We start from the raw sequence: 56,744 nt of genomic DNA, 5'->3' as shown, positions 1-56,744 counted from the left end.
CGAGGAGACCCGAAGCGCGAGTGCTCGAGTCGTGATCGACAATCCCGGACTGGCATGGCGCCCCGGCCTGTTCGTCAATGTTTCGGTCGTCAGCGGACAAAAAGACGCCTCCGTCGCCGTCGCATCCGACGCCATTCAGACTCTTGAAGGCAAGACCGTCGTGTTCATGAAGAATGCGAAAGGCTTCGAAGCCCGTCCAGTGACGACCGGCGTGAGCGACGGGAAGCTGACCGAGATCCTCACCGGCCTCCCGGCTGGCTCGCCCTATGTCACGACCGGCAGCTTTGTCGTGAAGGCCGAGCAAGGCAAGGGCAGCGCCGAACATGAACATTGAACGGGGATCCAGACATGTTTGAGCGCATCATCCGCTTTGCCATCGAACACCGATGGCTGGTCATGCTCGCCGTCATTGCGATGGCGGCCGTAGGGATCTACAACTATCAGAAGCTGCCGATCGACGCGGTGCCCGACATCACCAACGTCCAGGTGCAGATCAACACCTCGGCGGCCGGCTATTCGCCGCTCGAAGTCGAGCAGCGCGTTACCTTTCCCATCGAGACCGTGATGTCCGGCCTGCCCGGCCTCGAACAGACCCGTTCGCTTTCGCGCTACGGCCTATCACAGGTGACCGTCATCTTCAAGGATGGCACCGACATCTATTTCGCACGCCAGCTCGTCAACCAGCGAATCCAGGAAGCACGGGAAAACCTGCCTGCCGGCGTGACCCCGATGATGGGCCCGATCTCGACGGGCCTTGGCGAGATCTACCTGTGGACGGTGGAAAGCGAACCGGGCGCGAAAAAAGCCGACGGCACACCATATACGCCCACCGACCTGCGCGAAATCCAGGACTGGATCATCAAGCCGCAGCTGCGCCAGGTGCCCGGGGTTACCGAGATCAATTCGATTGGCGGTTTTGCCAAGGAGTACCTGATTGCCCCCGACCCCGCGAAACTCAGCTCCTACAGACTGTCGCTGTCCGACGTCGTCAACGCGATCGACCGCAACAACAATAACGTCGGCATGGGATACATCGAGCGCCGCGGTGAGCAGTTCCTCGTGCGGGCGCCCGGGCAGGTTCGCACACTGGACGACATCCGCAACACCATTCTCAGCAACGTCGACGGTGTCCCCGTCCGGGTACGCGACGTTGCATCGGTCGACGTCGGGCGCGAGCTGCGTACCGGCGCGGCAACGGAGAACGGGCGGGAAGTCGTTCTGGGCACGGTCTTCATGCTGATCGGCGAGAACAGCCGCGCCGTTTCCCAGGCGGTGGCGAGCAAGATGGTCGAGGTGAACCGTTCGCTGCCGAAAGGCGTTGTGGCGATTCCCGTGTACGACCGCACGACACTGGTGGACAAGGCGATCAATACGGTCAAGAAGAACCTGCTCGAGGGCGCCGTCCTCGTGATCGCAATCCTCTTCCTATTCCTCGGCAATATCCGTGCTGCGATCATTACCGCGTTGGTCATTCCGCTCGCGATGCTGTTCACCTTTACCGGGATGGTGACTTACCGGGTCAGCGCGAACCTGATGAGTCTGGGTGCGCTCGACTTCGGCATCATTATCGACGGTGCCGTCGTGATCGTCGAGAACTGCGTACGGCGCCTGGCGCACGCGCAGGAACATCACCGGCGCCAATTGACCCTTGCCGAACGCTTCCACGAGGTGTTCGCGGCCGCGAAAGAAGCGCGCCGCCCTCTCCTGTTCGGCCAGCTCATCATCATGGTGGTGTACCTGCCGATCTTTGCCCTTTCAGGCGTCGAAGGCAAGATGTTCCATCCGATGGCCTTCGCCGTCGTCGCCGCGCTGCTTGGAGCGATGATCCTGTCGATCACCTTCATTCCCGCCGCCGTCGCCCTGTTCATCGGCAAGCGCGTCACGGAAAAGGAAAACCGCATCATGGTCTCGGCGAAGCGCGTCTACGCCCCGGCCCTCGAAAAGGTCTTGCGTAACGGCGCCCTGGTGATCACGAGCGCCGTCGTGCTGGTGCTCCTGTCGGGACTGCTGGCTACACGGCTGGGAAGCGAATTCATCCCCAACCTGAATGAAGGCGATCTCGCGCTGCAGGCGATTCGCATCCCTGCAACCAGCCTGAGCCAGTCGGTGGAGATGCAGCAGAAGCTCGAGGCCGGCCTGAAGGCGAAGTTCCCGGAGATCGATCGCGTGTTCGCCCGCACGGGTACCGCCGAGATTGCCTCGGACCCGATGCCGCCCAACATCTCGGACGGTTACATCATGCTCAAGCCCGAGTCTACGTGGCCCGCGCCGAAGAAGACCCGCGCCGAGCTGGTCGAGGCGATCGAGGAAGAAGCGGAGAAGTATGCCGGCAATGCGTACGAACTGTCCCAGCCGATCCAGCTTCGCTTCAACGAGCTCATCTCGGGTGTACGCAGCGACGTCGCCGTGAAGGTCTTCGGTGACGACATGGCCGTGCTGGAAACAACCGGTAAAGAAATTGCCGAGGTCCTGCAACGGGTACCGGGTGCGGCCGAGGTCAAGGTGGAACAAACTGGCGGCCTGCCGATGCTCACGGTGGACATCGACCGTGAAAAAACGGCGCGGTACGGCCTGAACATCGGTGACGTGCAGGAAGCGCTGGCAATTGCCACCGGCGGGCGCGAAGCCGGCACCATGTTCGAGGGCGACCGCCGTTTCGATATCGTGGTCCGCCTGCCCGAAGCGATGCGTACCGATCTCGACGCATTGCGGCAGCTGCCGATTCCCCTGCCAGCCAAGCAGGGTGGTGCAATGGCCTACATTCCCCTCGCCGAAGTCGCCACCCTGAACTTCACGCCAGGGCCGAACCAGATCAGCCGGGAGAACGGCAAGCGGCGCATCGTCGTGAGTGCGAACGTGCGCGGCCGCGATATCGGTACCTTCGTTCCTGAAGCGCAGGCGGCCATCGCAGCCAAGGTCAAGGTCCCGGCGGGTTACTGGACCAGCTGGGGCGGCACCTTCCAGCAGCTGGAGTCAGCGACCCAGCGCCTGCAGATCGTCGTGCCGCTGGCTTTGTTCATCGTGTTCACGCTGCTGTTCGCGATGTTCAATAACGTGAAGGACGGGCTGCTGGTATTCACGGGCATTCCATTCGCCCTGACTGGCGGCGTGGTCGCCTTGGCACTGCGGGGGATTCCGCTGTCGATTTCCGCAGCAGTGGGGTTCATCGCACTGTCGGGCGTAGCCGTCCTGAACGGCCTGGTGATGCTCTCCTACATTCGGACCTTGCGTGAAGAAGGCATGGGACTGGACCAGGCGATCAGGCATGGTGCACTGACGCGGCTGCGGCCAGTCCTCATGACCGCGCTCGTCGCATCGCTGGGCTTCGTGCCGATGGCGATCGCGACCGGCACCGGCGCCGAGGTACAGCGGCCGCTGGCAACCGTTGTCATCGGTGGGATTCTTTCCTCGACCGCGTTGACGCTGCTGGTCCTTCCTCTGCTCTACCGGCTTGCGCATCGTAATGACAGCGATGAAGTACCGGTGCAGCCCGCGAAAGTGGTCGTCCAGTGAGCGTATGGGCCGCAGGAACTTTTTGCGGCCCCAACCGAACTGAGGAGGACAGTATGCATCGATACAATGCAGGACGCTCTCGGAGCAGGCAAGGGCTTGTGAGGCTGGATCTCGCTGCGCACGGAGCAGCTTTGGCGAGTTGCGCAGCGGGAGCGATCATTGTCGAAAGCGTCACCTTGGTGGCGGCCGCCTCGCATCATGCGGCAACAATCTTGTTCCGGTTGTTATTCATTGAACGGCGGACAGAGCAGGCCCGGCCTGGCATTGAAGTAGCGTACTCAGTGGTCCAAATCGTTCTCTGCCTGTGCTGCCTGGTGTTGGGCTTGATCGTAATAGCGATGGGTACGCATCGCATCGTTCACGCATCGTCACTCGATGTGATGGCCATGGCAGGTTTTGCCCTACCTGGAGCGCTTGCAAGCGCGACGACGATCGGCTTGGCGTACAGGCCAGTTGAGGCCGGCGACAGCGATGACAAAGCCGATGCGCTTCTGTCAGCTGCACCGATCGCACTCGTGCTCGGTGTCGCTTTTTGCGATCTGGGTGTCAATGCAGGAAGGTTGGACGCGGTTGCGGGACTTGCCGCCGTACTGGTGCTTTGTGTGCGCACCGTGATCAATCTGCGGGAGACGCGGGACTGACAGATTGTTTTCCGAACCAGATGAATAACCACGAAAGGAGATGACATGAGACTGCCACAGCAGCCACCAGAGCCACTGCACGAAAATCTCTTTGAGGTATTTGGCATTATCGGCTTGGCATTGGCCGGGATGATTATGGTGTTCCTAGGCTGGCTGAAGTACAGGGACCGGAACAAGCCTTCGGGACCAAAGTCCCGAAAGCGTGCAAAGGACAAAACCAAGCAAAAGTAGGATAAGGCAGGCAAGCAGACAATCACAATGCAAGGGGGAACACGATGGGTTCAGGACATTCTCATGCTGCGCAACCGGGACAGAACGAACGCCCGCTCTGGATAGCACTCATCCTCACGACGGCTTTTCTTGTCGCCGAAATCATCGGTGGTATTCTCACCAACAGCCTTGCGCTGATTTCAGATGCGGCGCACATGTTTACCGACACCGCGGCGCTGGCGATCTCGCTTGCCGCTATCCGCATCGGGAAGCGGCCGGCCGACAGCGAACGCACGTTCGGCTACTACCGCTTCGAGATCCTGGCGGCCGCTTTCAACGCCATACTCCTGTTCCTGGTAGCGATCTACATCCTGTACGAAGCCTACCAGCGCCTGAACAACCCACCGGAAATCCAGTCCGGGACGATGCTGCTGGTCGCCTCCTTCGGCCTGGTCATCAACCTCATCAGCATGCGGCTGCTATCGAGCGGCAAGGACAGCAGCCTGAACGTCAAGGGTGCCTACCTCGAAGTATGGAGCGACATGCTGGGCTCGGTCGGCGTCATCATTGGCGCTCTCGTCATACGCTACATCGGCTGGAGCTGGGTCGATTCTGCGATCGCCGTTGCCATCGGCTTGTGGGTCCTGCCGCGCACTTGGACGCTGCTCAAGGCGAGCATGAACGTGCTGCTCGAAGGCGTACCCGAAGGCATCGGACTCGCCGAGGTGAAGGATGCCATCGCACGCGTCCCCGGCGTGGCCAGCGTGCATGATCTGCATGTATGGTCCATCACAAGCGGAAAAGCCAGTTTGACAGCCCACGTGGTACAGCGAGAGGAGGTCACAAACCCGCAGGCCCTGCTGCTGGATATCCGCCGGCTCGTCGCGAGCAAGTACGATATCCACCACAGCACCATCCAGATCGAGACGACGCCGTGCGAACAGGCCTCCGACGAACACAGCTTCGATCCAGCTGTAGCCCACGACCATGCCGACCATGCCGGCCACGATGAACATGAGGAAGAAAAACGATGATCGACCATATCAGGAACAATCTCGTCGAAGCGCGGGATGCACTTGACCGCCTCATCAGTGACGATGCCCAGCTGGGCAATATCCAGACCGGCGCGACCCTGCTCATCGCTGCGTTGCAAAGCGGACGCCGCATTATCTCGTGCGGCAACGGCGGCTCGATGTGCGATGCGATGCACCTGGCGGAAGAGCTGTCAGGGAGATTCCGTGAGGATCGCCCTGCCATGGCGGCGGTAGCCATCAGCGATCCGAGCTACATCAGCTGCGTGGCCAACGACTATGGTTACGAACAAGTGTTCGCTCGCTTCGTCGAGGGCAACGGCGTCGCCGGTGACGTCCTGTTTGCGATCAGCACGAGCGGCAGCAGCCAGTCCGTGGTCCTCGCTGCGCAAGCCGCCCGTTCAAAAGGAATGAAGGTGATCGGTCTGACCGGGCGACCCGGGTCGCAGCTTGCGCATGCTGCCGACGTGTGCATCTGCACGAGTGCTGGACGCTATGCCGACCGGGTGCAGGAACTCCACATCAAGGTGATCCACATCCTGATCGAACTGGTGGAGCGTGCCCTGCAACCAGCGAACTATGCCGTAGAACCTTAAGGTCGGGGCAATGGCCGAATGACCGGCCACTACGGCTTGCGAGGCGGCCGCTGAGCATCCTTGCCACGTGAGCCGGCATACGCCCCCACTATGCGTGGCCACGTTTCTCCTGGCTCTTGAGCAGTCGCAGCCCATTGAAAACCACGAGCAGGCTCGCCCCCATGTCCGCGAACACGGCCATCCATAAGGTAGCCGACCCTGCAATCGCAAGCACCAGGAACACCGCCTTGATCGACAGGGCTGCGACTATGTTCTGCTTCAGGATGGCGGCAGCCTGCCTGCTCAAGCGGATGAACTGCGGGATCTTGCGCAGGTCGTCATCCATCAGCGCAACGTCGGCTGTTTCAATGGCGGTGTCGGTGCCCGCTGCGCCCATTGCGAACCCGATATCGGCCTTGGCCAGCGCAGGGGCATCGTTGATGCCATCCCCTACCATGCCGACGGTGCCGAATCGCGCCACCTCATCATTGATGGCAGAGAGCTTATCCTCGGGCAGCATGTTCCCGCGGGCGTCATCGATGCCCACCTGCCGTGCGATCGCCGTGGCCGTCACCGCATTGTCACCGGTGAGCATGACCGTCCGGATTCCCAACTGGTGAAGCTGGGCCAGCGCTTCGCGACTGGTTTCACGAATGGTATCGGCCACCCCGATCACCAGCAGTGGCGACGTCTCATCGCAGAGGACAACCGCGGTCTTGCCTTCACCCTCCAGTTTCGACAAGACGCTTTCCGTCGCGGTGCTGCAGATGCCGAGCTCCTCGACCAGGCGGTGATTGCCGAGGTAGTACCACTTCCCGTCGATCCGCCCTTTCGTGCCACGTCCGGTCAGGGCCTCGAACTCGGTCACGGAAGCGAGGGGCAGGTCCAGGCCCGAGTTTTGCCAGTAGCGGCTCACCGCGGTTGATACCGGATGGTCGGAGCGGTCCGCGAGAGCGGCCGCGAGTTGCAGATGAGTTTGTGCATCGCCTTGCAGGGGCAACACGTCCGTCACCTCGGGTTTGCCTTGGGTGATCGTGCCGGTCTTGTCCAGTGCCAGCGAGCGCAGTTTGCCGCCCTGCTCCAGGTAGACACCGCCTTTGATGAGGATGCCGGCCCGCGCTGCTGCCGCCAGGCCGCTGACGACGGTGACCGGGGTCGAGATCACCAGGGCGCAGGGGCAGGCGATCACCAGCAGGACGAGTGCCTTGTAAATCCATGGCATCCATTCGGCGCCCAGCATGAGCGGCGGCACCAGGGCGACGGCGAGCGCGATGGCGAACACGATAGGCGTATAGATGCTGGAGAAGCGGTCGACAAAGCGCTGCGTGGGCGCGCGGCTGCCCTGTGCGTCCTCGACCGCGCGGATGATGCGCGACAGGGTCGAGTTGCTGTGGCCGGCGGTGACGCGGTATTCGAACGAGCCGGTTTCATTGATCGTGCCCGCAAACACCTTGTCGCCGACCGTCTTTGGTACCGGCATGCTCTCGCCCGTGATCGGCGCCTGGTTGACGGAAGACTGGCCAGTGCTCACTTCCCCATCCAGGGCGATCCGCTCGCCGGGCGCGACACGGGCCAGGGCGCCGATCGCGACCGTGGTAGCGTCCTGTTCACTCCAGCTACCGTCGCCAAGACGTACGCTGACCCGCTCGGGTGTCAGTGCCATCAGGCCCTGGATGGCGTTTCTCGCACGGTCGAGCGAGCGGGCCTCGATCATCTCGGCAAGCGCGAAAAGGACCATGACCATTGCCGCTTCCGGCCACTGCCCGATCAATACCGCGCCAGTCACCGCGATCGACATCAGGGCATTGATATTAAGGTTGCGGTTCTTGAGTGCGATCCAGCCTTTCTTGTATACTCCCAGGCCCGTCGTCACGATCGCAAGCAGCGATAGCAGGATGACCGGCCACCAGTTTTCATCGCCCGTCGTCCATGCGACGACTTCGGCACCGACTGCTGCGACCAAGCCCAGTGCAAGGACTGCATACTGCCGCTTTCGGGAGGCGGGTGGCACCGCCTCGGCTCGTCCTTGTCCAGCCGCAACGAGCACCGCCTGCATACCGATGGACGTCAGTGCATCCTGGATCGCCGCTGCTGGCCCACTATGCCTGACGACCAAACGACGCTGGACGAGATTGAAGTCGAGCTGTTCAACCTGCGGCAGGCCGGACAGCTTATTACGGATGAGCGCCTCTTCGGTTGGGCAATCCATGTTCTCGATTCGGAAAACAGTGCCGGCTGCTGACCCGCTCTGCTCATCGGTTTGTTCAACCACCGGGTCCATGCCGACCGCCCGTACTGCTGCAAGGATCGCCTGTGGATCGCCGAGGCTGTGTTCCACCCGCAAACGGCGCTGGACAAGATTGAACTCGAGCCTTCCGACGCCTGCGACGCGCCCGAGCGCTTGTCGCAGCAGTCCCTCTTCTGTCGGGCAGTCCATCTGGTCGATGCGAATGATAAGGGACCGGTCCAGTGCCGCAGGCGAAGTACCCGCGGTTTCGATCACTGCGGACTTCTCGCAACATGATTTGGTCTGGCATTCCGACATGACGACTCCTTGAGAACTGTGTATAGTCTGCATTAAACACCCTGTAGCGGGTACGGGGTCAAGCACTAACTTAACGTACGGGGATTTCTCTTGAAAATTGGCGAATTGGCAGACCGCTCAGGCTGCTTGGTTGAAACCATCCGCTACTATGAGCGCATTGGATTGCTCGCCCCGCCTGAGCGGTCCGCGAACAACTATCGAGCCTATAATGAGCTTCACGCTGAGCGCTTGCTGTTCATCCGGCATTGCCGCGCCTTGGACATGACACTCGATGAGATCCGGACGCTGCTCGATTTTCGCGAGGCCCCGGGAAAAAACTGCGAGGGCGTCAACGCGCTGCTCGACAAGCACATCGGGCACATCGTCGACCGTATAGCAAACCTGTCAGTACTGGAGACGCAGCTCAGAGACCTCAGGAGCCGTTGCGCCGCCACCGACAGCACAAACCCGTGCGAAATCCTGCAGGCGCTCGGCACTGTGGATGCTTGCGACGAGCCAGCACGGCTTGGGCGCCATTGATTAGCCCTGAACCTTCCGCGCCATCACTGCACCGCCAGGCCGTAACGAACCCTCGATGTTCATGCCATTGGCCTGCTGACATTGCCGGATCAGCGAACAGCCGGCAATACGCTTGACCTTCAAGTAGCTAGAAGGTGTTAAATGTCAGGTTCTCGAACCTGAAGACAAGTACCCTGATATGACGTACCCCATTTGGCGTCGGCTGATAGCCTTCGTAATGTTCTGCTGCTGCGTGATCGGTACAACACACGCAAATCCCAAATCATCAGAAGCGGAAGTCCGCCAGCTCTGGCAACTGCTCGACTATGTCGCCGTCGACTACGCCGGCGCGGTCCAGAACGGAGCGATTGTCAGCGAACTGGAATATGGCGAAATGCAGGAGTTCTCGACGCGCGCGCAGAACCAGGTGAACGCATTGCCTCCGCATCCCTTACATGCAGAACTTGCAGCTGCTACCACCAGGCTGAAGCAGGCGGTCGAGCGCAAGGAATCACCGCAACAGGTTTCCCGGCTTGCGCGAGAGGCAAACCGTTTGCTGCTGCGGGCCTACCCCTTCCCGGTTGCGCCGCGCGCCCTGCCCGACCTGGCCCGCGGTGCAGCGCTGTACCAGGCGCAATGCGCTTCATGCCACGGATCGGCCGGCGCCGGCGATGGCGCACTCGCGGCCAAGCTCGAACCCAAACCGATCGCATTTACCGATGAGGAAAGAGCCCGCTCCCGTTCTCTCATGGCCCTGTATCAGGTAATCAGCCAGGGTGTCGAGGGCACATCGATGCCGGCGTTTGCAGGCTTGCCCGAGCATGAGCGCTGGTCCCTGGCGTTTTATGTCGGCAGCTTGGCATTCAAGGACACGGACATCGCAGCCGGAGAGTCTGCATTCGTACAGAACAACACCGCGTCCGCCACGATTCCCGACATGAACACGCTCGTGACGGTAACCGAAGAAGAACTGGCGAAGGCAAGCGCACCGTCGACCGCCCGGGCGGTTCTGGCGTACGCACGGACCCACCCCGAGGTGGTACGGGAGCAGCAGGAACGCAAGGGCATCGTCCTTGCGCGCAAACTGCTGCAGGATAGTCTGGATGCCTTGAAGAGTAACCAGCGCGCGAAGGCCACCGAGCTTGCTTTATCGGCCTACCTGGACGGCTTCGAGCCGCTCGAGGCGAGGCTCGATGCGACCGACCGCCAGCTCCTGGTGGACGTGGAACGAACCATGCAGCTGTACCGGGGCGCGGTTGCACAAGGCAATGTGCTGCGTGCGACCGAATACGCCGGGCAACTCGACGCGTATTTCGTACGTGTCGAGGAGCTCACCGGCGCGAACAAGACCGACGCGACGACGGTGTTCGTGGGCGCGTTGACGATTCTCCTGCGCGAAGGTGTCGAAGCCCTGTTGATCGTGATCGCGATGGTCGCATTCCTCCGCAAAGCGGAGCGTCCAGAAGCCTTGCACTACGTGCACGCAGGCTGGATTTCGGCGTTGGCTGCAGGCGCCTTGACATGGGTGGTGGCCACCTATGTGGTCAGCATCAGTGGCGCGAGCCGCGAAGTGACCGAAGGCCTGTCGTCGCTCTTCGCCGCGGCGGTATTGCTGTCGGTCGGGCTATGGATGCACCAGAAAAGCCAGGCCGGACAGTGGCAGGCCTATCTCAAGCAGCATTTGACCGCGGCGATGGAAAAACGCTCCGCATGGGCCTTGTTTGCCTTGGCTTTCATCGCGGTATACCGGGAAGTCTTTGAAACCGTCCTGTTCTACTCGGCGCTCGCAGCCGACGGCAACGGCCCTGCCCTATTGGGAGGATTCGTGACAGGCCTCGTCCTGCTGTCGGTAATTGCTGTGATTTTCCTGCGTACCAGTGCGCGCATGCCGATCGGTAAATTTTTCTCGTTCAGCTCCGTGCTGGTCGCTGCCCTAGCAGTTGTCCTGGTCGGAAAAGGGATCGCAGGGCTGCAGGAAGCCGGATGGCTGACGGCCACGCCGGTCACGGGACTGCGCGTGCCCGTGCTTGGGATCTACCCGACCATACAGACCTATGGAGCGCAACTGGCCCTGCTTCTGGCAGCTGGCCTTGGTTTTGGATTTAACTTGGTAAAAGCTCGCAGATAGTCAGCTGACAAGGAGCAATCATGAGAAACAAGACAGTTATTACCATTCCATTGGCAGCTCTCGTGCTCTTGGGTGGCTGTGCCGACCCAAGTCTTGGACGAAACAGCAGAACTGGCTGGGTTACTGAATTTTATACGGCAGAGAGGCTTGCGGCGGACCGCCCTGCCTGCCTGGCAAATCTCAGCGACGTAGACATTGCTAGCCAACGATACGCCTTATTTAGGTACTATTATCTCCGATCATATAAACATATAAGCGTATTGGTACCTGATTCAATTGAGGTTCACCTTCACGATAAGGTCGAGATATCCCCGCCCTCATGTCAGAACGGGGCCTTGCCGAAAGTCGTGCAGGTGCTGAAGCATTCCACACAAAGAGACAGGTAACCAATCCCGCAAGAACGGTGAGTATTTGCCGTCGATTGGGCCTTTCTGTGCTCATCCGAATCCAGTCTGCAGCGCTTGGTCCTTGCAATGTCCGACCGCACGTACTCCCGCTGATACTTACGGAGATCTAAATGAAGGGTAGCAATAACGATAGTTCTGACGAACCAAGCCTGGATGCTGCTAACGAACGCGATCGCAACATTCTATGGAAGGTCCTACTGATCAATCTGGGGCAGTGCCTGGCCGGCGTTGTAGGCGGCACCTGGGCATCCTCAACCGCGGTGATCGGCGCAGGCCTCGATAACTTGGGGGATGCCGCCGTCTACGGCGTGAGTTTGTACGCGGTCGGCAGGTCTGCGGCGATCAAGACACGTGCGGCACTGTTATCCGGATGGCTCCTCATTGGATTTGCCTGCCTGTTGTTGATAGAGGTTGTCCGTCGCTTCCTCGGCGGTGAAGCCCCGTTGGGACCTGCCATGATGGGGATGGCCGCAGCAAATGCGCTTCTTAATATTTATTGCATCCGCCTCTTGAAGCAACATCGCGGCCAGGACGTGAACTTCAAAGCTTCCGCTATCTTCACGAATAACGATTCGATCGTGAACGGCGCGATCGTGTTATCTGGCGCGTTGGTGATGTGGACAAAATCCAACATTCCCGATCTGCTGCTTGGAACAGTGGTCTCGTTTATTGCTGCAAAAGGAGGATATGAAATCCTCTCCGAAGCGAAGGAGACTCGAGCAGCGTAGCGACATGTGTCGTGCTCATGATCAAGCGACTTGAACCGCCGCAGCTTTCGTGAGGTCGGTTTATGTGAGCCAGGCCGATACGGCCGGACTGGTCAGCTGCTTATAATAATTTGCCTCCGATTCGGTGTGCGGTATATAGCCGAGTGGCTCAAGCAGGCGATGGTGGCTGGAAACGAGATACCCATTCCAACGTGGCCAATTCGGGGAGCTCCCGCGTCTTCCAGGGACCGCGGTGGATCAGCTCAGTTTTGTCAAGTCCGTTGATGGTCTCGGTTAGGGCGTCGTCAATATCTATCGCCCTTGCTGCCCACAGACGGCTCGATGCCGGACCGGCTGACAATGCGCACAGCGCGCTCGATGATTTCGTGGGAATACTTGGGTTGCTTCCGATGATTCCATTTTCTCAAACAATAGAGCCTCTACAAAATCCGGGGCGGTTCAGTTCGATGCCGCGGGCGGCATCGAACCGGTGATAGTGCGCTACCAAAACGCCAAATGACAAAGCTTAGTTGGCGTACATTGGACTTTCCTCAACATAGATCATTACCTTCGATGCGTCAGGAAGGATGTTCGCCAACGGGATCGGCAGTACGCCAAGCGTATCGAAGGTCCAGGTAACGCTTCTGGAGCCGTCCACGATACGGACAGTCTCGAGTCGCTTGACGTGAATCGATCTGGTCTTGCCTGCCACTATTGTGATAATGCGGTCGGGCACTGCACTCGAAGAGTATCCGAACGGTGCTGCCCGCCCTGACTTCGCTTCTGTCGCGCTCCCTACGGGCACTCCCCCCTCATTGGCTCGGGAGTCGAGTGGAACGAACATGCATGCGAGGAGTACCGCGCATACGAAGTTGATGTGAGTCTTCATTGAATTTTCCTGTTAAACGTTTGATTTTTCAAGGGCACTGACTCTCGACGTGGGCCATTGTGGGCCGCTATGGTCGTGAGTAAGGCCCGTATGCACGCGATGCACCTGAATTGCCGGGAAGCGTAAATTGCGACTGCACGGGCAAGGCCCGTAACTCGCACAACTGTGCATCGGCTCGGTCAGGTGCGGCTGCTTGATTTGTAAAGACGGATGGAGTCGTACAGTGCTTGCGCACGATTACCCATCAAGCGCAGGCGGTAGTTGCCGGCTTCGATGATCAGAGCCATTTCGGCCGAATCGGGCCATCCAGTATTGGAGACTGGTAATTCAGTTGACTGAGACTGGCGGGAACGGAGCGCGATTGCCCCGACCATTCGATCACGGAAGAACCGCTGCCGAGGGGCTGCAAGTCGCATGCCGATACACAAGTTGCGCTGCAGCCAGCTTCGAACAGCACTTGTATTGAATTTTCAGAACCGGTGACGTCGGATGCCGCTGCGGTGGCCGGCGCTTCGTCGAAAATCACGCACCATCCTGCCGCCCAGCCAGTCTGTAGCGGCAAAAGCGCGAGCAATATAATCAGAAACAGGCGCTTCATGGAGTCGTTGACTGCTTGGTCACGGAAGAGAACACTGGAGTATGGCAAATTTTACAACGCCCGCCGGGTAAAAACATGGGTCTCGAATTGTTGTAGATCTGATTATCTTTGTTCTATTGGAGCCGGATCGTCGCCCTGTTCAGACCGCGCCGCGCAACTGGCCAGGCTTCTGGCGGCAGTGCGCGCCCAGGGGGCGATGACTACCGTGTCTTGTCGGATACCGGAGGCGCTGCGCGGACACCGAACAGTGCGTGCAACACGATGACCACGGCGCCGATCGTGATCCCGATATCGGCGATGTTGAAAGCTGGCCAGTGATGCGCTCCTACATGCACATCGATCCAGTCAACGACGCCCATCCGCGCAGTTCGGTCAACGAGATTGCCAACCGCTCCGCCAAGGATCATCGCCAGAGCGATCCTTTCCGCGGAGCCTGTTTCCGGTTTCCGGATCATCCGAACGATCAGGATCGACGCGAGTACGGCTACAACGATGAAAAGGTAGCGTTGCCAGCCGCCAGCCGTGGCCAGAAGACCGAACGCCGCTCCCTGATTGATCACATGGACGATGTTCAACAAGGGTAACAACTCGATCTGCTGGCCGTAGGCCAGACGTTCCACGATCGCGGCTTTGGTGACCAGGTCGGCAAGGGCGATAAGCCCGGCGACCAATACGGCAGCGAGCGGTGAAAAGGGTTTAGCCACTATTCGTTCCTATACAGTTGACGGTCAGATGTTCAGCGCACGCTTGTCGACAGCGAGCGCCGCTTCCCTGATTGCTTCATACAATGTCGGGTGCGCGTGGCAGATCCGGGCAATGTCCTCCGAAGACGCCGAAAACTCGAGCGCCATTGCCGCTTCACCGATCATTTCCGACGCGAGCGAGCTGACGATATGCACGCCCAGCACAAGGTCCGACTGGGCATCGGCCAGGACCTTGACAAACCCCTGTGCGTCGCCGTGACCGAGTGCGCGCCCGTTGGCCGAGAAAGGAAACTGTCCCGACTTGAATGCGCGTCCTTCGCGGGCCAGTTCCTGCTCCGTCTTGCCAACCCATGCGGCTTCCGGACTCGTATAGATGATGAAGGGGATGGCGGCGTAATTCACATGCCCGGATTGCCCTGCGACGATCTCGGCGACCATGATTCCCTCTTCCTCGGCCTTGTGCGCAAGCATTGGCCCGCGCACGACGTCACCGATGGCGAACAGGTTCGGCAATGTCGTCCGGCAGTGTTCATCGACCGGAACATAGCCGCGCTGGTCGACCTCCAGGCCAATCGCCTCGATTCCCAAGCCATCCGTATTGGGCACGCGCCCGATCGCCACGATCACCTTGTCGAAAGCGAGCTCCCTGGAGACGCCGGTACGGTCTCGATACGAAATGTGCGCCCCATCGCCGCTGTGCGCGATGCTGTCGATGCTCACGCCAAGGTCGAATTTCAGCCCCTGGCCAGACATCAGCTTGAGCATTTCCTTGGACACGGCGGTGTCGCAGCCCGGCAGGAAATCCGGCATGGCGTCGAGCAGGGTGACATCCGCACCCAGGCGCCGCCACACTGACCCCAGCTCGAGACCGATCACGCCGGCACCAACCACGCAGAGGCGTTTCGGCACCTCGCGGAAATCGAGTGCTCCGGCGTTGTCGCAGATGATCGAATTGTCGATCCGGGTGCCCGGCAGCTGGCGCGGCTTCGACCCGGTGGCGATGATCACGTTACGCGCGCTGATCTGCTGCACCGAATCCTCCGCCGAGACTTCCAGGGAATACACCCCGTCCTGCATCCCGACGAAGCGCGCCCGCGCCTTGATAAAATCTACCTTGTTCTTCTTGAACAGGTATTCGATCCCCTTGGCCATCTTCGTGACCACCCCGTCCTTCCGGTCGATCATCTTGTCGATGTCGATCGCCGCGCCGCCGGTGGTAATCCCGTGCTCGGCGGTGTGGTGCACGACTTGCTCGTACAGGTGGCTCGACGCAAGCAATGCCTTCGATGGGATGCATCCCACGTTCAGGCAGGTTCCTCCTGGGCGCGCCTGGCCGTGTGGTGCGGCGTAGGGATTCGATTCGATGCAGGCCACGGACAAGCCGAGTTGTCCAGCGCGGATTGCAGCGATGTACCCGCCTGAACCCGCGCCAACAATGACCAGGTCGTATTGCGCTTTCATGTGATTCCTTCCAATGTCCGAGTCGTTGCGTTCACTCTACTGGATTGTTCAAATTCCCTCCGCCACGCTCTCGGGCGGACGGGCGAAACGCTGGTAAAGCGTCGGCAGCACGAACAGCGTCAGGATCGTGGCGGAGATCAGGCCTCCGATCACGACGGTGGCCAACGGCCGCTGCACCTCGGCGCCGGCACCGGTTGCTAATGCCATCGGGACGAAGCCCAGCGACGCGACCAGTGCCGTCATCAAGACGGGGCGCAGGCGCCGAAGCGCACCTTCGCGCACCGCTTGAGCCCACGGAAGCTGTTTGGCCAGGTCGTCGATCGAACCCGCCATCACCAGCCCATTGAGGACGGCAACGCCGGACAGCGCGATGAATCCGACGGCCGCCGAAATCGAAAATGGCAGGCCACGCAGCCAGAGTGCGGCGATCCCCCCGATCAGGGCGAGAGGCACGCCCGTGAACACGACCGCGGCAGCGCGCCAGGAACCCACGGCTGAATACAGCAACAGGACGATGAGCGCGAAGCAGGCCGGTACCACGACCGCCAGGCGCATCCGCGCACGCTCGAGGTTCTCGAACTGCCCGCCCCAGGCGAGCCATACGCCGGCGGGCACCCGTACGTCCGCGTTGATGCTTGCGCGCGCTTCGCTGACCACGCCGGCGATGTCGCGTCCGCGCACGTTGGCCTGAACGACCACCCGGCGCTTGCCGTTCTCGCGGCTGATCTGGTTCGGTCCCTTGGCCGTCTCCAGCGTGGCCACCGATCCCAGCGGCACGAAGCTGCCGCCCGGCGTCAGCACCGGCAACAGGCGCAAGGCTTCGACATCGTTCCTGGTCTTCTCGCCCAGTTTCACCACGACGTCAAAGCGCCTGTCCCCCTCGTAGATCGAGCCGGCCTCACGTCCCGCAACGGCTGCCGCCAGGGTGTCGTGCACGTCCTGGGCGGTCAGCCCGACCCTGGCCATGGCGTCGCGGTCCAGGCGGACATCGAGCAGCGGAAGCCCCTGCACCTGCTCTACCCGGACGTCTTCCGCGCCCTCGACCGCACGCAGTTTTTCGGCAACCTGCTCGGCGGTGCGGATCATGGCGTCGAAATCATCGCCGTAGACCTTGACCGCGATGTCACCCCGTACGCCCGCCAGCAGCTCGTTGAAGCGCATCTGGATCGGCTGGGTCAGCTCGTAGTTCTGGCCCGGGATGCCTGCAACCGCCTTCTCGATCTTCTCAACCAGCTCGGCCTTGCTCATCCCGGGTTCCGGCCATTCCGAACGGTCTTTAACGATGACAAAGGTGTCCGTGATATTCGGCGGCATCGGGTCGGCGGCCAGTTCGGCCGTACCTGTTCGGGAGAACACCAGCTTTACCTCGGGCAGCTTGCCGACAGCTTTCTCGACCGCGAACTGCATCGCCTGGCTCTGGTCCAGGGAGGTGCCGGGAATGCGGGCGACCTGCAGCAGCACGTCCTGCTCGTCGAGTGTCGGAAGAAACTCCTGTCCGAGTGTCGTGAACAGGCCGAGCGCGCCCGCGAAACCGGCAGCCGCCAGCACGCCGACCAGCTTGGGTTTGGCGAGCGCGCGGTCCAGCCAGGGCGCGTAAGACGACGAGGCGGCCTTGACCAGCTTGTTCTCCTTTTCGTCGACATGGCGCGAAAGCCACAGCGCGATCGCAGCCGGCACAAACGTGAGCGAGAGGATGAAAGCGAAAACCAGGGCCAGAATCACCGTTACCGCCATCGGTGCGAACATCCGGCCTTCCACGCCCTGGAACGTCAACAGGGGGACGTAGACGAGAATAATGATCGCCTGGCCATAGACGCTCGGCCGGATCATCTCGCGCGCGGCGGCGGCAACGGTATCGAGACGCTCCGCCTTGGTGAGTATCCTGCCGGTAGCGTGCTGGCGTTCGGCGATGCGGCGCAGCGCGTTCTCCACGATGATCACGGCGCCATCGACGATCAGGCCGAAGTCCAGCGCGCCAAGGCTCATCAGGTTTGCGGAGAGCCCCGCCTCGAGCATGCCGGCCGAGGTCATCAGCATGGTGACCGGGATGACCGCCGCGGCAATCAGCGCCGCGCGCAGGTTTCCGAGAAGCGCAAATAGCACCGCGATGACCAGGAGTGCGCCCTCGGTGAGATTGGTTGCCACGGTCTTGATGGTGGCATCGACCAGGCGTGTCCGATCGAGGACTGGCCGGATCATCAAGTCCGGCGGCAGGGAACGTGCGATTTCCTTCAGTCGGACATCGACGGCCGCGGCAACGGTCCGGCTGTTCTCGCCAATGCGCATCACGGCCGTACCGACGACGACCTCCTGGCCGCCTTCAGACGCCGACCCGAAACGCATCTCCTGTCCCAGGCCGACGCTAGCAACGTGCGACACCAGCACTGGCGTGCCGTTACGGGTGGTGATGACGGTCTTCGCCAGTTCTTCGGACGAAGTTATGCGCGCATCGGCCTTGACGGTGAGGGCCTCTCCGTTCTGGACGACGACGCCGGCGCCGGCGCTCGTGTTGTTGCGCTCGAGCGCCTCCCCCAGCATCGTCAGGCTGATACCCAGGGCCGCGAGCCGCTGCGGATCTGGCGTGACCACATACTGCTTGACGTAGCCCCCGATGACGTCGACGCCCGCCAGCCCTTCTGTATTCTTGAGCTGCGGTGCGACGATCCAGTCCTGCACCGTGCGCAGGTAGGTGGCCTTCTCGGCAGCGCTGCGCAGCACTTCCCCTTCCGGGGTGATATAGCTGCCGTCCGCCTGCAAGCCGGCCGACGTGCCAGCCGACGTACCGGCTTTCTGGGCCGGCTTGGATGCATACTCCACCGTCCACATGTAAACGTCACCAAGCCCGGTCGCAATCGGGCCCAGGCTCGCGGCAGCACCCGGGGGCAAGTTGCGCTCGACGGCGCGCAGCCGCTCCGCCATCTGCTGGCGAGCAAAATAGATATCCGTGCCATCCTTGAAGACTGTCGTGACCTGTGCAAATCCATGCCTGGTCAACGAGCGCGTGGATTCCAGTCCGGGAATGCCGGCAAACGCCGTTTCGATCGGATAGGTGACCTGCCGTTCGACGTCGGCCGGCGCGAGCGCCGGTGCGACGACGTTGATCTGCACCTGCGTGTTGGTGATGTCCGGTACCGCGTCGATCGGCAGGCGCGTCAGTGCGAATGCGCCGAGGATCGACAGCAGGATGGTGGCGATGAGGACGTGCCACCGCCGCGCAACGGAAAAGTTGACGATGCGAGCAATCATGGTTGGGTATCCTTCAGGAGCCGTTGAACGAGGAAATCAGTCATCGTCCCCTGCCTCTCCCTTGCCATGCTCCGCCTTCAGCAGATAAGTATTGCTGACCGCAATCTGTTCCTTGCCGTCGAGGCCGGACATCACCTTGACGTAGCCGGCCGCGTTACCGCCGAGGACGACGTGCTTGATCGCGAATCCTTCTTTCTCCCGGACGAACACGCTCGGCTTGTCCTCCACCGTCTGCACGGCGGTCCGTGGAATGGCCAGTTGAGCGCCGCCGGCACTGCCCTCGAGCGCGATCGACGCCCTGACCGTTTCGCCGATGCGCCAGCTCCCCTGCCCGTTCGACAGCCGTGCAATGGCGCGTACCTGGCGGGTGGCGGGATCGAGGACGCGCGATACGTGGGTGATGCGGCCTGCACCGGTTCGACCGTCAGTCGACACGTCCACCGCCGTACCAACCGTGACGCGAGCCGCGTCGTTCGGCGACAGCGAAAGCTCGACGGCCAGTTCGTTGAGGTCGGCCACTTCGAACAGATGTGCGTCCGGCGCGACGATGTCGCCCAGTGCGGTCTGCCGTGCCGTGACGTTACCCTTGATCGGCGAGCGCAGCATCAGCCGGTTAAGCTGCCCACCGCCCGTTGCCCCGGCGGCGGCGAGTTGTTGCTCGGCCAGGCGAAGGCGGGTGCGTGCTTCTTGCGCCGCGTTGCGCGCAATCTCGAATTCCTGTCGCGAGGTGACTTTTTCGTCAAACAAACGTTCTTCGCGCGCGAACGTGGCTTGCGAGAGCTCGTACTGCCGCTTGGCAATTTCGACGTCCGCCCGGAGCTGGGCTACGTCACGGCTTTCGATTACAGCCAGCACGTCGCCCCGAGCGACCGGGTCGCCCAGGTTGCGCCGGACCTCGACAACTCGGCCGCCAACTGCGCTCGAGACGACAGCTGCATGCTTCGGGTCTGCCGCGATGACTGCAGGCGCCTCGACCGCCCCAGCGAAGGACTGTCGAACCGGCATGATCTCGATACCCGCGGCTTTGATTTGCTGGTCCGACAGCGCTACAAAATCTTCCTTGCCTTCGGCTTCGCCTTCCCTCTCCGCAGCTTCGCCCCGCTCGCCGGCTTCGCCGCTCTTCTCGGACTTTTCGGCCTTCTCGGCTTTTTCGCCCTTTTCGGAATTCTCGGCTTTCTCGCCTGAGGCGTTCGCCGTTTTTTCACCCTGTTCGGCAGCTTGTTTAGGGGCTGTTTCTGGCTTGGGGGAGCATGCGCCCAACAGGATCATCGCGGCGCACAGGCCCGATCGGAATACCGCTTGCATGGGTCAATCCTTATAAATTGGAGAGTTGGAACCTTGTAGCCGAGCCAGACGTGCCCGGGCAGTATGTAGTGCAGCGAGCGCGTCGACTGAGCTTTCGCGGGTTTCGGCTAAAGAGCGCTCGGCCTCGATTAATTCGAGTTGCGGGAATTTTCCTTCGGCGTAGCCGATCCTCGCGATGCGCGCCGCTTCTTCTGCGGCGGCGAGCGCAGGGCCATTGGCGGCCCGTGCGGCCGCCAATGCGTCGGCCACCTCTACTTCGGCCTGCGCGTTGGACTGCTCGAATTCCAGTGCGACGGCACGGCGCGCGGCGGAAGCCCGATCGTATTCCGCCCGCGAGCGCGCCAGCGCGGCCGTGCCCTGATTGAACAATGGCAGCGGGACCGACAGGCCGAGCACAGCGGCCTTGTCGGGCGATTCGCCGTAACGGCGCATGCCTGCAGTCAGCGTTACGTCCGGTATCCGGTCGCGCCTGGCCGCATCGACGCGCGCTTCCGCAGCGGCCACTTCGGCCTCTGCTGTCGCGATCGCCAGCCCCTGCCCTGCCGGCGGCGTCATCTCGCTGCGTTCGATCTGCTCGAACCACGTGGACGCGATCGTGAACGGCATCGCCATACCTGTCAGTCGTGCGATCGTTTTCTGCGCCAGTTCGACGGCGCGCACTGCTTTGCCTAGCCGAACCTCGGCATTGATTCGCAGCACGTCCGCCCTTTGCTCCTCTATCGGAGATGCTTTTCCGACGCGTACCCGTTCACGTGCTGCATGGTGAGCACGCGCGGCCAGTTCATGAGCAGCCTTTGCGATCGCGACATAGCGCTCGCTGGCAGCAAGGGTAACGAACGCCTCGGTAATCAGAAATGTCAGCTCCGCTTCCGCGGAGCGCGCCCCAATACCGGCGGCGGCCCGTTCAGCCTGTGCCACGCGCATCCTCGCGCCGCGCTTACCACCGAGCTCCAGGGGCATCGACAGCGCAACCGTCTTTTCTCCCCCACCGAAACCGGAGTAGCGTCCCGATCCCAGGACATTTTCAGCCTCAAGGGAAAGTGTCGGGTTCGGTCGAAGTCCAGACTGCCGCACGTTGGCATCGGCGACGCGCAAGGCTGCGTCAGCGCTCTGCAATTGCGGTGCCTGGAGTCTAGCCCGTGTGACGGCCTCGGCAAGCGTCAGTGGAGTGCCCTCAGCAAAGGCAGAGCCTGCGGCCATACACATGACCAGCAGGGCCGTGGCGACGGAAGCGTTCATCTTGATGCGCATGATTGGATTTGCTTGACGGATTAATAAATGAGCTTTATAAACCTTGAAGCCACTTTAATGTCAAGCACATGTCACGCACATTTACGATAGGACAGCTGTCCGCTGCGGCGGAGATGCCGCCAGCGACGATTCGCTATTACGAGAAAATTGGGTTGCTCGACTCTCCATCCCGCTCCGGCAGCAACTACCGGCTGTACGGGAGCGAGGATGTAGCCCGCCTGAGCTTTGTTCGCCGTGCACGGGAGATCGGATTCACGGTTGACCAGGTTCGAAGCCTGTTGGCCTTCTCCGACCAGCGAGACGGCGACTGCTGCGCCGTGACTGCGCTGACAGAACAACACCTTGCCGAGGTCGAGCAAAAGATCAGAGACCTCAACGTATTGAAAGAACACCTTTCCCGCCTGCTGGTTTCATGCCGGGGCGGCCGATTTGCCGATTGCCGGATCATTGACGCCCTTACGCCGCCGGAACAAGCCGGATAGCTTACTCAGACTGGTGCCAATCGCTGGCCCTGAACACACTTGACCTTGAAGCTGGTTGAAGGTTTATCCTCCGATAACCAGTCACCATAGGTTCATTGTCATGACACAAGATCAAACCACAGCGGCAACCCGCCTTGAAACCGAACTGTTCGTTTCCAAAATGGACTGCCCGTCGGAGGAAAACCTGATCCGGATCGCTTTGGGCAAAGTCGACGACGTCGATCACATCGCCTTCGACCTCAATACCCGCACTGTCACTGTGCTGCACCATGGGAATGCAGATGCCCTTGTCGACGTGCTGCACCCCCTGCGACTCGGCGTCGAACTGCGCGGATCGCGCCCGGCCAAGCCAGAGCAAGCCAGCCAACGCACGATTAGCACACTTGGAATTCCGAAGATGGACTGCCCGTCCGAGGAAAACATGATTCGCATGGCACTGGCCGATGTCGACGGCATTCAATCGCTCGACTTCGATCTCTCCCAGCGGCAGCTCCACGTCTTGCACACGGCAGACATCTATCCCGTATTGTCGAAGCTCGCCCCGCTCAACTTCGGCACCCATCTGATCGGATCCCGTCCTGATTTGTCTGACGCGGCCCCTGGTACCGACAAGGCAGGTGACGCGTCGGAGGCGAAAACGCTTCGACTGCTGCTTGCTATCAATGCCGTGATGTTCGTGGTCGAGCTGGTGTGGGGATTGATTGCAGAATCAACCGGGTTGGTGGCTGATTCGTTGGACATGTTCGCCGACGCTGCTGTCTACGGCCTGGCCTTGTACGCGGTTGGCCGTGCGGCTGCGCTGAAGACCCGTGCCGCCCACGTGGCTGGATGGCTGCAGCTCGTATTGGCCCTGGGCGCCCTGAGTGAAGTGCTTCGCCGCGCCTTCTTCGGCAGTGAACCCGAATCGGCGTTGATGATGGGTGTCGGCGCGGTGGCCCTCGTTGCGAACGTTGCTTGCCTGGTGATGATCGCCAAGAAGCGCGATCGCGGAGCACATATGAAGGCAAGCTATATCTTCTCTGCGAACGACGTCATCGCAAACCTCGGTGTGATCGCGGCCGGGGCGCTTGTCACCTGGACCGGTTCGCCTTATCCGGATCTGATCGTTGGCACTGTCATCGCTGTGATCGTTCTTACTGGCGCGCGTCGAATTCTCAAGCTGAAGTGAAGATGCTGCTGACCGCCCCCCAGCCTTGATAGCGGGGGCGCGGCAGGCCGGCGAAAGAGCTTCTTCTGCTACATCATTCGCTCGCGGTAGCTGCACCAGTACGACGCGGCATGGGCTGCGCCTATTGCCACGCCGACTTTGGAAGTGCTGACAACTAAGCCGACCGCAGAACACCCGTGCCTGCGTCCGGAAGGTACTTCCGCGGGCATAAAGCACCGTTTCAGCCGTTTTTGGACATCGTGGTCTTGGCTTCAAGCGACAGTAGAACAGGTAAGCCCCTGCAGCCAGCCCGAAAGATACAAGATCAAGTGCACGAGCATGTCTGAGCTCAGCTTCAGCAGGCATAGTTTGTACTTAATTTCATGGGCGAGTCTTGCAGCGCAGTTCTTGCCCAGAAGTTTTTCAACACAAAAGGTCGATAGCGGACAGTGCCATTCGCACCTAGTGACAGTTTTATTTGTCCGCGGCTCAGTTGCCTGCACGAATATTCACCGGACCTAGTGAAGATTTTCTTGGCCTGACGTGCCGATGTGCACGTGTGAAATCAAGGAGATACGCGCTAGCGTAGTGACGATTTTATTCATCCACTACACACGGCGCCACACGAGCCATTTCTGAGAATTTGCTCGGTCGTCCATAGTGCGTCGCCGGTGCTTGCCGCGCGCATCCATAGCAGCCGCGACGTCTTGATACCCCAAGTCTGGAATGCCATCGCGTGCGGGATATACGGCGGCTGTACCAGGGCGACGCGGCGCGTGGCCGACAGCGCCTGTAGCACAGGCTTTAACAACTGAAGCTCACCTATTCCACCGGCGAGCAGGAGCAGCTCCGTCAAACAGGAACGTGGCCACCCTTTGTTAGGCAACTCCGCATCCAACAATGGGTGACCACTCGAGATCGTTACCGCGCGCGACACCGCCAACTCGCTCGCCCTCCAGATATCGGGCAGCCGAGCCGGATCGAAGGCGGCGTCGACGCCCTGAGCTGGTATAAGGGGTGGGCAAAGCATAAAGTTTCGCAAATGCATTTATACTGTATGAATGTACAGTATATCCGATCCGCATTGACCAAGTTGTTAAATGTTTGTCAGTCGGACAAGCACGTTCCGGAAACAATTAGTCATGCTGAGCCGTGGTTCGCATCCGTAGAAGGGCGAATGGGGGGTGTTACAGGGCGCGTCGTGGTTGCAAACGACCTTACTTGACGATCGACATTGTCGCGTAGAAACTCCGGAGTGCAGTTTAACCGTTTACCGACAGCTGAGGAAGGAATGCAATGCTCGATACAACAGTAAGGTATGGCCAGCGCGTGATCAGGATGACCACCCTTCTTGCGAAGGGCAAAATCCAGTGGATCAGCTATAAAATGCCCCTGCGCCCTGGTCGGATCACCGTGCTAGCCCGAGGCGGGGGCATGCTGTTCTGCGAACAGGAGCATGAGGACATGTTCTTCCGTGGCTGACCTTACAACGCCTGCGCCTGCGGCAGGAGCCAGCTCATGGGCGGATCGTTGCCGAGTTGCCGCCGACGCGGCGCGTTAAATCAACGGTGACCCCTTGCAGAGCTCCCGTGGCGTTTCGCTGGAGAACGAATGGCAGGGCGACCAGCTCTTTAGATCCCATCACGCCGAACTTGGCGGCACCGTACCACTGTGATCCGCATGTGATCACGCCACGGTATCGACCAAGCGGCAGCTGCGCCTCCACGGTCTCCCGGCTCCGCACAAAGACCTGCAGTAGCAGTTGCTTGCTCTCCCACTGCACCATTTCAAAAATACAGTGTTTCCCGTCCTTGGGGCCTGTAACCTGACCGGCGCCATCTCGTTCGTCGCCCCATAAAACGCTGCCGCTACAAGAATCCCGGTGGAAGGCATGTCGCCCGAGACAGCTTCAAGTGCAACAGCCAGTTTCGGCTCACCGGAAATCGATAGGTGAAGCGGCCAATAGCGCGCAGCTGCAAGGCCAGCGGCGACCAGCACCACCACAATCGTCCACCGAGGAATACTGCGAAACGGCGGAGCACTCGCTTCCTCGCGCATGTGCGCTCTGCGAAAAACCTTCGGCGAGTAGTAAGCCGACTTCACGGGATCTCGCCCACGCGATTCAGTGCTCATGCTTCAAACGCTCAACACGGCCTGTTCGCCGCGATATCGGCCACCGCATCGCCTTCGTAATACCGAAGCATGAGGTGCCCTGCCACGTTGCTGATCAGATCCATGATGGGGAGCGGACCATCACCTTCCTTATCGGGCTCATGGCCTACGTTCAGTAGGTACCATCGGTTGAGCCCCTCCCGGCCGTCGATCTCGAACGAGCCGATCGTTTCAGGAAGGGCCTCGTCGAAGATCGCGATGATCATGTTGTCGATGTCGGCGCCGCCGGCACTGCCAGCCCCTTCTCGTCGGTGATGATGGCAAACAGGCCAGGGGCGTCACGCTCAGTCGTGCGCCACGCCGTGGTCGATTCGCTGGTGCTGTAGAGTTCAAGCAATGGGATCACCTTTCATTTCACTTACTGTGGCGCGACAGGATTTCGCGCATTCGGGCGATATTTTCTGACCGGCCCGCTGGCAGCCGCTTGGCTTCGAGCTCGCGGCGGAATACTTCAGGGTGGTCTGCCGCTTTCGGCAGCCTGGCCAGTGCTGCCTCGCTTTCTCGCGCGAGCCGCGACCACCGCGCATCACTCTCCGAGCGGTAGAACGCAGCAGCTGGCCTGAGATCGAAGTCAACGGCGCACACCCTCGTGACCGCAGCATCTAGCTCCGCCTCGGAACTGATCGCCTGGCGCCGGTGCTCCAGCTCTAGTGCAAACGGGATCAGGAACCGATTCTCGACCACGCGCTCATTGTTCGACACAACCAGATCGCGACACCGTTCCTCGCCCAGGAGATCACGCACGAAGGAAGGCATGGGCCACCAGCCCCACACCAGGTGCCAGTCTGCTGCCCTATTCTCGTCGACAGGCACTGGGGTCGCAATCGGCTCAGGCAGTAGCTTTCTATCCGAGCTCATACACGTGATGGGGTCCATCGAACTTCACGTAGCGCCATGTCGTCAGGCCGATCGCCTTTGCGACCTGCTTTGCCGTTTCCTTGCTCCCAAAGCCCGGCACTGCGCTCAAGTCGAGATGCTCAAGAAGGGAAAACTGCCCAGGCTGCAGTGATCGAATGTCGGCCGCCTGATTGAGGGGTACCACATACCACCGAACCTTCGTCTCGGTCGTAGCAAGGATATAGGTCATGTCGAGTCCTTCTTCATGGCCGGGCCGGGAGTGGTGTCTCGCTGCAGAACTTCCTGGACGCCTCGTGGAAGCCGGGCTCGCCCTCGATCCGGACCTCACCACCCGCCTCACCGTCCGAAACGACGAAACCCTTGAAGCCGTCGTACCCGCCCATGCGGTTCTTTGAATTTACACGACCACACACTGCGCCCGTACGTCGAACCAGGTATGTCGACTTGTAGCGCGCAGACTCAGGATCGTTTAAGCGTTCCTCGATGCTCCATTTGGCGCGGGCAATCGTCAACGGCTTTGGCTTTGGCAGATCCAGTGCCTTGCACCCTTTCCGGGCAACGTCCGAAAATTCGACACGGCCTTGGGCGTCGACGCATTTAAACACAGTCAAGTCAGCGGCCACGGCGGATACTGAGTATGCGGCCAACGAGAGCAAGGCCAACGAAACGGAAATCGAACGCATCAGGGTATTGTTACTCGGCTGCCGGCCGCTTCGGGGTGCAGTCTGCACCAGGTGGTCTAATGCCATTTGCGAAAGGAGAGTCACTATTCAGGGAGATCGAAACCGGCCAGATCCAGGTATGACCGCATTTTCTCCGGGCTTTCCCAATGGGCGCAGTAGAGCGAACAGTCCCACAGCTCACCGATGGTCGCGCCACTGTCATCACGCAGTACTATAGGACGCATCGCGCTCGCTCCGGTCATATGGTGATTGATGAATGCCCATACATCCGCAAGGTCGGCGTCCTCGCAAAAAACTCTTACGTTATCCCCTACGACTACGGCGCCCACCGGCGGGATGTCGTAGTTGGCCGGGATCGTCACCTTCTTGAGCGACATCGGCTGGCCATCGGCGCCGTAGACGGCAATGTGGACGCTGCGCTTGCCGGCATCATGACCTTCCACGAATGCGGTCACGCGATCGAGGTAGGGGAACTTGAACTGGTCTTCGCCCACGCCGGGCTTATACGGCGCTGACTTGAGCTTTCCGACCAGGCCCTCGCCGCCGCGCGCGCGCACTTCGCGATCGAGCTCGCGTGCTTCCGCCGGTGTACTCGCCACCGCAACGGAGACCCAGCACGGCGACGGCGCCGAGTGCAGGAGCTGCTGCAGCGCCATCCAGCGCGCCTCGCACGGCCGCGCGCCGGCTGGATCCTCGTTCGTAGCCACCAGGTCGAACGCAGCGTAGCGACCCTGGCCCATGTCCTCGCCGTCGAGTACGCAGAACGGTACCGGCAGCGCCGCAACGGAGTCGGCCAGCACCTTCGGGATCGGGACGATCAGGCCGTCACGATTGGTACCGATCACGGTCACCACCGCGTCGGGACCGGCGCCCTCGGTCGTCTTCCGGATCATGCGGCGCTCGCCATCCTTCTTTTCTTGCCACATGTAGGCGGGGTCTTCCATCCGCTGATAGACCACGGCCGCGGGGACAGCGCCGAGCAGCTGCGGGGCCAGACCGGAAACGCGCTCGGCCGGCACGGCGCTCTGGTATTCGACACCGGCGCCCTGGGGCACGTAGCCGCCCTTGGCCGAGGTCTTTTCCTTCATGGTCTGGTCGAACACCTTCTTGGCGTGTTCGTAGGGCACGGCGCCTTCAATCTTCTCTTTGCGCTTGAGCGCGGCCCCGTGCTTGCCGTTCTCGTAGAACAGGCGCCACAGGCCCGTGCCGGCGGCGTCGGGCTCGAGGTGCAGGTTGTAGTCCTTGTCAGCGCCATCTTTCTGGGAGCGCATAAAGACGTGTTCTTCGCGGTGCTGGGTCATAGTTATTTCCATCGAATTGGTGAAGACCCGATGGTATGGAGCCGGCGCGGGCGTGGTTGCAGAACCGCCCCGCGCCCGGCCGCCAGCGCCACCTTGCAACCACGGCGCAGCACTCGCCCTACACTCCTCCGCTCACAGACAACGGAGGAACCATGGCCGCCACTACTTTCGACCCGGACAAAGCAACCGGCATGCTCAACTTCGCCCAGGGCGTGCGCCTTACACCGACTATCCGGGCACTTCTCGGCGCGCTGGCGCTGGATACGGCCGGCGCCAGCGAGTCGGATGACACCCTGCCCTTCTCTGGCGAGTCGACCGCCACGTGGAACAGCGTCCTTGCCCACACCGCGGCACTGGGCGACGAGCTGGGCCTGCCGGCGCCGGCGGCCGCGGCGCCACTGGGCGAGCAGATGCATGCCCTGGTCTCGGCGCTCGCTGCGCGCGCTGGCGCGCCAGCTGCAGGTGTCGATGCCTGGTTCCAGGAGCACACGCTCCTCCCAAGCCAAAAGCCTGAAGTCATCGACCTGGTGGAGCTGGCCAAGCTGGTCGACGACGGGCACGGCTTGACCGGCTACCGAATCGAGGAGTACAGCGTCAACGTCACCGACGGCCATTGCCACCCCTGGAACCCGTTCGAGTCGAACTTCGCCTCGCAGGGCGAGGCCGAATCGGCAGCCGAAGAATGGCTTCTTGAAAACGAGGATCACACGGAAGCGGTCATTGGCCGGGTCGTGGTGATCGACAACGTCTTGGAGTGCGACGACGCGAACGACTGCCTTACCTCGATCCACCGAGAGGATCTCGTGCACGCTCTGGCGCCGGCCGCGTAGCTCCGATCACCATGCGCCCTGCCCGGCCTCGCGCGCGGGCTGCCGGCACCGCCGAAATAATGTTGCACTCAACATCCTGCTGCATATAATGTCGTTCGGCACCTGCAGAGCGCCTCCAAGACCAGACCTTCACCTACACCCGCCGCACCCGCCCCAAGCATGAAGCACGAAAGCCCGACCGGGGATACCCCAGACCAGCACCAGGACATCGCCGAAGCATCGAGCGCAAGCGCCACTGGTGCGACAGACGCTGCGGCGAGCACGCCGAAGGAACAGCGCGCGACCAAGACCTCGACCGAGCGCGGTTCGGCCGCCGACAAGGCCCTGCTTGAAGCCGGTGGTGCGATCGTCAGCCGGCTGCGTCTGCGTCCGATTGCAGCTCGGGCGCTGACGATTCTCATGGAGCGCGAAGGCGACGTCTACGGCAAGCAGCGTGCTGCGATCGAGAACGCGTTGATTTTTGCCGCCGGCGGCACCGACGTGCTCGAGCAGCTGCTGGCCGACGAACAGGCGGCCCGTGAAGCTGAAGCTGCTGCCTTGGCCGCGGAGCAAAGAGCGGCCGAGGAAAGGGCGGCTGCGCAGGCCCAGGAACAAGCAGATCGCGAAGCGGAAGAGGCGCGGCTGGGAGAAGAGCAGGAGCAAGAGCATACGGTCAACCGGAAGCGGCTTTCGCTGATCGAAAACGACCTGGTGGCGCTGCTGGAGAAAGGCCCGATCACTGGCGCGGCTGAAGTGGGACACCGGCTCTGGTCGGACCGCGAAATGCAGCCCCAGGGCGCAGCGTGCGCGGTGAACGGGATTCTCCGGCGCCTGGTGGATCGCGGGTACGTCGCTTCGACACCAGTCGGAGATCGACAATGCTTCAGCGTGACCGAGGCTGGCCGCGACGCGCGCGAGCATGACCGTCTCGACGACATCGATCCGCGTCAGCTCACCCTCCTCACCGAAGAATAATATTCGGTCTAGTCGCGCCGTCGCGACAAACGATATTCGGCAGCCTCAACCTTCAGGCAACATTCTTTCGGGCGAGAGTTGGCCTGCGTCTTACGGGTGCGTTACCGCGGCGCACTGTACACCTCGCCAGCTTCCTCCGCCTCATCGCGCTCGACGTCGTGCTCATCGTCGGCCGGCGCCAGCCCGAGCCGCGCCGGCCGCTCAACGACTCGCCTCCCGGCGCGCCTGCCCTCCCCATAGGAGCTCACCAATGCCGTCCCATCACCAGTTGTCCCGGTAGAGAGCGTGAAATGGTCGGCGCCGGTTTCCACGAAAGCGAAGTCGAGCAGCTGCGTGGCCACCCTCCGGCCCTGGTATTCGTCCTTGACGCCTATGCCTGAGATGTCGAAGCGGCCATCCACCTCGCGATACAGCAGCAGCCGGCCGATCTGGGCACCGTCGACATGGGCCGTGAACTGCTTCTTCACGGTACCCACTGGGCCGACGGCCGGCTCCCACTCGGGCGAGGCGATGCGCACAGCGATCGGCGCGCGCCGCGGCGCGCCGTCAGCGTGACGCTGGTCAGCCACGCGGGGCCGGGCCCGATTCGCCCTCTTCGTCGTCCTCGAGCTCGGCGTCCGGTGCTGGTGCTGGTGCTGGTGCTGGTGCTAGTGCTGGTGCTGCTGCGGCACAGAAGATCTCGTGCATGCGCTCCTCGGACGGCTGCTTCATCCGGCCGCCGCCTGGAAGAATGACGTTATGGAAGGTCAACGGGAACCGTGCGAACTGCCGGCCGCGCTCGCTATGCGAGTACACGACGTTGTTATCGACCGCGAAGCTGGCGCCGTCGGCGAACTCCACCTCCAGCATGCCACTCAGGCGGCCCACGTGGATCGTGTTGCTCACCTCACGCGCGCCGGCCAGGTTACCCTTGGTCTCGACGATCGGCGCGATCTTCTCGATCACCTTGAAGATGAATTCCTCGCGCAGCGCTGTCGCATCCTTCTTGGCCAGCGCCACCAGGCCATCCTTGAAGTCGAGCTTCAGCTCGTATTCGCCGCGCGCCACGTTGATCGGCACGGCGCCGGCGTCGACGGCGGCGCGATTTTCCGGATCCTTGAGCAGCTTCATGCGCAGCGTCGGGCTCCCGGCCATGAAGAAGTCCAGGCGCCTGGCATATTCCCTGGTGAAGTGCTCGACGAGCTGGGTTTGATTGCGCTCGGTGACCTGCACCAGCACCGTCCACAGGTGCCTGGTCGCTGCCGGCGTCGCCGGGGTCGGTACGAAGCGCTGTGCGGCCGCGCGCTCTTCCGCCGACTTCACCGGGCGCTTCACGATGCATTCTTTCAGGGCCGTCATGCGCTGCGCCACTGGGACGAATTCGCTCAGGACCTGGCGCATGGCGTCCACAGCTGGATGATCACTACCGCACGCGTTCACCTTGCGCAGCGTCGCCTCGACGCGATGCAAGGCCGTGCTGTCGCCGTAATAGAGGTCGAGCAGCTCGCCGGGAACCGTTTCGCGCTGACCGTAGAAGAACGGGGCCGACACGTGCTTTTCCCAGGAATTCTCCAGGGCGCGGCCGAAGTGCTGTTTCAGCTCGTTGTGGGTGGCATTGGCGAGGGCAGCAGCAGCGACGCTGTCATTGAGCAGCTGCAGAAACCGGGGGAACGCGACCGGCGAGGTCGCAGCGGCCGCGAGGGGAAGCTCGGCAGCCGCCAGTGCTGGAAGAGGTGAAGTAGTCATGCACCGATGCTACCTGGGCGCGGAGGGCGTGGTAGCAAGCGTATCTATGCGAGCGTTGCTCAGCATGCACGTGTCTGCGCGGTGGCGACCGATCATTACTGTACGCCACCAGACACAACAGACGCGTTACCATGGCGAGCACAGTACTTATAAATCAATCGCGTGATCAGATAATGTTTTGTCGCAATAGATAATATTATGACTAATCTTGACAATGTGCTGGAAGAATGGATTCCCTATCGATTAGAGACGCTCAAGACCTTTCAAGCGGTTTGGAATTTGGCGAAAGAAACCAAGGAAGGCCGCGAAGTGCAAATCGTCGTCGACGGCAAAACGAGGCTTGTAGGAAACGTCTCGATGATCGCCAATCCAATTTGCGAAATTGGTCTAATCCACGCGCGAGCACTTCTTGAATTTCTCGGCTTGAGCCTGATAGAAGGAAAACTAAAAACCATAGAAAGGAAGCGACGAGCGGATGACATCGCAATTGAGCATTTTAAGGCTAACGGTGTCGCACTGGAACGGCTCACGCCGGAACAAGCTCTATCTGACTATCCGGGCGACCCAGAGGATGCGAGGGCCGCGTTTATGGCCGTCTTTGAATGGACAAACAAAGGTGTAGCCCATTTAACTGAAGGGAGAACGTCTCGAACTTATACAGAGGATCACTTGAAGATCGCTCTTAGTGGCATAGAATACCTCGTGAATAAACATTTATATGCCAAGCTAGGATTGACGATACCGAGTGATGACTACTAGGCTAAGTGCAGATGTTGCCATCCAAATATTTCGCAAAGCTTGACCCATGAATATAAAAAATGTGACCGCGAAAAATGGCGCGAATTACACGCTGTCTATCGATGATGACGGAACCGAGATCATAGTTAGCCGCGGTGCCGATGCGCTCGGAACAATAAGCCTGAATTATATTCAATTCGATTGGCCTGATCCGGATCACTACCATATAACACATCTGTCTTTAGAAAAATGTAGTGGAATTGGGCTCGGGCGAGAGTGCCTTATTTTTCACAAAGAGTGTTTTGGCGCACCGATTACCGCAGGCTATGATTACGGACAGGAGAGCTTGGATGGGAGCCACCTTACTGGAACGGGACCAGGCTTTATTTACACGATGCGGCAGGAAGGGGTTGTGGTCCCCTCTGCGAGCGACCGCTTTGATCGCGATGACGACTGTGACAACTAAGTCGTGTATGCATGCGTGTGCTTACGCGACCATCGCGTGCTGCACATCGTTCGCCGCCGGCGTCAGCGCATCGCGCCCACGCCCGACCGCCGCGCATCCACTCGCCGGCGTCCTGATCACCTTCCTGATCTGCTCGCGCCAGAACCTGGTGCTGGTGGGCCGGGTGCCCTCGATCTCACGGTAGATCTCCTGCAGGTCGGCCTCCCCGCCCAGGCGCTCAAGGGCCTTGCGGATCACGCGCGGCCACACTGGGCCGCCGACCGTGGCCAGGACGTCCCGATACGCGCCGGACAGCTTGTGCACGGCCGCAGTCTCGCGGTACAGCGCGAAACCAATCATCGTGCGGCGCCTGCCCTTCTCGAAGGCAGCGAAGACCAGCGGCAGGCTCAGGCCTGGGAACAGGTTCCGCGGGATCATCGACTGCGACAACGCCCAGCGCTCGGCATAGCCGACTACCCGCGCAGCAGTCTGGAATGCATAGGCCGGCAGGATGAACCCGGCTTGGCCACCGTCCGGCAGCAGCTCGTGCGCCCTGTCGAGGAACCCATCGATAAGGCTCAGGTTGAAAGGCGGATTGCCAATGATGTGCGTGGGCTCTACATCGATCTCGACCGTGCGGAAATCCCCTTCGATCACCCGGCAGCCCGTGTTGCGCCGCGCGCGTTCAGCCATGAACGGGTCGATCTCGACGCCGATCGCCTTCACGCCAGCTGGCACTGCAGATAAGAAAGCGCCTGGGCCACAACTCGGCTCTAAGATAAGATGTCCGGCACCCAACGATGGGAAGAAGCCCTCCACGATTGCCTCGGCGGCCCATTGGTGGGTTGGATACTGGCCAAGCTCTTTGATGGTCGACATGCGCGTTCCTTATTCAACTGATCACCCCATGTTACGGATGACCCGCGCGGTCTCGCAAGGAATGGTGCTGGTGGTGGCTAAGTTGGACGCGTGCCGTCAGGGGCCTGGTCCTCGTCCTCTGCCTGCGTCGCCGGCGAGAACGCATAGCGCTCCCAGGCGGACCACAGGTTCACGATCTCTACCTGGCGCGCGCGCGCATACTCGACGCAGTTGGCGGTACCGCCGGAGGTCCCGTTCCACAGCGCCAGCACGCCGGTCGCGCGGTCGACCATCCACTCGTTACGGACCTGCATCTTCCAGACAGCGTAGCCGCCGGGGCTGACGACGACGACCTTGGTGGCGCGCGCCAGGATCGTGCGGAACAGATCCTGCTGCTCGGGCCGCCACCTGCGCTCCTGGCCCTCGAATGGAACCGCGGCCGTCAAGGGTATGCCCAGCTCGATGGCCGCCAGCGCCAGCGCCGTATCCCAGCCCAGGGCCATCCCGGAGATCACCTCTTCCGGGCGGTACTTGGTGAGCGCGGCGCGCGCCAGGTCGACCAGGCGCGATGACACGGCGGCGCCGTAGCCACCCAGCTTGTCGGGCCGGTGGCCGGTACCGGCCAGGACGGCGTGAGGAAAAAGGGTAGATGTATCGGTCATGTTGAGGCCTATGGAAAGCGCGCTGGCGCCCCGAAAACTATGGCATTAAGGATTCGATACACCGTGGGGGATGTCAAACACCCAGCTGCGATCGCACGTCGCGGCCGACCAGGCAACGCGCGGCAGATCGCCCCGCGCCGTCGTGCGGAGCCATCGACTTCAGACTGAACTCGGCAACATTCAACTCGCAAGCAGACTTCGACTCGGCCTGGATGACGATGGGCTTGACCGCATCCTTCCCCTTCACGACCATGTACCAGTCAGCGTCATTGAGCGAGCCGAAAAGTGCCACGTCATCCGCGGCCGGGGCCGGGGCCTGGGCCTGGGCCGCGGCAGTAGCCGGACGTGCTGGCGCCGGTGCTGGCGCGTGGGGAGTGATGGCCTGCCTGCCGCATGCCGTGAGGACGACCATGGTGGCCAAGGATGCTGCTGTTACGAGTTTTGCGTGCTTCTTCATCTGACTTCCTGGATGTGCCCAACGGCGCTGCGCGCCGCCTGATTCGGGCGGTTTTAAGTAATAGGGATAGGCGCCGGCGGGATACGCACGCGGGCAGATTCTGCGTAGCGCTCGGCGGAGCGGCGATCGTGCAGACCGAGGTATTCCTCCAGGTCCGCAAGCGACGTGCCGGCCTCCAGCTCGCGCTGGGCAAAGGTATTACGCAAGGTCCGGCCGCCCTCGCGCTTCAAGGTGATGCCGGCCGCGGCGAAGGTGGTGCGCACCTGGCGGTAGAGAGTGAACGCCTTGACCTTGCCGCCGCTGGGCATCGCCGGGAACAGGATCTGGCCAGGCACGTCCATCTTGGCGCGCTCCGCAAGCCAGCTCTTGACCTCGGGCACGGCAAATGGCCGTAGCATGGTCACGTGCTTGCGACCGAACTGGCTACCGGGCACCGGCCACACCGTCACCGGCACCGAGCCGGAGTCATCTGGCGCGCCGATATTCTCGATGTACAGCTCGATGACTTCGCTCACCGTCAGGCCGGCACCGATCATCAAGGCCATCATGGCGCGGTCGCGCCGGCGGCGCCAAACCAGGGCGGAGTCTTCCGCCAGCTGGGCCGAGCGAGCGGGCAGCGCCTGCATGAAAGCGGCCTGCTGCTCGAGCGTCAGCCATTCCTTAGGCAAATCCTTCCCGCGGCCGCCAGGCATCTTCCCAAGCGCGACTGACGCCACGCGCGCCGGGTTCGGCTGAATGCGCAGGTGGTCGTAGACACGCTCCAAGAGCCGCACATACCGGTTGCGGATCTCGCTGTTCAGGTCTTTCGTGCTGCCCTTCTTGGGCGGCTCCATCGCAGCGTCCAGGAACTGCAGGATGTGGTCCTTCGTTACCCGGTCCACGGACAGACCTTCGCCATGCATCCAGCGCACGAACTTCGAGAACATGGCGACGTAGCCCTTGATTGACCGCGCGCCAAGGGGCTGGGGCTCCTGCGTCTTGCCATCGGCAGTGACGCGTTTCGGACGCTTGCCCAGCTCGACGAACTTCACGCTCTCGACGAAGCCGCCGAACGCGGTCATCGGGTCTGCGATCCAGTGCGCTTTCTTGTCGAACAGGTGCGTTTCGGTGGTGGTCATGTGTGCGCAGCCTCACGGCTCTCCAGTAGCTTAGGTGGCACCATCATATCCCCGACCAGCTGCAGGACGGGACCTGGCAGCACGGCGACCGTATTGGCCCGGCGGTGCACGAGATCCCACTCGGGCGTATAGCAAACGAAGACCCGTTCGACACCCTCGACATGCTCGTTGCCGCTCCCGGTGCCGCGCAGGGCCGCGAGAGTGCACCACTCGTCGCCACGGCGCAGGCCAACCAGGAACTCATTCCACGGCGTCGCCGGCGGCAGCCCTGCGTGCACGAAACCCAGGTGCGCCGCGCCGTCGCCGATCGAAATCGCCAGTGGCAGCAGTCGCATGGTGGCCACGAGCTGCTGGCGCTGCTGCTCGCCGGCGCCAGCTAACCAGTCCATACCGTGATAGTCCAGCTCGGCGAGCGCGGCAACCGCCTCGTCGTCCGGCGGGCCGTCTGCAAAGAGATCCAGGAGATCCTGCTCACCGTTGCTGATGACGGCGAAGACCGAGGGGGTGCGCAAGAACCGGATGCAGCCAGTGAGCGACTCGCGCCCGGACAAGAGGTGCCCGACCGAGATCAAGCGGTCCCGGCCAGGCTCGAAGTCAGCTTCACGCATGGCCATGAGAACCTGATCGAACGCGCCGCAAACGTCGCCGACGATAAAGTCCCGTCCCACCCTGTTGTGAGGCAGACACAGGACGGCCGGGTTCGCCGCGCTCACGCGCGCGCCCCCTTCAAGCCGACCTTCTGTCGTCGCGTCACTACCATTTGCAATCACGCCTTTGCCCTGCCTTTGTTCTCTTTTATGCTCATACTACGTAGATGATACAGAAGGTTATAAAGCTATGGAACCTACAACTAGCGCAATCGAAAAACGCTCCGACCCGATGGCCGGCATCGGCTCGGTAATCGACACGGAGACCACCGGCCTCGATCCGAAGAAGGATCGGGTCATCTCGTTCGGCCATGTGCGCCTGGTCGACGGCAAGATCACCGAGAAGATCGAGTGGTTCTTCAACCCCGGTGACGTGCCGATCAATCCGGAAGCGATGAAGGTACACGGCATCACGCCTGAGTTCCTGGCAGACAAGCCGCCCATCAAGGGCTACCTGCTCAGGATCGTCGAGTTGATGGTCGAGTCGATCGTCTGCGGCCACAACCTCAAGTTCGACGTCGACATGCTCAACGCCGAGCTGGCGCGCCATCGCTACCCGCCACTGGAGCAGTTCATCGCTGGCAAATTCGACACCATGCAAGACAGCCGCAAGCGCTGGCCGGGCAAGGCCGCCAGCCTGGACGCGCTGTGCGAGCGCGTCGGCGTCTCGACCGCGCACCGAGAAAAGCATGGCGCCCTCACCGATGCGGTGCTCTGCGCCGAGGCCCTGATCGCCATGCACAGGGAGCAGCGCAGCTTCCTCGACGTGTTCGCCGAAGACACCTCACCTGTTGCGCTCAACGACATCGCTGGCGACATGCCGGAGATCCTGATAGTCCCCGCGTCTGCCCAGGAACTGGCCACGCACGCGTCCTACCTGGCCGGAATGAACGGTGACGCCCCGATCTGGTATTCCTACAGTGCGCCGGCGCCGGCCGCCGCCGACTGCGATGACGAAGAAAGCGATGACGAGGTAGTGAGCTCGATGGCGCCATGCTGATCCAGCCTGCCGATCGGACATCTTCCGACCGGTTATTTGACAGAGTCAAACCCACCTTGATTAAATGAAGATGTGGGCAGGAGTTCTTCTGCCAAGCTAACAAAGAGGCAACATATGAGTTTCTGGGATTCGCAAAGGGCAGTCGACACCGCCGGCCTGGTCGATAACATGGCCGAGATCGGTGGCGTTCTGCGCGCGCGGCGCGAAGCGAAGCGGGAAGAAAAGCAATTCCGTGAAGGCTACGCGAAAGCCCTTGAAGAGGCCAAGCGCACCGGCGTCATGCCTGTTCAGTATCAAAAACTTGCCCCGATCGACCACATGGGCGGCCACATCGGCGTTAAAGCGGTTGCTCTCCGCGAGCTGGGCAAGCTTAACCCGCGTCACCCGCTGGTCGTTTCACCAACCGTCCGGGGTAACATCGCAACCCAGACGAAGATCAACTACAACCGGGCCAACCGTCCGGATGACCCTGACTTCCACGAGTTCGCGCCGAGCGACCCGGTCGCGCAGAAGATATACGAATTCACGCTCGGTAAATGATAAGAAAACGCCCTGGTTATCCAGGGCGTTTTCATTAGTAGTCCTTCTTCTGATCAATGACCGCAGCGGCTAATCCTTGCTGCCCGTTATTCTTCAGGTCTTTCGCCATCTTCATCTTCATCGAGGTCGACACCGCCCCACTACCACCGCGCGCAGCATTGATGAACACGCCAGCGACCTTGCTCTCGACCTCGTGACCGGTCACGGCGTTCTGGTTGTTACCGATCCAGCCGATCATGCGGTCAGCCAAGTTCAGCATCACAGAGAAAGTCGAGTTGACCAGGGTCATACCCATTACGGTGAAGATCACCATGTACGCGGCGATCGACATCAGGCCGGTCAGGCTGTTGCCCTGGGCGCTGCCCACGGCCGCGCCGAAGTAGCGGAACAGGAAGGTACCCATCACCGTCACCGCAGCCGATGCGATGAAGAACGAGAAGGTCATGATGATCGGGCGCGCGAAATTGTTCAGCATGTACGTGTAGCCGTAGCTGGTACGCTGGCCCATGCCCTCACCGTCCGAGTCGAAGTGAGCCATGGCCCAGAGGGAGGAGCCGAGCAAGGACTCAATGATCGACGTGAACCACTGGATGATGGCCGCGAACCATTGGATAAACGGCACCATGGGAATGTAGAAGGCCATGACCGCGGCCGAAACGAACATCAGACCGAGCACTGGCAGCATCAGCCCGCCGGCATCCTTCGCAATCTTGCTAAGGGTGCTGGCGATGCCACCACCAGGCACAACACTGAGCACTTTCTGCCCAAGCGAGCTATTCGCAACACTTTCAGCCGCGCCGATCACAGCCCTACCAACACGTGTCCCAGCAACGAAGTCGGCCGCACGGTATGCGAAGTACATCGCCTGCGCCGCAGCAAGCGCATTGTCGCCGATGTTCTTGAACGTGATGATCGGATTGACAGTCTCGCCGGCGCCAGTCGAGCTTGACCCGATCATGCCATTCAGCGCGCCACCCAGGATCCACTGGCCAACCGAGATATTGCCGGTGGAGGAGGTGGGGAGGATGCCCTGCTTCTGCGCACTGGCGACGCCTACCGCTGCCTCCAGGCCCGCCAGGAGTTCTCGCGTCGTTGAAGGCATGTCCTCGTCGTCCGGCATGTTCTCGAACGTCACGACTGGGTCGAGCATTTCATTCATCGCCTCGCCGACCTCGGCATACACGCTGTACCAGATACCCAGGGTGATCCAACCACCATCCTTCATGCGCTGCGTAAGCTGATCGGAGATGGCTCCGGAATTGCTGACGCTGTTCGCCTGGGCTGCGAGCGCGGCCAGCTTGCCCTGGAATGTGTTGGTGTAAATACCGAAGTAGCCATCAGCAATCGTCTTGACCGATGCGTCGAACTGCTCCTTGTTGCTGTTGGGCGAGACGCCGGTGATAAGGTCCTTGGCCGCAGCGTACGTGGACTGCAGCGTCGCAGCGTGCGCATCCATCGACGTCTTGCGGATACCCTCGTAATTGACGTCCGCAATACGGAGCCCGAACGTGCTTTGCGTGATGCTGTTGGACCGAGGCGAGAAGTTCATCGTGATCTCGCCGCATGCCGAGCTACCGAACTGGCCACTCGGCTGCCGCCCAGCGAACTTCATCACGATCGCCGTTCCGCTATCGGTATTGAGCGTCACCGGGAAGTCCGTTGGCGTCGGCTGGCCAGCCGTTTGCATCGCAGCGGCCATGTCTTGTGAGGCGCGCTGACATGCTACTGCCTTGGCCATGTACAGCTCCATATTCTTGAGCTGGGCCGCCTGCTTGATGTTACCCATCGGGTTGACGGTCGTGTGAAACGCTTCGGTACTGTCGATCGCGGTCTGCTGCACCCGGTTCGCGCCGGCGATGCCCAGAAGGCAGGCGACGACCATCAGAGCCTGGCAGAATGCCCATCCGCCGAAGACTGGCATCAGGCTCGCCGTACCGAAGGCGACGCGCACTGGCACCCACACGGTCGACATGCGCTTGCCCAGGACGACACCCTCGTGCATCGTCTGGGCCAGGCCGGCGATCATGTTGTAGGCCATCCAGATGCAGGCGGCCGAGAAGATGAACATGTTGAATTCTTTGAACATCGCCGCCAGCAGCGTTCCGGTCGACCCGTCTTGGGTGCGGAAAGGATCGAGTGCGAAGTCGCCCAGCACTGCCCGGAGCATAGCGAACGATTCGTCGGTCTCTCGGTTAATGTCGGTGAGAAGGTCGGTGACGTCATCCAGGAGGCCAGCATGCGCCACCTCCGGCAACAATAGACACGCGAGAGCGGCCGCGCCAGTGCGGATGTGCGTCGAATTTATGTGCTTGCGCATGAAATTTCCTGTTGAATCTTGTTACGTATCAGCATCATAAAACAAACATTCCGAGATGTCGCCTGACATCTCGGAATGCTGGTGTCTCTGTTGCTGCACTCCCGGCGCTTACGGGCGCATGGTTGCTGCTTCTTCATCCTTCCGGATTGGTGCCGGTGTCGGCAGACTCTCCAGTCGGGGGCCCGTCTTGGCCAGCTCGATACGCACCTGCTCATAAGCGGCGCGCATCTCAGCTGCGATGCCATCGACGTTGGCGGAGATCTCGGTGGCGCGCAAGGATGCCTGGGCCAGCTGCTCGCTCAACGCCGGGAAGCGGTTGGCCAGGAGCGTGGACATGGTGCCGATGTTGTGGCTCATCGCCTCGACGTTCTCGGCCACCAGGGCGGTGGTTTCGCGCAAGTCGGTGGACTCCAGCACGCGCAGGCACGATTCGAGCGCCCGGCCCACCTCGGTCACCAGGACGCGGCGCTGGCTTTCTTTTTCCAGCGGAAGGGTGTGCTCGGCCACTGCGAGCATGCGCTGTTGCATAAGCTGGCGCGCGCTGCTCATCCTGGACGAGCGCAGCGCCAGGAGGCGATACGACGCCGGCTCAGCGACTTCCGCGCGCACCCGGTTCACTGCCGGCGAGTTCATCTCCATGCACACGCCGACGGCGTCTTCACGCACCTGCTGGCTCAGCATGTCCTGCAGTGCACCCAGGTCGGGTGCGTAATCGTGGGTATCGAAGGCCATTTAGCGCACTCCTGGTGCAGTAGGTTTGTCGGCGGGCGGCTGGTGAGTATCGAGTTCATCCAGGCGGTCGGAAATAGAACGGAAGATCTGCGAGCGCAGGGCATTGCGCGGGCCGTCGTCGCGCTTGAGCTCGTCGACCAGATCCTTTGCCTTTTCAGCTGCAGCGTGCAGCAGCATCAGCTTGGCGCCGACCGGGGTGGCGCTGGCCAACTGCGCGGCCGGCACGAGCACGCCGGCGGTCTTCTGGAGGAATGCCGACTCGCTGAACTTGCCCCCGACGATGAACTCGCTGGCCGCCTTGGCGCCATCGGGCACCAACTTGGATGCCGCCGCCATCGACTGCACGGCGCGCCCGCCCTCGGGCATGTTCCGCAGGAAGGCGCCGTTCGAGCTTTGCAGCCCCGCAGTCAGAACGGCGCGCAGCCGCACCGGGTCGAGCGACGCGATCGACTGGCCCGGCGCGATTACGTCAGCCGCGCGCATCAGGTTTTGGAACACGGTGACGTCGAACTCCCCGCCAGTGGCAGCACGATCTACTCGATCACCGTAGCCGACGCCGATGACGACAGCGGCCAGCGCCACCAGCTCGCCCGTGCGGCTCGTGTGCGCGTTGTCAGCCTGCTCCAACGCTGGCGCGGTACGCCCCGCTTCTGCCGGACGCGCGGCCTCGACCTGCTCGTCGATGCCGCGCGGGCGGGAAGTGGCTGTCCCCTCCCCCAGCAGGCGCTTGTACAGGTTCGCGATCGGGCTCACCGGCGTGCGCACGGTCGGCCGGGCTGGCGCCGCCGCCGGTGCGACGATGCCGGCGCGCAGCGTGGCCTTATGCCGCGCTCGAGCAGCGTCAACCGCATCGACTGCGAGCGATGCCCAGCGGGCCAGCGGGTTCGTCGGCGACAAGATCAGCGAGGCTGCTGGCGCGGCGCCGCTGCAGTGGGGCGTGGCCGTCAACGGCTTGCCACTATGGTGCGATGCCATCAGCATCGCCGCCAGTCGCGGCGCCGACTTGACCGCGAGGCGGGCAAGGACGTTCGGATCAGCGGTAAGGGGGACTGACATTAAGGGCTCCAGATAACGGTGTGTGAATGCTGGCGAGCATCCGTTTTACCGGATCGGCACCGGCGTGGTTGCACATGTCCGTTGTATGTGCATAAAACAGAACAACTACCACTTAAAAAAAAGAGTGACTAATAATCGCCTGCTGGGCCGGCGCAAGGGTGTCAACATGCCAGCCCTGGACGAGGTCGAACCCGATGCGGCGCGCAAACTCCAGAAGCTCTGGCGTCTCGACGCCTTCGGCGACCGTCTTAATGCGAGCGGCGCGCCAGCTCGCGACGGATGCAGCGAGCATGCGGGCGGCCTGGGGCCGGGTGGCGGCGCTGATCAAGAGGCCTCGATCGACCTTGATCACCTCTACACGGTCCAGCGCATATAAGCGCCGGCTGCCGTCCAGGCCCGCGCCGAAATCGTCGATCGCGAAGTGAATGCCGCTCGCAGACAGGCGATTGACCTTGGTGCACACCTGGTCGAACAGATCGCCCTCGGCCACGGCCTCGCTCATCTCGAAGCGCAGGTCATTGAGCATGGCCGCGGCCGTGAATGCGCACTCGGGAAGCGCCAGCAGCGATTCATGAGACAGATTAACGAAGCACGGCTGCTCGATGCCGACTGCGACTTCGCCCAGGTAACGAATGACGCCTTCGTCGACGCGCGCCCAGTCCGCCGGGGTTTCCGGCCGTGAGGCGCCGCGGTACAGGAACTCGTAGCCGTAGACCGAAAAATCGACCGCACTGGCGATAGCCTGCAGTTCAAAACGCACGTCGCATGCTTTCGCCATGCGTCTCGTAGGCCTGGCTCCGGCCCTGGACAGCTGATTCGCCGTAAATCCCATCACGATCAATCTTTCTATTTTGACGCGCTCATCGCCTTTGCGATTCACGCAAAGGTGAGGTCCACCTTCACATCTGGCTTGAATCGAACATCGGCGAGGACGCCCTTGGAATTGGACTTCGGCGCCACGCCCACCAGGCAGATGTCCGAGCCGGCCGGCATCGTTTTCATCCGCATCGGCATGAGCATGCAGCGCAGCAGCGGCAGGCGTTCGAAAATCTCGGGGGCCACCTGCGGGTATGCCAGCATATACGAGGCTGGCTGCGCCCAGTTCACGTCTGCATCGTTGATCTTTCGCACACCGACGAGATCGCGCGCTATTTCCATCCAGATCTCGCCCAGGTCCTGCGCTGCTTCCGCGGACAGGCGGCGCGAAACGATAAAGGGCGTCTTTTCAAGTAGATCTCGCGGCAACTGGCCATACAGAAGACTTTGTGAATCGGATGGCTCTGGGGCGCGATAGGTCAGGTCCACCAGATAGAAAGTCAGCTTACGTTTCGTGAGCGCGCCTTTTTTATCAGCCGCGTCATAGGCGGACGAAAGGAATGGTTGTTTTGATGTCGTGCTACCGTGGAAACCATAGATAAGATCAGGATGAGTACCCTCCAGGCACATCCATTCGGATGTTGGTGTAACGCTAGAGGCATCATTCTCGCCCACAACTGGGGTGGTCAGGCATAGAGACTTAGTCAATGGCTACTCCATGCTCTCTAAGGAATTGTAAAATCTCGCTCATGTCGAAACCCCGTCCGATGGCCATTGCATTCGCGGCTTTCCAGAAAGTAGCACGAGATGTTGCGGGGTCCATCGAAAATACTTTTGAAGAAAGCCTTCTCACCGGCGTTGCGACGGCCTGCTCGGAATTTTCGGCGGCGCGCAGCCACCGATAGCCCGATCCACGATTTTTCCCGAGGAGCTTTGCTAGAAGCGATGCGCATTTTTTGCGCCGCTCCGCAGCATACTCGGGCTCAAAAACAGTAAGCCCGAAAAGAAAGTCGACCAGAGACTGCATATCTGGCGGACGGAAATGAGTTGGAAAGGATGGCTCAAGCAGATACAGGCGAACCAGCATATCCCGCGACTCGTCTACAGGACCTTGCTGATAATCTTTCAAGAAAGTAAGCAGAGCTTGATACGAAGTGAACCCAAGCGCAAACGCAGCGTCCCAATTCGTTAAATGCTCTTTCATCTGCCACGTTGCAACGTCGTATCCAGTCAGCGCCCGCGCTTGGAAGGCCGGGTGCTTCCCCATCGATTTTCCTGCCGCTGGCTCTCTTGCTGCTTTTGCTCGGGCCATTCCATTCCTATTGATAATTTGCAACACGAGCGGTATTGTAACCAACTCGTGTCCAATTTTTTAACCGCCGACGAGATTCTCGCCTGCTTCCATCTCAAATAAGTCGTCGATCACGTTCTCCGCTTCCAGGTCAGCTGCTGTGCGTTGTGCTGTAGCAACGCTACCGAACATACCAACGCTGCTGCGGGCCAATGCTTTAATAGCCCCTACCGGAGCGGATGGGACGGTAACCGCCGGCGCCATCGCCTGCTCAGTCACACCGGATGCTGCTTCAGCGCCCTCCTTGACCAGACCGGCGAACTCCTCCCCTTCCAGCTCCTCGCCGACCAGGATCTCGTCGGACGCTGGCTTATCGAGCACTACGGCCGCCATCACCACTGCTGGTGCGGATTGCTCGGGCATTGGCGTCGCCGTCGCCGCCGGCGCAGGCGGCTCTTCCATCGGCGCCGCCACTGCCACTGGCGCGGCCTTTTCTTCGATCGACATCGCCACGCTACTGATTGCCTTCGCCGCCGCATCGTGCACAGTCGGCAGCGTCTCAGGCAGCTCGCCCAGCTCGCCGTGTGCCGCGTGGCGAACACGCAGCTTCGCGCCCGCCACCTCGGCCGCGCGCAGCGCCGCGTCGAGCAGATCCTTGCCACGGCCGTCGAGCTCGCCCAGCGATTTCGCCTTGCCCAACATCGGCGCCAGGGTCACCGCGATCTGGCGCATCTGCTGCGCGTAGTCCGCCTCGATCTTGTCCCGTACCGCCAGGCGCGCCAGCAGGCGCTGCTCAGGCGATCCGTTACCCATCTGCGCAGCTGCACCTGGCGACTTCGCTGCAGCGCGCAACATGCCCTCGATCGTCGTTGCGCTCAAACCCACGTAATCCTGGTCAGCCGCAAGGGTTTTCATCACACTTTCGACTTCACGCGACACCAGGCGATGCGCATAGCGCGAACGCTCGGCCGATTCCGCCAGCCCGACCAGGTGGGACGCAACTTGCGCCTCCTGCGCGTCGGCTGGAAGCTGGGTCTTGAGGATCTGATCGATTTGACGCATCAGCATCGGTACCACTACGTCGAGGTCGTCCGATTTGCCGGTCACCTCGATGTCGAGCTCCCCATTCGGGTTCTCCGACACTTGCTTGGCGAGGTGGGCGATCTCGGCATCACCATCTTTCCCCAGATTCACGGAACCGAGGGACATCTCATCGTCAGAAGCAAGTGTCGAAGCGGCCGCACGACTGGCCGCAACATCGCCGGCGTCATCGGGATTTTCCTCTGCGCCGGCCTTCGGTCTGAATAATACCCGACCTATCATACGAAATGGCAGCAAAAGCCAGTCAAGCATACGGCGAACAGCCTTGAGGAGACTTTCTAAACCAGCGCGGCCGCTGATTTCCTGTTGCTCACGCAACTGCTGGGCTGACAGCAGCTGCGCGGTTCGAGTTTGAGTGGCGGTAGACATCGTGCTCTCCATTAATTGTTATCGACCAGATTGGTCAATTCTGAAAATAGGATCTCGATGTCGGTTGAGGACGTCTGGGTCTTGTTATTGTCGAGAAGCGACAGACCCTTCGCTACGGCCTTCTCCGTTCGCTGGGCCGCGTCTGCGGCCTGCTCCGGGGTCGATCCAAGGGTCACCTCCAGGCCGACCAGTTCGTCCTTGGTCGCGTCCTTCAGTCCAATCACCTCCGGCCCCATACGTTCGATCAGGGCAGCCTCAACCTTCGTTCGAGATAGTGCTTCCAGCCCCGCGCGCATTTGCTCGGAGCCCTCGGTCGAAAGTGTAGAAGCATCACCCGCCACAGAAGAAGGCGTGGTTGCAATGATTGCCTGGTCGATGGCGCCAGAGGCCTCGCCCAAAACCTCGTCCGCTGGGTCGGTATCCATCACCAGCTGGACGTCGTCCTCCAGGTCGACCAGTCCAGCGTCGAGCTGCACGTCGTCCTCAAGCTGATCGCCGTCGATCACGCCCTGGGCCAAGACTACTGGCGGCTCGCCCTCCTCCGGTGCCGAAACACCCATCTCGTCGCCAAACACGTCTTCTTTCGGCCGGCGGATGATTGGAGGCGAGATCCGCATTATTTCGTCGAACGGGTCGAAGCCGATCAGCGATTCCTCACTGGCCACATCCTCGCCAGCTTTATCGGACGTCGACTCGGCCGCCAGTTCGGCCGTAAGCTCGGCGGACAGGCTCACCGAGTCGAACTCGTCCCCGGCAAATGAACTTGCCGCCTCGAGTTCGGCTGCGACCTGGGCAGCTGGATCAGTGGCGCCGCCTCCGAACATCCCAGCCGATCCTGCTGATGCTGGCACGACAGTTGCGGGCACGGGCGGAGCTACCGCCTGGTCGGTCACGGCCGACGCCACAGCAGCTGGTGGTGCAGTATTGACTGGCGGGCGCTGACTGCCCGCCGCGCCCAGCAGCGACGCGCCGGCGCGCGCGTTGTGTAACGCCTGAATGCCGGCCTGGTACAGCACGATGCCACGCTCCACAGCTGGAGTGTGGGGGTTCATCGTGGCCGCGGCACTCGAGATGCTTTGGATGATGTCGCTGGTCACCTGCTCCGGATAGGCCGGCGCCGTGCCGCTCTCGAGCAGCCCCCGGATCTTTTCCATCACCCACTTGTCCGCATTCGGTGCCAGCTCGACGGTACTGGTGAGCATGCTGGTCTCACCGAGGTCGTGGATCTGCAGGAAACGGTTGATCCGCGGGTACCGCACGCGGGGCACTTCAGGGGACGGGTAAAAGGTACGCATCACGTGCGCCCGCTCGCGGTAGGCGAACGTCGCAAAGCCCGACGCGAGCTCCTCCAGCACCTTCCGGCCGATGCGTGGGCGCTTTTCCATCTTGTAGTTGATGTCACGCCGCACGCCACTGAAAAGCGACTCGGTATTGGTCTCGAAACCGGCAACGACGGCAACCTCGGCTTCACCCAGGGTCTTCTGGGCCAGCTCGTGCGTCTTGTCGGAACCGACGATCTTCATGAAGAACTTGGTCGCCTGGTTCGCCATCATGGCGCCGGCTTCGGCCGCGCGGTCGCCTTCCGTGAGCTTTTCCAAGTCCTGGGCCAAGGCGCAGAGGAAGAAGTTCAGCGAGCGGGCTTGAGCGGCGGTCAGCGCGATGCCTTCCGCGAACTGGTACGCGAATTCGTCGAGGAACAGCGCGAATGGAGTGTCCGACGCGGTAATTTTCGCGTCGACGTTCTGGTGCACGTCGCCCTCGATCGAGGAGCCAAGCGCGCGCGCCATCATGACGCGAAGCAGCGCCAGGTTCAGCTTACCCAGGCTCTCCTGCTCCTGCGCGCCCTTTTCCAGGGACGGGATCAGCGAGATGCAGATGCGGTTGTTGACGACCACGTCCTGCATGTCCACTTCGGGATGCTTGCGCTTGAAGATGTGGCCGTAAGTGTCGATCAGCAGCGACAGCGCCGGGTACACCTGGTCGGCACGGTAGCCGTGCTGGTTGAAGGTTTCGTTGGTCTGGTTGGTCGGCGGCTTCTTCGTCGGCGCCGGAGGCCGGCCGAATGCCTGGTTCAGGGCCGCAGCTTCATCCTCGGCCTCCTCTTTCAGGCAGCCGTGCTTGCGCAGCATGTTCTGGATCTGGAAGCCAGGGAGGCCGACCTCGAGATAGGACTTCACGCCAAGATAAGGCGTTGGCCAGGCCCCGCCGTTCGCCTGCTTCCAACCCTCGACGTAGAGCTCCTCGATTTTGTCCAGCGCCAGGTACTCGCGCATCGTCTCGATCGACAGCGTCAGCTCGCCCAGGTCGCGCTTGTGCGTCAGGGCACGGCAAATACCGCGGAACAGGTTCAGGCCGCGGTCTTGCCATGTCTTCGAGTCGCCCGATGCCTTGACCATGATGTTCGAGGTCATCTGCACCAGGGTATCCGCGTCGGCGGCGGTTGCCGGCTGCAGGCCGTTGGATAGGCGCTCACGGATACTGGCGATCTGGGTTGGCGACAGGCCGCCAAGCAGGTAGTTCACGACCAGGTAGTCGTAGTCGCGCGCGAACATGCGCACCTGGGAATACATGTCCGTCGGCAGTTTGTTGTCGGCCTTCGCATCGGCCACGAAGAAGCCGCTCGCCCAGCACAATACATTGAAGGTCATGCCCTTCAGGAATTCAGAGTTGTGCGTAACTACGTAATCGTCGGTAATGTAAAGGTGGCGTGGATCGTCGAGCATGATGCACTTGGCCACCTTGCGACCGATCTTTTCAACCTGCGTAATCTTGAGCTTGAGCGTGTCACTGTATTGATAGGACTGAACTCGGTCCACCTTACGGCCGAGCCTGAAGAGACTTGCAGGCTCCGGGTGCCGGATATTGACCGTGTAAGCAAGTCGCCCGGTTCGCTTCTCACCTTTGTGTGTGTATGTAGGTCTTTTCGTGGACACTGATGCGATGCCACCCAGGGAGCGGACAAGGTCTTGCACCTGCCTAGCCAAGATCGCGCTTACAGTAGTATAAGAGGCGTTCGCACAGTCTCTGTTAGCAAAGCCATCCGTATCCATCAGCCCCTGTAACAGAGCCTTGCGCTGCTCGATCGAGGCCTCCCGATAGATGTCAGGGATAAATTTTGTCTCGCTCGTCGTCCCCATTAAAGCGAGACCATCTAGGATCGCCTTCACAGGGTTGCGTGCGTAGCTTCCGTCAGGGTGCCGGCCGACGAATGAGTGCTCTGGCTTGGACCGGATCCAGTAGCTGTAAGGACCATCCGATTCGTACTGGACGAGTTCGGTTTCCGCAGGAAGCAGTTCCGCACATGCGTCAAGGATGTCCTGATCAGCACTGGAGATGCGCAAATACTTGTTCATGTTACCGTCGCCGATGAGCAGGCCCAGGAGGTAAGGGTGCAACGGTAGCTCCTGGCGCGGCTTCTCTACCGGCTCGCTCAGCGGCACACAGAAGGTACCCTTGTTGCGCTGCAGGAGCTCCTGCACCTGCTTCGTCGTCAGCGTTCTCGGTTTGGCCTTCCCTGCGCGGGAAACGCCAGGCTTGTACTTGCCGTTCCAATGTTTATGGTGCACTTCCCACAGGTGGTCGCCACAAGCTTCCGTCGTGCGGCCATCTGCGAATGTCACCCTGTAGATGTCCAGCTCGCCCTGCGGGAACACGGCTACAACGGCGGCGCTTCCCCCGGCAGGAGTCGTCACCTGGTCGCCAACTGCGATATCGCCCATCGTTCGCCATCCAGACGGTGTATGCACCTTTGCGTCGAGCGGCTGCGCCTTGCCGCTACCAGTGGTCCCAAGCACAAGCATATGGCGCGTCAGGTCGTCGGCGGACAGGAAGACCTGCTTGCCGCGCTCATACGGGTCGCGCGCGTCGATCAACCCGAAATACATGATCCCGGTCGGTTGCATCGGCTTGTCGGTACCAGGGTGGAGAAGGCCCGGATCGGGAACTTTGCACCATGCTGGGTACCGCATGGGGGCATACTGGGCAGTCTTCTGATACTCGTCCAGGAATGCCAGGAACACGAACAGCATGATCGGGAGAGCGAAGGGGAACACGAGGCAGACCAGGCCCAGGCCGACCATGACCTTGCTGAAATTGCTCGGGTAGACAATCCAGTCCTTCATCAACTGGCCGTTCGTACGGACGTCGACAATGACCCGTTTGGCCGATACCTCCTGGCCGCCTTCGATGGTGGTGTAACGACCGTGCTTCATTTGGGCGCCTCGCATTCTGGCTGTTCATCTTCGACCGTGACCACCACGCTGCCGGCGGCCTGGCGCGCGCCGACATACTCCCCCACCGGCTTGACGACCGGTTCGATCACGCTCGACATCAAGCGCATGTGGTCGACTTCGTGCTGGCTCGCGGCATCCGTCAGCAGCTCGTAGACCCTGGCCGGGTGCGCGCTCACGAAGCGCGTATCGGGCGACTCGTGGGTTTCGACGGCAAGATCGGTCGTCCCGGAGCGCATCCACTGCGCGCCGAAATCGACCAGGTCCTCGACGGTAATCTCACGCCCGCGCTTTTCGCGCAGTACGACGGCCGGCGCCAGCAGCGCCGACCAGACCGTGGCGACGCGGCGCTGGTTGTCGAGCTTGTTCATCTGCGGCACCCCGACACAGAACAGACGAATGATCTCGCTGGCCAGGCCGTCCGGGTCCATCGTGGCCGCAGCCTTGGCAAACTGCTCGCCCACGGAAGTCACGTTGCGCGTGATCTCGCCGGTGCGAAGTGTCTTTGCGCCCTTCTTCGGCTTTTGCTGCATCAGCTCACGCATCGCCCCGTAGCCATGGACGACAGAGTGCTGGTAGGCCAGCTGCAGCTCGTCGCCCAGCTTGTGTCCCTCGGGCGCGCAAAACGCCGGAAGATAGGTCGGACGAATGGCGCGCGCTGTCCGACTGGCGAACCAGCCGGTCACTGCTTTGAATACGGTACCGGTGCTCATTTGGCCAACCAGCTCGCGATCGCTTCGGCCGAGCGCAGGTCGCCGTCGAAGATCTGCCCATCGGGCTTCATCAGGGTCGGCGTCTGCGTCAGGCCGACGCGCGCGAACAAGACGGTATTGCCGTCGGCCGTTGCTGGCCCCGCCTCACACTGCTGTGAGAGGTCCAGGTCTTTCGGCGTCTCGGCCATCAGGTTCGCCCAGCGCGCGGCGCGCTCTTGGGCGGTGCTGGCGCAGCTCGCGTACGACACCAGCGGGCGCGAGCCATTCTTGAACGAGACCGGGATGACAGCCAATCCGACCGTGGCCGGCAGCTTGGCCAGCACCTTCTGGTCGAAATCACGGCAGTTCGGACACAGCGGATCGGACCAGATGATCAGGCCCTTGCCGCCGGCGCCCGGGGCGCGAAGCTCGATCGACGACGCTTTCGACAGCGCTTCCTTGACGCTCATGGGGCTTGCCTGACGATCGACAGCCGCCTGCGCTACCGCGGCCGACGACATCCCGTCCGCCTCTATGGTCGAGAGCACCGGCGCGGTCGTCAACGGCTCTGCAGCGCCAGCGGGCGACGACACACCCACAGGGGCCGTGGCCGGAGCCGAGTTCGGTCCCGAGATATTGACGATTGCGGCATAGCCAATCAGCAGGGTCGCCACCACCGTCGTGCGTCTGTTGAATTGGAGCGAGAGGCCACGCGGCTTGCGGTGCAGGGACGCATCGAGCTCGCTGCGCACCGCTTCGCGCAGTGCACCGGGCCACTCCACCCCGAGCAATGTGATGCGCTCGACGCCTCCCGGCCGCGCCACCGTGCAGACCAGGCCTTGTGCGTCGTTGACCATGCTCATTTCGCGCACGCCCTCGCCGCCCAGGTGCACGAGCCTGGTCTGGATTACGCGGCCGAACAGCCCCAGCGGCAACCATGGGCGTTCGACGTATCGCAGCGTGAGCGCCACCATGCCATCGTGGTATGAAACGGATGCCGCGTACTTACCACGCGTGTCGGGATGCCCCGACATTGTTGCGCTCAACTGCGAGCCTTGGGCGTCTGCCAGCGGCTGGGTCATGTCGGTCATTGCTGCTCCTCTTGTTGCGGGAAAGCGCCCTTCGCGCCGGACATCAGTTTCGTGATCTGCTCGTTCTCGAAATCGCGGCGCGCCACAGCTTCAGCTGCGTCGAACTCGGTTTCGGCGCCTGGAGGCGGAGAATTTTTGTTACCAGGGTTGAGCAGGTCGACCACGTGCTGGCGGAACAGCTCTCCATCCAGTCGCGACTGCTCTTCCGTCATGCGCCCCCACAGGGTCTCAGGGGTCTCACCTGGGTTTGCCGACCGCCAGAAGTCGTATTCGTCCTGCAGGCTCTTGAGCGAGGCCACGACCACAGGCAGGATCGGGATCCTGTTGAGGCGCTGGCACTTCTGCTCGTGCTCCCAGTGCTCATGCGCGCCGGCGCACTCGGCAAACGCCGTGCGTTGCCGCCCCACGCTGTTGAGCGCGGCATACAGGGGATTGGCGTTCGGGCGGAGCCAGCCCACAAATTCGGCGGTTGTAACCTTGCCGGCGCGCTTGCACAGCTTGTACACCTGCATGAGATACGTGACCGAGAAATGGTGCGAGCGCCAGAGATTGTTCAGCAGCGGGTGCGCGCGGTACTTCTGGTACTGTTCGTTGGCCAGGCGCAGGTCCGGAGTCTGGGTCTCGTTCACGGCCGAGTAGTTCAGCTTGTCGAGCAGTTCGCGGTACTCGCGCAGGCCTTCCTTACCATGCACGGCCGCCGGCGCCAGCAGCGCAAAGACCGTTTTCTCCCAGTCGTTCAAGCGGTCCGCGAAAATCATGTCGGAAGGGTCGATCCCAGGGCGGTAGACGCGCGTTCCCAGCTGCGACAGGAGGTAGCGCTCCGCCTTCTCCAGGTCCAGGTCTCCATTTTCCGTGGCCAGCCCGAACTGCTCGACCACCTCATGCGGATGCCACGGCGGGTGAAAGCGCGGGTCTTCATTCTTGTAGAGCTTCTTTGCGATCGGCACGATCGGCGCGATAGGCGAGTGGATCGTTGCCTGGTGGCGCAGCAAGGCGTCAACCGTCAGTCGCCCGCGTAGGCCACCCGCTTCCCTACTGATCGGGTGCTTCCCTGCCGTCCAGGCAAAGCGAAACGCAACGCAAGCCAGCAGGATCGAAGGCACGCGCCATGCATTACTGGTCCACTCGAAGAATTTGCCAGCCGACGGCGGCTGCACCACGTCACGGATGATCTCCATCCGATACGCGTGCACAGCGTCGAACATGTCAAACGGCCAGAGCATGTAGTAGGCCATCTTCGCGGAGCCGTAGAACAGCCCGTTCCCCATGGCGAACCAGCAGATAACGAACAGGGCGATGATCAGCAGCGGGATGACGAAAATCCCTGAGACGTCGGCGTTGGGCGTTTGTGAACTGCGTGCCATCAGAATTTGCCTTTCGTGGTCATCTGTTTGTATGCGCCGTACACCAGGTTGATGTACTTGTTGTGATGCTTGGGCGTGCGCGAGTGGTAGTTGCCGACACCCTTCCAGAGATTTCCGCCGGCGCCGTTGATCTCAGTGCGCAGCGCGAAACCGAGCGCGCGAACCGCCTGGCACATGTCGTTGATCAGGGCCTCGCGGGGGATCTTGTATTTCTCGATCAGGACCTTCGCCCAGCTCTGGGTGTTGAACTGCGACGGCCCCAGGTCGTCTGTGTTGTTGGTATTCCTGGACACGATCCCGGTGCGGCCATTGCTCTCGACCTTGAGGATTGCCAGGATCAGGAGCGGATTGAGCTCGTACGTGCCGGCGCTCGAATGGATACAGTGCGGAGGAATACGCTCCGGGACGGAGACTTCGTACTGCGAGCCCATGTTCGCTATCGCCCGCAACGCGAAGCTCTCGGCCAGGACATCTGGATGGCCAGCCCCGGCCGGTGCGACTGCGACCAGGGCCGGCCGCGCCGGCGGCGGCGGCATGTTCTCGATCACCACCATAGGTCAGTCCAGAAACCAGAAGGCGCGACGCCAGATCCACATGCCGGGCCGTGCGATCAGCTGGCGCAGGCTCCACAGCGCGCGCTCCTGAAGCTGGGTGTAAAGGCAAACCGTTTTGATGCAGCTCGCCGTCAGGTAGAGGGTGGCCGCGCTACCGTAGACGAATGGTCGAAGGCCGAACTTGAACGTCAGGCCGATGGTAATGATCACCGTAAAGATGAGCAGGCAAAGCCTGATAGCATGCGCCTTGACCATCGCGCGCATCTTCTGCTCGATGTCGGCGTCGGAGAACTTGAGTTGCTCGGCCATGAACTCGAATCGCTCGTGCTCTTCGAGATCGAGCACCATCTCGCGACCGATCTGCTCCACCTCGTGCTTCTTGAGCTGGGCCTCGTTCATGTCTTCCGGCCGCAATGTTCTCCCGCGGCGCGCCATGTGGGCGATGCGTTTGATCGAGTCCTTGGTGCTCACCAAGTTGCGCCAGGCCTGGACCGGGAAGACGGCCCACAACACGCCCTTGCCGAATTTACGCGCGGTTTCGCGGATTTTCATTCGTCACCTCCGCCGAACTGGCGCTGATATTGCTGGACGTCTTGAGCGATGCGCCGGATTTTCTCCGGCGCCAGCAGGTTCGACAGCGACACCGCACGCAGCACTCGGGCCAACATCGCCTTCGTGCAGGGCATGTGGTGCAACAGGCCTATGTCCTTCTTCACGATCGTCTTGATGAGCGTGCGCACCTCCTGCGCGTGCAGGTTATCGATCAGGCAGGCGTCGATCACACTGACGGCCAAACTCAACCTGTCGTTCACCTTCGCCACGGCGATGGACTGCACGAGGGCATCGCAAAAATTCAGGATGTTATGGACCTCTTCGTCCGTGCCTCGATATGGTGCTTGATAGATCACCTCGAACTGGCGGCTCGCAAGCAGCGCCAGCACGTGAGCCTCTGTCATGGAGTTGACCACGTTCATGACGGGGTCGGGCCGAACTGGGCCTGCGGCTGCCGCTGGCAGGGAATTTGGGATCATTGAGGAGGCTGTCAGGGCGTTGCCGAAAGGCTCACGATATTTTCTAGGAACAACATTTGTGCTACATTGTAGCGATAATACGTGACAGAATACAAGAATTGCCCGATGGCAATTTGGCGTTTCGCCCCTCTCCCATGACCGCAGCCCTCCATTTTTCAAAGCTAAATGCCCCTGCTGGCGACGACCTGGTGTGTCGCCCGCTCGTAGCTATGGCCGCGCGAGGGTTCGACCGGGAATGCCTGCTGTACATGCAGGACGCTGCCTTGAGATACGCCGCGCAGTCGCTACAAAACAACACGTCAAAGCAGGTTTCGCCGGCGGCGCTGTTGACGCTCGTTGACCTGCAGCTGGGCGGATCGGGACGGGTAACTTCCGAAATATCGCCGGGCCACCTCGCTGCCTACATGAGCACGAAGGCGTTCCTGAGCCAGTTCCGGCAGCGCGATGCCATGTTCGACGTCGACGCGCTGTCGGCTGGCGCCACCCTCGTGCCGGGCGATAGCGCCCTCACTGACTGGTTGGCACATACCCTGACCGGGCTGAAGCGAGACGCGGATCGACTTGCAGCCAAAACGCCGATGTTTGCCTCCGAAATCGCCACCCAGGTGCATCGCGTGACGCAAGACCCCGAGCTCGAGGGGTTGGCCCAGGCAATGCATGCTGCCGCAGCACTTCCCCCACCGACCTCAGACGAAGACCAGGTGCTCGATTGTGAGTTTCCCGCACCTATATCCAGCTGATCCATGACTATCCAGAATTCCAGCTTCGGCTTCATCGACTACCTCATAGACGGGGTTCGGCAGCGCGTCGCCTGCCAGTTCTTCAGGGTGGGCAGCAACATGCTGGCCCGGCTAGTGCCCGATCAGGCCCAGCCAATTACAACGGCGGTATCAACGTCGATGCGCGCTGAAATTCTTGGCGCGTTCTCGGAAGTGCTCGAGCGGTACAAGGAGGAGTGCCGCCAGGTGCTCGCCAGCACCAGGTTCTGGACCGAATGCGCAGCCTTCGGCGGCGCCGCGCTCGCCCTCTTCCAGATCGCCCACCACATGCGCCTTTTCGGCGCCGCTGCTCCAGAAGGGATCGAGGCATGGGCGCGTTTTTGCCAGCGCCTGCGCACGAGTGAGCGGTCGGCCGCGAACGGAATCCGCGAGCTGCTCTCGCCCGGCGCCCAGGCGACGGCCATGCCTACGGTGGCGGGGGCACCATGAGCAACGAACAGGCGATCGCCCAAGACATTGCCGGCGGCGCGCCGCCCAGGGACGAACAACGCTTCCGAAGCATGTGGGGGCAGCTATTTGGCGATGCCGCGGTCCAGGTCTACTTCGTCGACAGCGAACTCAATGCCCGCGTCTACACGCTCGACGGCGATTCCGGGTACAAGGTCACGCACAAAAAGGTCGGCGGCTCGAACCCTGTAGAAGAGCCCGAGGACCAGGCGAATCAACATCTGGCCTTCCCGAAGAAGGCCCGGCGCGGCGAGAAGCACGGCCGCGCGCAGCTGGGTGAGAATGACGTCCGCGCAATCCGCGAGTGGGCCACCGATCTGCGCGCCAGGAAAGAAACTCCCCCGTGGACCGCAAAAGCCAAGGAGCTCAACATCAGCGAGGGCACCCTCCGGGACATTGTCAGTCGACGGACCTGGTCGCATTTGCATTAGCGCCCACGTCTCCGTCCTTCCCTCGCCCCTCCCCTGCAGCCAGTCGAAACAGCACGCGCCTGGCTGCGCAAACCCTTCCCACCCCGATCCCGAACGACACCTCGGCATAGCGCAGCAG

57 protein-coding genes and 1 pseudogene (2 of these 58 cut by a window edge) are annotated in these 56,744 nt (G+C 61.5%); 21 read left to right on the top strand and 37 right to left on the bottom strand.

The features are described from left to right. The 6 genes from AB3347_RS18295 to AB3347_RS18270 form a co-directional block, all read left to right on the top strand. On the top strand, nt 1-334 hold the 3' end of the coding sequence (locus tag AB3347_RS18295) for an efflux RND transporter periplasmic adaptor subunit (protein ID WP_285376710.1). It extends 890 nt beyond the left edge of the window; the window shows 334 of its 1,224 coding nt (coding positions 891-1,224); its start codon lies beyond the left edge, outside the window; the stop codon is at nt 332-334. 14 nt (nt 335-348) lie between these two features. Continuing rightward, entirely contained in the window at nt 349-3,513 is a 3,165-nt protein-coding gene (locus AB3347_RS18290) for a CusA/CzcA family heavy metal efflux RND transporter (RefSeq protein ID WP_027866261.1), read from the top strand. A 98-nt stretch (nt 3,514-3,611) separates the two neighbouring features. After that, on the top strand, nt 3,612-4,154 hold the full coding sequence (locus AB3347_RS18285; protein ID WP_027866262.1) for a hypothetical protein: 543 nt from the start codon (nt 3,612-3,614) through the stop codon (nt 4,152-4,154). Between the two features lie 45 nt (nt 4,155-4,199). After that, a complete protein-coding gene (locus AB3347_RS18280; RefSeq protein ID WP_027866263.1) occupies nt 4,200-4,385 on the top strand; it encodes a hypothetical protein in 186 nt (61 codons plus the stop codon). A gap of 44 nt (nt 4,386-4,429) precedes the next feature. Then, nucleotides 4,430-5,398 carry a cation diffusion facilitator family transporter gene (locus tag AB3347_RS18275; RefSeq protein WP_051306499.1) on the top strand — a complete coding sequence of 323 codons (969 nt, stop codon included), beginning with the start codon at nt 4,430-4,432 and terminating at the stop codon, nt 5,396-5,398. Beyond that, a complete protein-coding gene (locus AB3347_RS18270) occupies nt 5,395-5,991 on the top strand; it encodes an SIS domain-containing protein (RefSeq protein WP_027866264.1) in 597 nt (198 codons plus the stop codon). Before AB3347_RS18275 ends, AB3347_RS18270 begins: the two co-directional genes overlap by 4 nt. Before the next feature lie 88 nt (nt 5,992-6,079). Here AB3347_RS18270 and AB3347_RS18265 read toward each other — a convergent pair whose 3' ends face one another. Continuing rightward, nucleotides 6,080-8,515: a heavy metal translocating P-type ATPase gene (locus AB3347_RS18265; RefSeq protein WP_036214626.1), complete on the bottom strand. Its 2,436-nt coding sequence runs from the start codon at nt 8,513-8,515 to the stop codon at nt 6,080-6,082. Nucleotides 8,516-8,605: 90 nt separating this feature from the next. Between AB3347_RS18265 and cadR the strand changes: the two genes are divergently transcribed. The 3 genes from cadR to AB3347_RS18250 all read left to right on the top strand — a co-directional run bounded on the left by cadR (nt 8,606) and on the right by AB3347_RS18250 (nt 12,276). Further along, nucleotides 8,606-9,034: a Cd(II)/Pb(II)-responsive transcriptional regulator gene (gene cadR, locus AB3347_RS18260; RefSeq protein ID WP_285376701.1), complete on the top strand. Its 429-nt coding sequence runs from the start codon at nt 8,606-8,608 to the stop codon at nt 9,032-9,034. Nucleotides 9,035-9,212: 178 nt separating this feature from the next. Then, the gene (locus AB3347_RS18255) at nt 9,213-11,141 is read left to right on the top strand and encodes a cytochrome c/FTR1 family iron permease (RefSeq protein ID WP_027866266.1); all 1,929 of its coding nucleotides are present in this window, start codon (nt 9,213-9,215) and stop codon (nt 11,139-11,141) included. Nucleotides 11,142-11,658: 517 nt separating this feature from the next. Next, a complete protein-coding gene (locus tag AB3347_RS18250) occupies nt 11,659-12,276 on the top strand; it encodes a cation transporter (protein WP_027866267.1) in 618 nt (205 codons plus the stop codon). A 60-nt stretch (nt 12,277-12,336) separates the two neighbouring features. Here AB3347_RS18250 and AB3347_RS18245 read toward each other — a convergent pair. The 8 genes and pseudogenes from AB3347_RS18245 to AB3347_RS18210 form a co-directional block, all read right to left on the bottom strand. Then, a pseudogene (locus AB3347_RS18245) lies at nt 12,337-12,605 on the bottom strand (IS3 family transposase); the annotation flags it as partial. A gap of 176 nt (nt 12,606-12,781) precedes the next feature. After that, the gene (locus AB3347_RS18240) at nt 12,782-13,099 is read right to left on the bottom strand and encodes a CzcE family metal-binding protein (protein WP_369093180.1); all 318 of its coding nucleotides are present in this window, start codon (nt 13,097-13,099) and stop codon (nt 12,782-12,784) included. Nucleotides 13,100-13,421: 322 nt separating this feature from the next. Beyond that, nucleotides 13,422-13,742, bottom strand: a complete 321-nt coding sequence (locus AB3347_RS18235) for a hypothetical protein (protein WP_156923709.1) — start codon at nt 13,740-13,742, stop codon at nt 13,422-13,424. Nucleotides 13,743-13,942: 200 nt separating this feature from the next. After that, nucleotides 13,943-14,446 (bottom strand): signal peptidase II, encoded by a 504-nt coding sequence (gene lspA / locus AB3347_RS18230; protein WP_027866268.1) that lies wholly within the window; start codon nt 14,444-14,446, stop codon nt 13,943-13,945. Between the two features lie 24 nt (nt 14,447-14,470). Further along, on the bottom strand, nt 14,471-15,907 hold the full coding sequence (gene lpdA, locus AB3347_RS18225; protein WP_027866269.1) for a dihydrolipoyl dehydrogenase: 1,437 nt from the start codon (nt 15,905-15,907) through the stop codon (nt 14,471-14,473). Nucleotides 15,908-15,955: 48 nt separating this feature from the next. Continuing rightward, nucleotides 15,956-19,153 (bottom strand): efflux RND transporter permease subunit, encoded by a 3,198-nt coding sequence (locus AB3347_RS18220; protein WP_369093148.1) that lies wholly within the window; start codon nt 19,151-19,153, stop codon nt 15,956-15,958. A gap of 36 nt (nt 19,154-19,189) precedes the next feature. Beyond that, entirely contained in the window at nt 19,190-20,458 is a 1,269-nt protein-coding gene (locus tag AB3347_RS18215; RefSeq protein WP_036214628.1) for an efflux RND transporter periplasmic adaptor subunit, read from the bottom strand. 3 nt (nt 20,459-20,461) lie between these two features. Beyond that, nucleotides 20,462-21,709: a TolC family protein gene (locus AB3347_RS18210; RefSeq protein ID WP_211238977.1), complete on the bottom strand. Its 1,248-nt coding sequence runs from the start codon at nt 21,707-21,709 to the stop codon at nt 20,462-20,464. Between the two features lie 68 nt (nt 21,710-21,777). On the opposite strand from AB3347_RS18210, the gene AB3347_RS18205 reads away from it, so the two are divergent. The 3 genes from AB3347_RS18205 (at nt 21,778) to AB3347_RS18195 (ending at nt 24,820) form a co-directional block, all read left to right on the top strand. After that, nucleotides 21,778-22,191 (top strand): helix-turn-helix domain-containing protein, encoded by a 414-nt coding sequence (locus AB3347_RS18205; protein WP_027866271.1) that lies wholly within the window; start codon nt 21,778-21,780, stop codon nt 22,189-22,191. A gap of 100 nt (nt 22,192-22,291) precedes the next feature. Next, nucleotides 22,292-23,359, top strand: a complete 1,068-nt coding sequence (locus tag AB3347_RS18200) for a cation transporter (protein ID WP_084416458.1) — start codon at nt 22,292-22,294, stop codon at nt 23,357-23,359. A 1,275-nt stretch (nt 23,360-24,634) separates the two neighbouring features. Then, a complete protein-coding gene (locus tag AB3347_RS18195) occupies nt 24,635-24,820 on the top strand; it encodes a hypothetical protein (protein ID WP_027866273.1) in 186 nt (61 codons plus the stop codon). A gap of 662 nt (nt 24,821-25,482) precedes the next feature. Here the strand turns inward: AB3347_RS18195 and AB3347_RS18190 are convergent. The 6 genes from AB3347_RS18190 to AB3347_RS18165 all read right to left on the bottom strand — a co-directional run bounded on the left by AB3347_RS18190 (nt 25,483) and on the right by AB3347_RS18165 (nt 28,352). Then, nucleotides 25,483-25,716, bottom strand: coding sequence for a hypothetical protein (locus tag AB3347_RS18190; protein WP_027866275.1), 234 nt, complete (start codon nt 25,714-25,716; stop codon nt 25,483-25,485). After that, nucleotides 25,713-25,847, bottom strand: a complete 135-nt coding sequence (locus AB3347_RS18185; protein ID WP_267872170.1) for a hypothetical protein — start codon at nt 25,845-25,847, stop codon at nt 25,713-25,715. Before AB3347_RS18185 ends, AB3347_RS18190 begins: the two co-directional genes overlap by 4 nt. A gap of 17 nt (nt 25,848-25,864) precedes the next feature. Further along, the gene (locus AB3347_RS18180) at nt 25,865-26,266 is read right to left on the bottom strand and encodes a hypothetical protein (protein WP_027866276.1); all 402 of its coding nucleotides are present in this window, start codon (nt 26,264-26,266) and stop codon (nt 25,865-25,867) included. Between the two features lie 88 nt (nt 26,267-26,354). Beyond that, nucleotides 26,355-26,597 carry a hypothetical protein gene (locus tag AB3347_RS18175; protein ID WP_169728122.1) on the bottom strand — a complete coding sequence of 81 codons (243 nt, stop codon included), beginning with the start codon at nt 26,595-26,597 and terminating at the stop codon, nt 26,355-26,357. Between the two features lie 13 nt (nt 26,598-26,610). Further along, a complete protein-coding gene (locus AB3347_RS18170; RefSeq protein WP_169728123.1) occupies nt 26,611-27,051 on the bottom strand; it encodes a DUF4124 domain-containing protein in 441 nt (146 codons plus the stop codon). Nucleotides 27,052-27,134: 83 nt separating this feature from the next. Next, on the bottom strand, nt 27,135-28,352 hold the full coding sequence (locus AB3347_RS18165; RefSeq protein WP_027866277.1) for a hypothetical protein: 1,218 nt from the start codon (nt 28,350-28,352) through the stop codon (nt 27,135-27,137). A 152-nt stretch (nt 28,353-28,504) separates the two neighbouring features. Between AB3347_RS18165 and AB3347_RS18160 the strand changes: the two genes are divergently transcribed. Both AB3347_RS18160 and AB3347_RS18155 read left to right on the top strand, forming a co-directional pair. Next, nucleotides 28,505-29,182 carry a hypothetical protein gene (locus tag AB3347_RS18160; RefSeq protein WP_285376481.1) on the top strand — a complete coding sequence of 226 codons (678 nt, stop codon included), beginning with the start codon at nt 28,505-28,507 and terminating at the stop codon, nt 29,180-29,182. 159 nt (nt 29,183-29,341) lie between these two features. Next, nucleotides 29,342-30,136, top strand: coding sequence for a hypothetical protein (locus AB3347_RS18155; RefSeq protein ID WP_369093147.1), 795 nt, complete (start codon nt 29,342-29,344; stop codon nt 30,134-30,136). Nucleotides 30,137-30,237: 101 nt separating this feature from the next. Here the strand turns inward: AB3347_RS18155 and AB3347_RS18150 are convergent, their stop codons facing one another. Together AB3347_RS18150 and AB3347_RS18145 are read right to left on the bottom strand one after the other, a co-directional pair. Then, nucleotides 30,238-30,603, bottom strand: a complete 366-nt coding sequence (locus AB3347_RS18150; RefSeq protein WP_156923717.1) for a GNAT family N-acetyltransferase — start codon at nt 30,601-30,603, stop codon at nt 30,238-30,240. A 94-nt stretch (nt 30,604-30,697) separates the two neighbouring features. Beyond that, nucleotides 30,698-31,861, bottom strand: a complete 1,164-nt coding sequence (locus AB3347_RS18145; RefSeq protein ID WP_369093146.1) for a hypothetical protein — start codon at nt 31,859-31,861, stop codon at nt 30,698-30,700. Between the two features lie 198 nt (nt 31,862-32,059). Between AB3347_RS18145 and AB3347_RS18140 the strand changes: the two genes are divergently transcribed. Together AB3347_RS18140 and AB3347_RS18135 are read left to right on the top strand one after the other, a co-directional pair. Next, nucleotides 32,060-32,620, top strand: coding sequence for a hypothetical protein (locus AB3347_RS18140; RefSeq protein ID WP_027866282.1), 561 nt, complete (start codon nt 32,060-32,062; stop codon nt 32,618-32,620). A 46-nt stretch (nt 32,621-32,666) separates the two neighbouring features. Beyond that, nucleotides 32,667-33,065 (top strand): hypothetical protein, encoded by a 399-nt coding sequence (locus AB3347_RS18135; RefSeq protein WP_156923720.1) that lies wholly within the window; start codon nt 32,667-32,669, stop codon nt 33,063-33,065. 21 nt (nt 33,066-33,086) lie between these two features. Here the strand turns inward: AB3347_RS18135 and AB3347_RS18130 are convergent, their stop codons facing one another. From AB3347_RS18130 to AB3347_RS18110, 5 genes are all read right to left on the bottom strand, one after another. Then, the gene (locus tag AB3347_RS18130; RefSeq protein WP_051306503.1) at nt 33,087-33,923 is read right to left on the bottom strand and encodes a TRM11 family methyltransferase; all 837 of its coding nucleotides are present in this window, start codon (nt 33,921-33,923) and stop codon (nt 33,087-33,089) included. A gap of 77 nt (nt 33,924-34,000) precedes the next feature. Further along, a complete protein-coding gene (locus AB3347_RS18125; RefSeq protein WP_051306504.1) occupies nt 34,001-34,564 on the bottom strand; it encodes an SLOG family protein in 564 nt (187 codons plus the stop codon). Between the two features lie 73 nt (nt 34,565-34,637). Then, nucleotides 34,638-35,021, bottom strand: a complete 384-nt coding sequence (locus tag AB3347_RS18120; protein ID WP_027866283.1) for a hypothetical protein — start codon at nt 35,019-35,021, stop codon at nt 34,638-34,640. A gap of 53 nt (nt 35,022-35,074) precedes the next feature. After that, the gene (locus tag AB3347_RS18115) at nt 35,075-36,139 is read right to left on the bottom strand and encodes a tyrosine-type recombinase/integrase (protein ID WP_027866284.1); all 1,065 of its coding nucleotides are present in this window, start codon (nt 36,137-36,139) and stop codon (nt 35,075-35,077) included. Next, the gene (locus tag AB3347_RS18110; RefSeq protein ID WP_027866285.1) at nt 36,136-36,852 is read right to left on the bottom strand and encodes a hypothetical protein; all 717 of its coding nucleotides are present in this window, start codon (nt 36,850-36,852) and stop codon (nt 36,136-36,138) included. The genes AB3347_RS18115 and AB3347_RS18110 overlap by 4 nt, the downstream gene beginning before the upstream one ends. Nucleotides 36,853-36,976: 124 nt before the next feature. Between AB3347_RS18110 and AB3347_RS18105 the strand changes: the two genes are divergently transcribed. Together AB3347_RS18105 and AB3347_RS18100 are read left to right on the top strand one after the other, a co-directional pair. Beyond that, nucleotides 36,977-37,786, top strand: a complete 810-nt coding sequence (locus tag AB3347_RS18105) for an exonuclease domain-containing protein (protein WP_084416459.1) — start codon at nt 36,977-36,979, stop codon at nt 37,784-37,786. A gap of 114 nt (nt 37,787-37,900) precedes the next feature. Beyond that, complete coding sequence (locus AB3347_RS18100) at nt 37,901-38,326, top strand: hypothetical protein (RefSeq protein WP_027866286.1); 426 nt, start codon at nt 37,901-37,903, stop codon at nt 38,324-38,326. A 34-nt stretch (nt 38,327-38,360) separates the two neighbouring features. Here the strand turns inward: AB3347_RS18100 and AB3347_RS18095 are convergent, their stop codons facing one another. The 14 genes from AB3347_RS18095 to AB3347_RS18030 form a co-directional block, all read right to left on the bottom strand. After that, nucleotides 38,361-40,643, bottom strand: coding sequence for a DotA/TraY family protein (locus AB3347_RS18095; protein ID WP_027866287.1), 2,283 nt, complete (start codon nt 40,641-40,643; stop codon nt 38,361-38,363). A 108-nt stretch (nt 40,644-40,751) separates the two neighbouring features. Then, on the bottom strand, nt 40,752-41,375 hold the full coding sequence (locus AB3347_RS18090; protein WP_027866288.1) for a hypothetical protein: 624 nt from the start codon (nt 41,373-41,375) through the stop codon (nt 40,752-40,754). Beyond that, nucleotides 41,376-42,431, bottom strand: coding sequence for a hypothetical protein (locus tag AB3347_RS18085; protein WP_027866289.1), 1,056 nt, complete (start codon nt 42,429-42,431; stop codon nt 41,376-41,378). A gap of 112 nt (nt 42,432-42,543) precedes the next feature. After that, nucleotides 42,544-43,209: an EAL domain-containing protein gene (locus tag AB3347_RS18080; RefSeq protein WP_369093145.1), complete on the bottom strand. Its 666-nt coding sequence runs from the start codon at nt 43,207-43,209 to the stop codon at nt 42,544-42,546. 98 nt (nt 43,210-43,307) lie between these two features. Continuing rightward, nucleotides 43,308-43,955: a hypothetical protein gene (locus AB3347_RS18075; protein WP_156923722.1), complete on the bottom strand. Its 648-nt coding sequence runs from the start codon at nt 43,953-43,955 to the stop codon at nt 43,308-43,310. Further along, the gene (locus AB3347_RS18070) at nt 43,948-44,559 is read right to left on the bottom strand and encodes a hypothetical protein (RefSeq protein ID WP_156923724.1); all 612 of its coding nucleotides are present in this window, start codon (nt 44,557-44,559) and stop codon (nt 43,948-43,950) included. The genes AB3347_RS18075 and AB3347_RS18070 overlap by 8 nt, the downstream gene beginning before the upstream one ends. Before the next feature lie 60 nt (nt 44,560-44,619). After that, entirely contained in the window at nt 44,620-46,008 is a 1,389-nt protein-coding gene (locus AB3347_RS18065; protein ID WP_156923726.1) for a hypothetical protein, read from the bottom strand. Nucleotides 46,009-46,019: 11 nt separating this feature from the next. After that, nucleotides 46,020-50,219 (bottom strand): LAGLIDADG family homing endonuclease, encoded by a 4,200-nt coding sequence (locus AB3347_RS18060; protein ID WP_051306506.1) that lies wholly within the window; start codon nt 50,217-50,219, stop codon nt 46,020-46,022. After that, complete coding sequence (locus AB3347_RS18055) at nt 50,216-50,950, bottom strand: hypothetical protein (protein WP_027866295.1); 735 nt, start codon at nt 50,948-50,950, stop codon at nt 50,216-50,218. The genes AB3347_RS18060 and AB3347_RS18055 overlap by 4 nt, the downstream gene beginning before the upstream one ends. Then, on the bottom strand, nt 50,947-52,020 hold the full coding sequence (locus tag AB3347_RS18050) for a hypothetical protein (protein WP_027866296.1): 1,074 nt from the start codon (nt 52,018-52,020) through the stop codon (nt 50,947-50,949). The genes AB3347_RS18055 and AB3347_RS18050 overlap by 4 nt, the downstream gene beginning before the upstream one ends. Next, nucleotides 52,017-53,384 (bottom strand): hypothetical protein, encoded by a 1,368-nt coding sequence (locus tag AB3347_RS18045; RefSeq protein ID WP_027866297.1) that lies wholly within the window; start codon nt 53,382-53,384, stop codon nt 52,017-52,019. Before AB3347_RS18045 ends, AB3347_RS18050 begins: the two co-directional genes overlap by 4 nt. Further along, entirely contained in the window at nt 53,384-53,938 is a 555-nt protein-coding gene (locus tag AB3347_RS18040; protein ID WP_051306507.1) for a lytic transglycosylase domain-containing protein, read from the bottom strand. Before AB3347_RS18040 ends, AB3347_RS18045 begins: the two co-directional genes overlap by 1 nt. A 3-nt stretch (nt 53,939-53,941) precedes the next feature. After that, complete coding sequence (locus AB3347_RS18035) at nt 53,942-54,490, bottom strand: hypothetical protein (RefSeq protein WP_027866298.1); 549 nt, start codon at nt 54,488-54,490, stop codon at nt 53,942-53,944. Continuing rightward, nucleotides 54,487-54,912, bottom strand: a complete 426-nt coding sequence (locus tag AB3347_RS18030) for a hypothetical protein (RefSeq protein WP_027866299.1) — start codon at nt 54,910-54,912, stop codon at nt 54,487-54,489. Before AB3347_RS18030 ends, AB3347_RS18035 begins: the two co-directional genes overlap by 4 nt. A 191-nt stretch (nt 54,913-55,103) precedes the next feature. Here AB3347_RS18030 and AB3347_RS18025 point away from each other — a divergent pair, with 191 nt between their 5' ends. The 3 genes from AB3347_RS18025 to AB3347_RS18015 are packed head-to-tail and all read left to right on the top strand — an operon-like array spanning nt 55,104 to nt 56,626. Beyond that, nucleotides 55,104-55,709, top strand: coding sequence for a hypothetical protein (locus tag AB3347_RS18025; RefSeq protein ID WP_036214662.1), 606 nt, complete (start codon nt 55,104-55,106; stop codon nt 55,707-55,709). 3 nt (nt 55,710-55,712) lie between these two features. After that, on the top strand, nt 55,713-56,177 hold the full coding sequence (locus AB3347_RS18020; RefSeq protein ID WP_369093144.1) for a hypothetical protein: 465 nt from the start codon (nt 55,713-55,715) through the stop codon (nt 56,175-56,177). Continuing rightward, a complete protein-coding gene (locus tag AB3347_RS18015) occupies nt 56,174-56,626 on the top strand; it encodes a hypothetical protein (protein WP_369093143.1) in 453 nt (150 codons plus the stop codon). The genes AB3347_RS18020 and AB3347_RS18015 overlap by 4 nt, the downstream gene beginning before the upstream one ends. On the opposite strand, the gene AB3347_RS18010 is transcribed toward AB3347_RS18015, so the two are convergent. After that, nucleotides 56,595-56,744: the end of a hypothetical protein gene (locus AB3347_RS18010; protein WP_369093142.1), read on the bottom strand. The gene runs 165 nt beyond the window's last position; only the last 150 of its 315 coding nucleotides appear in the window; the start codon falls outside the window, past its right edge; its stop codon occupies nt 56,595-56,597. The genes AB3347_RS18015 and AB3347_RS18010 overlap by 32 nt on opposite strands.

This window comes from Massilia sp. X63 (genome assembly GCF_041023745.1).
In the GTDB taxonomy this organism is placed as follows: Bacteria; Pseudomonadota; Gammaproteobacteria; order Burkholderiales; family Burkholderiaceae_D; genus Telluria.
The sequence above is the reverse complement of the archived record's forward strand: the minus strand, read 5'-3'. Positions and strand labels throughout refer to the sequence as shown.

Coding starts and splice junctions, on each gene's coding strand:
- AB3347_RS18290 (WP_027866261.1), top strand. CDS start 349: ATGTTTGAGCGCATCATCCGCTTTGCCATCGAACACCGATGGCTGGTC.
- AB3347_RS18280 (WP_027866263.1), top strand. CDS start 4,200: ATGAGACTGCCACAGCAGCCACCAGAGCCACTGCACGAAAATCTCTTT.
- AB3347_RS18275 (WP_051306499.1), top strand. CDS start 4,430: ATGGGTTCAGGACATTCTCATGCTGCGCAACCGGGACAGAACGAACGC.
- AB3347_RS18270 (WP_027866264.1), top strand. CDS start 5,395: ATGATCGACCATATCAGGAACAATCTCGTCGAAGCGCGGGATGCACTT.
- AB3347_RS18265 (WP_036214626.1), bottom strand. CDS start 8,515: ATGTCGGAATGCCAGACCAAATCATGTTGCGAGAAGTCCGCAGTGATC.
- AB3347_RS18255 (WP_027866266.1), top strand. CDS start 9,213: ATGACGTACCCCATTTGGCGTCGGCTGATAGCCTTCGTAATGTTCTGC.
- AB3347_RS18250 (WP_027866267.1), top strand. CDS start 11,659: ATGAAGGGTAGCAATAACGATAGTTCTGACGAACCAAGCCTGGATGCT.
- AB3347_RS18240 (WP_369093180.1), bottom strand. CDS start 13,099: ATGTTCGTTCCACTCGACTCCCGAGCCAATGAGGGGGGAGTGCCCGTA.
- AB3347_RS18235 (WP_156923709.1), bottom strand. CDS start 13,742: ATGAAGCGCCTGTTTCTGATTATATTGCTCGCGCTTTTGCCGCTACAG.
- lpdA (WP_027866269.1), bottom strand. CDS start 15,907: ATGAAAGCGCAATACGACCTGGTCATTGTTGGCGCGGGTTCAGGCGGG.
- AB3347_RS18220 (WP_369093148.1), bottom strand. CDS start 19,153: ATGATTGCTCGCATCGTCAACTTTTCCGTTGCGCGGCGGTGGCACGTC.
- AB3347_RS18215 (WP_036214628.1), bottom strand. CDS start 20,458: ATGCAAGCGGTATTCCGATCGGGCCTGTGCGCCGCGATGATCCTGTTG.
- AB3347_RS18210 (WP_211238977.1), bottom strand. CDS start 21,709: ATGCGCATCAAGATGAACGCTTCCGTCGCCACGGCCCTGCTGGTCATG.
- AB3347_RS18205 (WP_027866271.1), top strand. CDS start 21,778: ATGTCACGCACATTTACGATAGGACAGCTGTCCGCTGCGGCGGAGATG.
- AB3347_RS18200 (WP_084416458.1), top strand. CDS start 22,292: ATGACACAAGATCAAACCACAGCGGCAACCCGCCTTGAAACCGAACTG.
- AB3347_RS18195 (WP_027866273.1), top strand. CDS start 24,635: ATGCTCGATACAACAGTAAGGTATGGCCAGCGCGTGATCAGGATGACC.
- AB3347_RS18190 (WP_027866275.1), bottom strand. CDS start 25,716: ATGATCATCGCGATCTTCGACGAGGCCCTTCCTGAAACGATCGGCTCG.
- AB3347_RS18180 (WP_027866276.1), bottom strand. CDS start 26,266: ATGCCTTCCTTCGTGCGTGATCTCCTGGGCGAGGAACGGTGTCGCGAT.
- AB3347_RS18175 (WP_169728122.1), bottom strand. CDS start 26,597: ATGACCTATATCCTTGCTACGACCGAGACGAAGGTTCGGTGGTATGTG.
- AB3347_RS18170 (WP_169728123.1), bottom strand. CDS start 27,051: ATGCGTTCGATTTCCGTTTCGTTGGCCTTGCTCTCGTTGGCCGCATAC.
- AB3347_RS18165 (WP_027866277.1), bottom strand. CDS start 28,352: ATGACCCAGCACCGCGAAGAACACGTCTTTATGCGCTCCCAGAAAGAT.
- AB3347_RS18160 (WP_285376481.1), top strand. CDS start 28,505: ATGGCCGCCACTACTTTCGACCCGGACAAAGCAACCGGCATGCTCAAC.
- AB3347_RS18155 (WP_369093147.1), top strand. CDS start 29,342: ATGAAGCACGAAAGCCCGACCGGGGATACCCCAGACCAGCACCAGGAC.
- AB3347_RS18145 (WP_369093146.1), bottom strand. CDS start 31,861: ATGACTACTTCACCTCTTCCAGCACTGGCGGCTGCCGAGCTTCCCCTC.
- AB3347_RS18140 (WP_027866282.1), top strand. CDS start 32,060: ATGACTAATCTTGACAATGTGCTGGAAGAATGGATTCCCTATCGATTA.
- AB3347_RS18135 (WP_156923720.1), top strand. CDS start 32,667: ATGAATATAAAAAATGTGACCGCGAAAAATGGCGCGAATTACACGCTG.
- AB3347_RS18130 (WP_051306503.1), bottom strand. CDS start 33,923: ATGTCGACCATCAAAGAGCTTGGCCAGTATCCAACCCACCAATGGGCC.
- AB3347_RS18125 (WP_051306504.1), bottom strand. CDS start 34,564: ATGACCGATACATCTACCCTTTTTCCTCACGCCGTCCTGGCCGGTACC.
- AB3347_RS18120 (WP_027866283.1), bottom strand. CDS start 35,021: ATGAAGAAGCACGCAAAACTCGTAACAGCAGCATCCTTGGCCACCATG.
- AB3347_RS18115 (WP_027866284.1), bottom strand. CDS start 36,139: ATGACCACCACCGAAACGCACCTGTTCGACAAGAAAGCGCACTGGATC.
- AB3347_RS18105 (WP_084416459.1), top strand. CDS start 36,977: ATGGAACCTACAACTAGCGCAATCGAAAAACGCTCCGACCCGATGGCC.
- AB3347_RS18100 (WP_027866286.1), top strand. CDS start 37,901: ATGAGTTTCTGGGATTCGCAAAGGGCAGTCGACACCGCCGGCCTGGTC.
- AB3347_RS18095 (WP_027866287.1), bottom strand. CDS start 40,643: ATGCGCAAGCACATAAATTCGACGCACATCCGCACTGGCGCGGCCGCT.
- AB3347_RS18090 (WP_027866288.1), bottom strand. CDS start 41,375: ATGGCCTTCGATACCCACGATTACGCACCCGACCTGGGTGCACTGCAG.
- AB3347_RS18085 (WP_027866289.1), bottom strand. CDS start 42,431: ATGTCAGTCCCCCTTACCGCTGATCCGAACGTCCTTGCCCGCCTCGCG.
- AB3347_RS18080 (WP_369093145.1), bottom strand. CDS start 43,209: ATGGCGAAAGCATGCGACGTGCGTTTTGAACTGCAGGCTATCGCCAGT.
- AB3347_RS18070 (WP_156923724.1), bottom strand. CDS start 44,559: ATGGCCCGAGCAAAAGCAGCAAGAGAGCCAGCGGCAGGAAAATCGATG.
- AB3347_RS18065 (WP_156923726.1), bottom strand. CDS start 46,008: ATGTCTACCGCCACTCAAACTCGAACCGCGCAGCTGCTGTCAGCCCAG.
- AB3347_RS18060 (WP_051306506.1), bottom strand. CDS start 50,219: ATGAAGCACGGTCGTTACACCACCATCGAAGGCGGCCAGGAGGTATCG.
- AB3347_RS18055 (WP_027866295.1), bottom strand. CDS start 50,950: ATGAGCACCGGTACCGTATTCAAAGCAGTGACCGGCTGGTTCGCCAGT.
- AB3347_RS18050 (WP_027866296.1), bottom strand. CDS start 52,020: ATGACCGACATGACCCAGCCGCTGGCAGACGCCCAAGGCTCGCAGTTG.
- AB3347_RS18045 (WP_027866297.1), bottom strand. CDS start 53,384: ATGGCACGCAGTTCACAAACGCCCAACGCCGACGTCTCAGGGATTTTC.
- AB3347_RS18040 (WP_051306507.1), bottom strand. CDS start 53,938: ATGGTGGTGATCGAGAACATGCCGCCGCCGCCGGCGCGGCCGGCCCTG.
- AB3347_RS18035 (WP_027866298.1), bottom strand. CDS start 54,490: ATGAAAATCCGCGAAACCGCGCGTAAATTCGGCAAGGGCGTGTTGTGG.
- AB3347_RS18030 (WP_027866299.1), bottom strand. CDS start 54,912: ATGAACGTGGTCAACTCCATGACAGAGGCTCACGTGCTGGCGCTGCTT.
- AB3347_RS18025 (WP_036214662.1), top strand. CDS start 55,104: ATGACCGCAGCCCTCCATTTTTCAAAGCTAAATGCCCCTGCTGGCGAC.
- AB3347_RS18020 (WP_369093144.1), top strand. CDS start 55,713: ATGACTATCCAGAATTCCAGCTTCGGCTTCATCGACTACCTCATAGAC.
- AB3347_RS18015 (WP_369093143.1), top strand. CDS start 56,174: ATGAGCAACGAACAGGCGATCGCCCAAGACATTGCCGGCGGCGCGCCG.